This is a genomic window from Pseudomonas sp. GW458-11-26-14-LB4 (assembly GCF_059423925.1).
Map to the genome: position 1 here is coordinate 115,216 of NZ_JBWKYU010000012.1, position 56,307 is coordinate 171,522.

The 56,307-nt window shown below is 60.6% G+C and carries 54 protein-coding genes (2 of these 54 cut by a window edge); 21 read left to right on the forward strand and 33 right to left on the reverse strand.

Annotated features, from left to right (window positions below; all coding sequences use genetic code 11):
• Positions 1–551, reverse strand: partial view of a Glu/Leu/Phe/Val dehydrogenase family protein gene (locus AC07XZ_RS17455; protein ID WP_085608113.1) — the 5' portion only. Its footprint begins 469 nt before the window's first position; only the first 551 of its 1,020 coding nucleotides appear in the window; the start codon lies at positions 549–551; its stop codon lies beyond the left edge, outside the window.
• A gap of 184 nt (positions 552–735) precedes the next feature.
• On the opposite strand from AC07XZ_RS17455, the gene AC07XZ_RS17460 reads away from it, so the two are divergent.
• On the forward strand, positions 736–1,539 hold the full coding sequence (locus tag AC07XZ_RS17460) for a SirB1 family protein (protein WP_085746965.1): 804 nt from the start codon (positions 736–738) through the stop codon (positions 1,537–1,539).
• A 50-nt stretch (positions 1,540–1,589) separates the two neighbouring features.
• Here AC07XZ_RS17460 and AC07XZ_RS17465 read toward each other — a convergent pair whose 3' ends face one another.
• From AC07XZ_RS17465 to hmgA, 4 genes are all read right to left on the reverse strand, one after another.
• Entirely contained in the window at positions 1,590–2,960 is a 1,371-nt protein-coding gene (locus tag AC07XZ_RS17465) for an MFS transporter (RefSeq protein ID WP_085746964.1), read from the reverse strand.
• A gap of 81 nt (positions 2,961–3,041) precedes the next feature.
• Positions 3,042–3,680 carry a maleylacetoacetate isomerase gene (gene maiA, locus AC07XZ_RS17470; protein ID WP_102686889.1) on the reverse strand — a complete coding sequence of 213 codons (639 nt, stop codon included), beginning with the start codon at positions 3,678–3,680 and terminating at the stop codon, positions 3,042–3,044.
• A 12-nt stretch (positions 3,681–3,692) separates the two neighbouring features.
• Entirely contained in the window at positions 3,693–4,997 is a 1,305-nt protein-coding gene (gene fahA, locus AC07XZ_RS17475; RefSeq protein ID WP_102686888.1) for a fumarylacetoacetase, read from the reverse strand.
• A gap of 3 nt (positions 4,998–5,000) precedes the next feature.
• Complete coding sequence (gene hmgA, locus AC07XZ_RS17480) at positions 5,001–6,296, reverse strand: homogentisate 1,2-dioxygenase (RefSeq protein WP_085746961.1); 1,296 nt, start codon at positions 6,294–6,296, stop codon at positions 5,001–5,003.
• Between the two features lie 163 nt (positions 6,297–6,459).
• On the opposite strand from hmgA, the gene AC07XZ_RS17485 reads away from it, so the two are divergent.
• Positions 6,460–7,242, forward strand: a complete 783-nt coding sequence (locus tag AC07XZ_RS17485) for an IclR family transcriptional regulator (RefSeq protein WP_085746960.1) — start codon at positions 6,460–6,462, stop codon at positions 7,240–7,242.
• 12 nt (positions 7,243–7,254) lie between these two features.
• On the opposite strand, the gene AC07XZ_RS17490 is transcribed toward AC07XZ_RS17485, so the two are convergent.
• From AC07XZ_RS17490 to AC07XZ_RS17505, 4 genes are all read right to left on the reverse strand, one after another.
• Positions 7,255–10,704, reverse strand: coding sequence for a dermonecrotic toxin domain-containing protein (locus AC07XZ_RS17490; RefSeq protein ID WP_102686887.1), 3,450 nt, complete (start codon positions 10,702–10,704; stop codon positions 7,255–7,257).
• A gap of 161 nt (positions 10,705–10,865) precedes the next feature.
• Positions 10,866–13,412 carry a LuxR C-terminal-related transcriptional regulator gene (locus tag AC07XZ_RS17495; RefSeq protein ID WP_102686886.1) on the reverse strand — a complete coding sequence of 849 codons (2,547 nt, stop codon included), beginning with the start codon at positions 13,410–13,412 and terminating at the stop codon, positions 10,866–10,868.
• A 139-nt stretch (positions 13,413–13,551) separates the two neighbouring features.
• Positions 13,552–14,919 (reverse strand): DUF1329 domain-containing protein, encoded by a 1,368-nt coding sequence (locus AC07XZ_RS17500; protein ID WP_085746957.1) that lies wholly within the window; start codon positions 14,917–14,919, stop codon positions 13,552–13,554.
• A 23-nt stretch (positions 14,920–14,942) separates the two neighbouring features.
• Positions 14,943–16,736 carry a DUF1302 domain-containing protein gene (locus AC07XZ_RS17505; RefSeq protein ID WP_102686885.1) on the reverse strand — a complete coding sequence of 598 codons (1,794 nt, stop codon included), beginning with the start codon at positions 16,734–16,736 and terminating at the stop codon, positions 14,943–14,945.
• Between the two features lie 715 nt (positions 16,737–17,451).
• On the opposite strand from AC07XZ_RS17505, the gene AC07XZ_RS17510 reads away from it, so the two are divergent.
• Positions 17,452–19,617 carry an S-type pyocin domain-containing protein gene (locus AC07XZ_RS17510; protein ID WP_102686884.1) on the forward strand — a complete coding sequence of 722 codons (2,166 nt, stop codon included), beginning with the start codon at positions 17,452–17,454 and terminating at the stop codon, positions 19,615–19,617.
• Complete coding sequence (locus AC07XZ_RS17515) at positions 19,614–19,874, forward strand: hypothetical protein (RefSeq protein WP_007957240.1); 261 nt, start codon at positions 19,614–19,616, stop codon at positions 19,872–19,874. Before AC07XZ_RS17510 ends, AC07XZ_RS17515 begins: the two co-directional genes overlap by 4 nt.
• 44 nt (positions 19,875–19,918) lie before the next feature.
• Here the strand turns inward: AC07XZ_RS17515 and AC07XZ_RS17520 are convergent, their stop codons facing one another.
• From AC07XZ_RS17520 to AC07XZ_RS17540, 5 genes are all read right to left on the reverse strand, one after another.
• Positions 19,919–20,830 carry an SDR family oxidoreductase gene (locus AC07XZ_RS17520; RefSeq protein WP_011332507.1) on the reverse strand — a complete coding sequence of 304 codons (912 nt, stop codon included), beginning with the start codon at positions 20,828–20,830 and terminating at the stop codon, positions 19,919–19,921.
• A gap of 152 nt (positions 20,831–20,982) precedes the next feature.
• The gene (locus AC07XZ_RS17525) at positions 20,983–21,885 is read right to left on the reverse strand and encodes an alpha/beta fold hydrolase (RefSeq protein WP_102686883.1); all 903 of its coding nucleotides are present in this window, start codon (positions 21,883–21,885) and stop codon (positions 20,983–20,985) included.
• On the reverse strand, positions 21,885–22,667 hold the full coding sequence (locus tag AC07XZ_RS17530) for a class II aldolase/adducin family protein (RefSeq protein ID WP_102686882.1): 783 nt from the start codon (positions 22,665–22,667) through the stop codon (positions 21,885–21,887). The genes AC07XZ_RS17525 and AC07XZ_RS17530 overlap by 1 nt, the downstream gene beginning before the upstream one ends.
• Positions 22,668–22,799: 132 nt before the next feature.
• On the reverse strand, positions 22,800–23,486 hold the full coding sequence (locus tag AC07XZ_RS17535) for an LrgB family protein (RefSeq protein ID WP_085746951.1): 687 nt from the start codon (positions 23,484–23,486) through the stop codon (positions 22,800–22,802).
• Positions 23,476–23,862 (reverse strand): CidA/LrgA family protein, encoded by a 387-nt coding sequence (locus AC07XZ_RS17540; RefSeq protein WP_102686881.1) that lies wholly within the window; start codon positions 23,860–23,862, stop codon positions 23,476–23,478. Before AC07XZ_RS17540 ends, AC07XZ_RS17535 begins: the two co-directional genes overlap by 11 nt.
• A gap of 97 nt (positions 23,863–23,959) precedes the next feature.
• On the opposite strand from AC07XZ_RS17540, the gene AC07XZ_RS17545 reads away from it, so the two are divergent.
• The gene (locus AC07XZ_RS17545; protein ID WP_102686880.1) at positions 23,960–24,847 is read left to right on the forward strand and encodes a LysR family transcriptional regulator; all 888 of its coding nucleotides are present in this window, start codon (positions 23,960–23,962) and stop codon (positions 24,845–24,847) included.
• Here the strand turns inward: AC07XZ_RS17545 and AC07XZ_RS17550 are convergent.
• A complete protein-coding gene (locus AC07XZ_RS17550) occupies positions 24,837–25,292 on the reverse strand; it encodes a flavodoxin (RefSeq protein ID WP_102686879.1) in 456 nt (151 codons plus the stop codon). The two genes, AC07XZ_RS17545 and AC07XZ_RS17550, sit on opposite strands and share 11 nt — an antisense overlap.
• Positions 25,293–25,445: 153 nt before the next feature.
• Here AC07XZ_RS17550 and AC07XZ_RS17555 point away from each other — a divergent pair, with 153 nt between their 5' ends.
• Together AC07XZ_RS17555 and AC07XZ_RS17560 are read left to right on the forward strand one after the other, a co-directional pair.
• A complete protein-coding gene (locus AC07XZ_RS17555) occupies positions 25,446–25,922 on the forward strand; it encodes a PAS domain-containing protein (protein WP_085746947.1) in 477 nt (158 codons plus the stop codon).
• Between the two features lie 54 nt (positions 25,923–25,976).
• A complete protein-coding gene (locus AC07XZ_RS17560; RefSeq protein WP_085608095.1) occupies positions 25,977–26,582 on the forward strand; it encodes a hypothetical protein in 606 nt (201 codons plus the stop codon).
• 3 nt (positions 26,583–26,585) lie between these two features.
• On the opposite strand, the gene AC07XZ_RS17565 is transcribed toward AC07XZ_RS17560, so the two are convergent.
• The gene (locus AC07XZ_RS17565) at positions 26,586–27,545 is read right to left on the reverse strand and encodes a MerR family transcriptional regulator (protein ID WP_085747044.1); all 960 of its coding nucleotides are present in this window, start codon (positions 27,543–27,545) and stop codon (positions 26,586–26,588) included.
• 213 nt (positions 27,546–27,758) lie between these two features.
• On the opposite strand from AC07XZ_RS17565, the gene AC07XZ_RS17570 reads away from it, so the two are divergent.
• The 6 genes from AC07XZ_RS17570 to AC07XZ_RS17595 all read left to right on the forward strand — a co-directional run bounded on the left by AC07XZ_RS17570 (position 27,759) and on the right by AC07XZ_RS17595 (position 30,745).
• Positions 27,759–28,328: an antibiotic biosynthesis monooxygenase gene (locus tag AC07XZ_RS17570; RefSeq protein WP_007957213.1), complete on the forward strand. Its 570-nt coding sequence runs from the start codon at positions 27,759–27,761 to the stop codon at positions 28,326–28,328.
• Positions 28,329–28,384: 56 nt separating this feature from the next.
• Positions 28,385–29,095 (forward strand): dihydromonapterin reductase, encoded by a 711-nt coding sequence (gene folM, locus AC07XZ_RS17575; RefSeq protein WP_102686878.1) that lies wholly within the window; start codon positions 28,385–28,387, stop codon positions 29,093–29,095.
• Between the two features lie 21 nt (positions 29,096–29,116).
• Positions 29,117–29,677, forward strand: a complete 561-nt coding sequence (gene folE, locus AC07XZ_RS17580) for a GTP cyclohydrolase I FolE (protein WP_102686877.1) — start codon at positions 29,117–29,119, stop codon at positions 29,675–29,677.
• On the forward strand, positions 29,678–30,049 hold the full coding sequence (folX, locus tag AC07XZ_RS17585; RefSeq protein WP_007957207.1) for a dihydroneopterin triphosphate 2'-epimerase: 372 nt from the start codon (positions 29,678–29,680) through the stop codon (positions 30,047–30,049).
• Positions 30,050–30,117: 68 nt separating this feature from the next.
• Positions 30,118–30,414: a DUF1244 domain-containing protein gene (locus AC07XZ_RS17590; RefSeq protein ID WP_007957206.1), complete on the forward strand. Its 297-nt coding sequence runs from the start codon at positions 30,118–30,120 to the stop codon at positions 30,412–30,414.
• Positions 30,407–30,745 (forward strand): HopJ type III effector protein, encoded by a 339-nt coding sequence (locus AC07XZ_RS17595; protein WP_011332495.1) that lies wholly within the window; start codon positions 30,407–30,409, stop codon positions 30,743–30,745. Before AC07XZ_RS17590 ends, AC07XZ_RS17595 begins: the two co-directional genes overlap by 8 nt.
• Before the next feature lie 201 nt (positions 30,746–30,946).
• Here AC07XZ_RS17595 and trxB read toward each other — a convergent pair whose 3' ends face one another.
• Positions 30,947–31,909 carry a thioredoxin-disulfide reductase gene (trxB, locus tag AC07XZ_RS17600; RefSeq protein WP_085746943.1) on the reverse strand — a complete coding sequence of 321 codons (963 nt, stop codon included), beginning with the start codon at positions 31,907–31,909 and terminating at the stop codon, positions 30,947–30,949.
• Between the two features lie 310 nt (positions 31,910–32,219).
• Between trxB and cysZ the strand changes: the two genes are divergently transcribed.
• Together cysZ and AC07XZ_RS17610 are read left to right on the forward strand one after the other, a co-directional pair.
• On the forward strand, positions 32,220–32,972 hold the full coding sequence (gene cysZ, locus AC07XZ_RS17605) for a sulfate transporter CysZ (RefSeq protein ID WP_011332493.1): 753 nt from the start codon (positions 32,220–32,222) through the stop codon (positions 32,970–32,972).
• A 36-nt stretch (positions 32,973–33,008) separates the two neighbouring features.
• The gene (locus AC07XZ_RS17610; RefSeq protein ID WP_102686876.1) at positions 33,009–34,229 is read left to right on the forward strand and encodes a glycosyltransferase family 4 protein; all 1,221 of its coding nucleotides are present in this window, start codon (positions 33,009–33,011) and stop codon (positions 34,227–34,229) included.
• Here AC07XZ_RS17610 and AC07XZ_RS17615 read toward each other — a convergent pair.
• The 3 genes from AC07XZ_RS17615 to AC07XZ_RS17625 form a co-directional block, all read right to left on the reverse strand.
• Complete coding sequence (locus AC07XZ_RS17615; protein ID WP_064600676.1) at positions 34,198–35,301, reverse strand: NADH:flavin oxidoreductase; 1,104 nt, start codon at positions 35,299–35,301, stop codon at positions 34,198–34,200. The genes AC07XZ_RS17610 and AC07XZ_RS17615 overlap by 32 nt on opposite strands.
• A 157-nt stretch (positions 35,302–35,458) precedes the next feature.
• Entirely contained in the window at positions 35,459–35,941 is a 483-nt protein-coding gene (locus AC07XZ_RS17620; RefSeq protein WP_007959082.1) for a glutathione peroxidase, read from the reverse strand.
• Positions 35,942–36,063: 122 nt separating this feature from the next.
• On the reverse strand, positions 36,064–36,549 hold the full coding sequence (locus AC07XZ_RS17625; RefSeq protein ID WP_011332490.1) for an FKBP-type peptidyl-prolyl cis-trans isomerase: 486 nt from the start codon (positions 36,547–36,549) through the stop codon (positions 36,064–36,066).
• On the opposite strand from AC07XZ_RS17625, the gene AC07XZ_RS17630 reads away from it, so the two are divergent.
• The 3 genes from AC07XZ_RS17630 to yihG are packed head-to-tail and all read left to right on the forward strand — an operon-like array spanning position 36,518 to position 39,926.
• Positions 36,518–36,856 (forward strand): DUF3565 domain-containing protein, encoded by a 339-nt coding sequence (locus AC07XZ_RS17630; RefSeq protein ID WP_085746941.1) that lies wholly within the window; start codon positions 36,518–36,520, stop codon positions 36,854–36,856. The genes AC07XZ_RS17625 and AC07XZ_RS17630 overlap by 32 nt on opposite strands.
• Before the next feature lie 60 nt (positions 36,857–36,916).
• Positions 36,917–39,016, forward strand: coding sequence for a phosphate acetyltransferase (gene pta, locus AC07XZ_RS17635; RefSeq protein ID WP_007959085.1), 2,100 nt, complete (start codon positions 36,917–36,919; stop codon positions 39,014–39,016).
• Positions 39,017–39,020: 4 nt separating this feature from the next.
• Positions 39,021–39,926 carry a 1-acylglycerol-3-phosphate O-acyltransferase, YihG family gene (gene yihG / locus AC07XZ_RS17640; RefSeq protein WP_102686875.1) on the forward strand — a complete coding sequence of 302 codons (906 nt, stop codon included), beginning with the start codon at positions 39,021–39,023 and terminating at the stop codon, positions 39,924–39,926.
• 496 nt (positions 39,927–40,422) lie between these two features.
• Here the strand turns inward: yihG and cysN are convergent, their stop codons facing one another.
• The 3 genes from cysN to AC07XZ_RS17655 all read right to left on the reverse strand — a co-directional run bounded on the left by cysN (position 40,423) and on the right by AC07XZ_RS17655 (position 44,155).
• Complete coding sequence (cysN, locus tag AC07XZ_RS17645; protein WP_085666894.1) at positions 40,423–42,321, reverse strand: sulfate adenylyltransferase subunit CysN; 1,899 nt, start codon at positions 42,319–42,321, stop codon at positions 40,423–40,425.
• 9 nt (positions 42,322–42,330) lie between these two features.
• A complete protein-coding gene (gene cysD, locus AC07XZ_RS17650; RefSeq protein WP_007912374.1) occupies positions 42,331–43,248 on the reverse strand; it encodes a sulfate adenylyltransferase subunit CysD in 918 nt (305 codons plus the stop codon).
• Between the two features lie 148 nt (positions 43,249–43,396).
• A complete protein-coding gene (locus tag AC07XZ_RS17655) occupies positions 43,397–44,155 on the reverse strand; it encodes a Nif3-like dinuclear metal center hexameric protein (protein ID WP_085746939.1) in 759 nt (252 codons plus the stop codon).
• A gap of 103 nt (positions 44,156–44,258) precedes the next feature.
• Here AC07XZ_RS17655 and algW point away from each other — a divergent pair, with 103 nt between their 5' ends.
• From algW to AC07XZ_RS17670, 3 genes are all read left to right on the forward strand, one after another.
• The gene (gene algW, locus AC07XZ_RS17660) at positions 44,259–45,416 is read left to right on the forward strand and encodes a Do family serine endopeptidase AlgW (protein WP_085746938.1); all 1,158 of its coding nucleotides are present in this window, start codon (positions 44,259–44,261) and stop codon (positions 45,414–45,416) included.
• A gap of 87 nt (positions 45,417–45,503) precedes the next feature.
• Positions 45,504–47,609 carry a TonB-dependent siderophore receptor gene (locus tag AC07XZ_RS17665; protein ID WP_102686874.1) on the forward strand — a complete coding sequence of 702 codons (2,106 nt, stop codon included), beginning with the start codon at positions 45,504–45,506 and terminating at the stop codon, positions 47,607–47,609.
• Positions 47,610–47,621: 12 nt separating this feature from the next.
• Positions 47,622–48,341 (forward strand): DUF4198 domain-containing protein, encoded by a 720-nt coding sequence (locus AC07XZ_RS17670; protein ID WP_102686873.1) that lies wholly within the window; start codon positions 47,622–47,624, stop codon positions 48,339–48,341.
• Positions 48,342–48,389: 48 nt separating this feature from the next.
• Here AC07XZ_RS17670 and hisC read toward each other — a convergent pair whose 3' ends face one another.
• The 10 genes from hisC to AC07XZ_RS17720 all read right to left on the reverse strand — a co-directional run.
• Positions 48,390–49,442 carry a histidinol-phosphate transaminase gene (gene hisC, locus AC07XZ_RS17675; RefSeq protein WP_085746936.1) on the reverse strand — a complete coding sequence of 351 codons (1,053 nt, stop codon included), beginning with the start codon at positions 49,440–49,442 and terminating at the stop codon, positions 48,390–48,392.
• A 2-nt stretch (positions 49,443–49,444) separates the two neighbouring features.
• The gene (hisD, locus tag AC07XZ_RS17680; protein WP_007953552.1) at positions 49,445–50,770 is read right to left on the reverse strand and encodes a histidinol dehydrogenase; all 1,326 of its coding nucleotides are present in this window, start codon (positions 50,768–50,770) and stop codon (positions 49,445–49,447) included.
• A 125-nt stretch (positions 50,771–50,895) separates the two neighbouring features.
• The gene (gene hisG / locus AC07XZ_RS17685) at positions 50,896–51,531 is read right to left on the reverse strand and encodes an ATP phosphoribosyltransferase (protein ID WP_007953554.1); all 636 of its coding nucleotides are present in this window, start codon (positions 51,529–51,531) and stop codon (positions 50,896–50,898) included.
• Between the two features lie 127 nt (positions 51,532–51,658).
• Positions 51,659–52,924, reverse strand: coding sequence for a UDP-N-acetylglucosamine 1-carboxyvinyltransferase (gene murA / locus AC07XZ_RS17690; RefSeq protein ID WP_085746933.1), 1,266 nt, complete (start codon positions 52,922–52,924; stop codon positions 51,659–51,661).
• Between the two features lie 22 nt (positions 52,925–52,946).
• Positions 52,947–53,186, reverse strand: coding sequence for a BolA family protein (locus AC07XZ_RS17695; RefSeq protein ID WP_039769303.1), 240 nt, complete (start codon positions 53,184–53,186; stop codon positions 52,947–52,949).
• 115 nt (positions 53,187–53,301) lie between these two features.
• On the reverse strand, positions 53,302–53,607 hold the full coding sequence (locus tag AC07XZ_RS17700) for an STAS domain-containing protein (protein ID WP_085698468.1): 306 nt from the start codon (positions 53,605–53,607) through the stop codon (positions 53,302–53,304).
• Positions 53,604–54,254: an MlaC/ttg2D family ABC transporter substrate-binding protein gene (locus AC07XZ_RS17705; protein WP_102686872.1), complete on the reverse strand. Its 651-nt coding sequence runs from the start codon at positions 54,252–54,254 to the stop codon at positions 53,604–53,606. Before AC07XZ_RS17705 ends, AC07XZ_RS17700 begins: the two co-directional genes overlap by 4 nt.
• 11 nt (positions 54,255–54,265) lie before the next feature.
• On the reverse strand, positions 54,266–54,733 hold the full coding sequence (gene mlaD / locus AC07XZ_RS17710) for an outer membrane lipid asymmetry maintenance protein MlaD (protein WP_085746931.1): 468 nt from the start codon (positions 54,731–54,733) through the stop codon (positions 54,266–54,268).
• Positions 54,733–55,530: a lipid asymmetry maintenance ABC transporter permease subunit MlaE gene (gene mlaE / locus AC07XZ_RS17715; protein ID WP_007953561.1), complete on the reverse strand. Its 798-nt coding sequence runs from the start codon at positions 55,528–55,530 to the stop codon at positions 54,733–54,735. The genes mlaD and mlaE overlap by 1 nt, the downstream gene beginning before the upstream one ends.
• Positions 55,530–56,307 carry the 3' portion of an ATP-binding cassette domain-containing protein gene (locus AC07XZ_RS17720; RefSeq protein WP_085746930.1) on the reverse strand. 35 nt of this gene lie beyond the right edge of the window, so 778 of the gene's 813 nt are visible here — the last part of the coding sequence; the start codon falls outside the window, past its right edge — the gene reads right to left on this strand; the stop codon is at positions 55,530–55,532. The genes mlaE and AC07XZ_RS17720 overlap by 1 nt, the downstream gene beginning before the upstream one ends.

Here is a 56,307-nt window from a genome sequence, read left to right on the forward strand (position 1 = left end):
TCAGCGAGGGCATAACCGACGTTGCCCAGCCCCTGAATCGCCACGCGCAAGCCTTCGAGGTTATCGCTGCCCAGCCGCGCCATGGCCGTGGCACGAATTCCGGTGAACACGCCCATCGCCGCATGCGGCGCGGGGTCGCCAGCCGAAGTGGTGCTGGTGACATGCTGGGTCTGCTGGGCGATGCAATCCATATCCGCCACTGACGTGCCGCTGTCGATGGCAGTGATGTAGCGCCCGTCGAGCTGATCGATGCAACGGCCGAAGGCTTCGAACAAGGCGCCGCGGTTTTCGACATGGGCCGGCCGCACGATCACGGCCACCCCACCGCCCTGGGCGAGACCAGCCAATGCGGCCTTGTAGCTCATGCCCTGGGCCAGGCGTATGGCGTCCTCGACCGCGGATTCGTCGTTCGGGTAGGCAAGATAACGACACCCGCCCAGGGCTGGCCCGAGGCGACTGTTATGAATGGCAATGACCGCCTTCAATCCGGACACCGGATCAACGCTAAGGTGCAGCGATTCCAGGCGAGTGCTTTGCATGAGAGCGAACATCGGCAGGCTCCCGAATCACTTCTGGTAGACGCCAGTATAGGCTTGCGCCTGAAAATTGCTGAAGCGCACGGGAATAAGGCCCGACAGCGACCAATGCGTTGCGGCATAACCCGATGGCAGAGCGGCCCGGCACTGGACGAATGGCAAAGACGGGGCTAAAACGAGGCATGCCCCGGAGATTTAGATGAGTCCGCGCCAACGTTTCTTCGAGTGTCTGCACCGTTCACCGCCCGCGCTGTTCGAAGCCGCGTTGTGGATGGCCGCCGAACACGACAAACAAGCCGATCCCGAAGCGCTGTTGCAGGAATTCAAGGAACTGCAGCAGCGGGTCAGCTATGGTTTGCCGTTGCTGCCGGTCAGCGAGCTGGCGCAACCGCTGCTGCGGCGCATGACCGATCTGGGATTTGCCCAGGATGATTTCGTACCGCTGCGTCCGCAGGCCGCAATGGTGCACAAAGTCATGCAGACCAAACGCGGCCAGCCGCTGGCGCTGGCATTGATCGCCCTGGAACTGGCTCGTGGCCTGGAGATTCCGCTGGTGGGCGTGAACTTCCCCGGGCATTTCCTGCTGAAGGTTCCCGGGGCCGATCACCTGCTCGATCCGTGCGGCGGACGGCGCCTGTATCCGAACGACTGCCGCGAACTGCTGCACCGCCAGTACGGCCATCAGATGAAACTCAACGCCGACCACCTGCTGACTGCCGAACCGATGCAGATGCTTCAGCGTCTGTCACGCAACCTGCGCCAGCTGCACCTGACCCACGACGACTTCATCGCGGCGCTGATCGATGCCGAGCGCGTGCTCGAACTGGGCAACGCCAGCGCCGCCGACTATCTGGCCCGGGCCAGTCTGTACCAGCGCCTCGATTGCCCGAACGCCGAGCGTTTCGATCTGGAGCACGCGCTATTGCTCAGTGACGACCCGATTCAGCGACTTCGCCTGACGGAACGGCTGGGGCATCTGCCACCGAACTCAGTCGTCCACTGATCCCTTGTGGGAGCGAGCTTGCTCGCGAATCAGGCGACACGGTCGATCAGTCAAACCGCGTTATCGTTCTTCGCGAGCAAGCTCGCTCCCACAGGATTTTGCGCAAGCTGCGAAGGCGAACGCACCTGAATGATCAGCAACGCCGCAATCACCGCCGGAATCGCGCAGAAGAAGAAAATCTGCTCCACCGGAATGTGCATCGCCAACAACAGGCTGCCGAACAGCGGCCCGAGAATCGAGCCGAACCGCCCTACTCCCAATGCCCAGCCGGTGCCGGTGGCGCGCACGTGCGCCGGATAGAAATTGCTGGCGAACGCGTTGAGCGTCAGTTGCCCGCCGATGATGCAAAACCCCGCCGCAAACACACAGGCCACCAGATAACGCGGATTGTCGTGATTCAGCCCCAGCAGGATCGTGCACACCGCCGCGCCAGCCAATACGCCGGACAACAGTCGTACTTTGCTTTTCAAACGGTCGGCGAACCACGCCATGCAAATTGCGCCGAGCGTGCCGGCGAACAGGAACATCGACGTCACCAGGTTCGCTTCATTGAGTTTCAAGCCACTTTCCAGCAGCAGTGACGGCAGCCAGCTGATCATGAAATACAGCAGGATCAGGCTGACGAAAAACGTCGCCCAGATCAGCAAGGTCGGGCGTGCGTAACCGTTGCGGAACAACTCCACCACGGTCAGTTTGCTGCCCTGCTCGCGTTCGTTCTGCTCGACCGATGCGGCCGGTGGCTGCCAGTCCGGCAGCATCCGCGCGGTGACCTTGCGCAGGCGTGCGTAGGGCGGCGCGTCACGCAGCAGTCGTGGCAAGGATTCCGGCAGCATCCACCAGAGAAACGGAAACAGCAGCAACGGCGTGACACCGCCGGCGAGGAACACTGCCTGCCAACCGAAACGGTCGATGAAACCGGCCGCGACAAAACCACCCGCCGCACCGCCGAATGAAAAGCCGCACGCCGCCAGCGTGACCATCAACGTGCGCAGGCGAGGCGGTGAATATTCCGACATCAACGCCATGGCGCTGGGCATCGCGCCGCCCATGCCGATGCCGCAGATGAAGCGCGCGATCATCAGGGTATTCAGGGAATCGGCGAACACCATCAGGACGGTGAGACTGGCGTAGATCAGCACGCAGGCGAGCAGAATCCGTCGAACGCCGAAGCGGTCGGCCAGCGGCGTCACGGCGAGAGAGCCGAGGGTCAGACCCAGCAAGTTGGCGCTGAACACCGGGCCGAACGCGGATTTTTCCAGACCCCAGTCCTGCGCCAGCGCCGGCACCACGTAACCGAGCACCTGGGCGTCATAGCCGTCGGTGACCAGCAGCAAGGCAAGAAGAATCAGGAGTAACCACTGAAAGCGGGACACAGGACGGGCGTCGAGTGCCGCCCGGAAGCTGGCAATCTGGTTGTGCATCGCAAGGTACCTGTTTTGTTTTTATGATTTTTTGCGGGTAACCGGAATGGCTCCCGTGTGCTGCACGGGAGCCATCAAACGCTACTTCGGGGTGTCCGGCTGATTCGCCGGATGCGCCGCAATGAACGCCGGATGCTCAGCGGCCAACGCGGCCACCCGACGAATCCGTGGAAACGCCTCCAGCGAAACGTTGAACCGCTCGGCCGCGTACAGCTGTGGAATCAGGTACACGTCCGCCACGCACGGCCACTCGCCGAAACAGAAGCCGCTGTCGCCGATCAACTGCTCCACCGTCGCCAGCCCCTGACTGATCCAGTGGCCGATCCACTCGTTCACCTGCGGCTCGTCATGCCCCAGACCGCGCAGGCGATTGAGCACGCTGACGTTGTGCAACGGATGCACATCGCAGCCGATCACCGCCGCGACGCCGCGCACCTGGGCGCGGGCAACAAGGTCTTCGGGCAGCAACGGCACCTGTGGATAACGTTCTTCCAGATACTCGATGATCGCCGGTGACTGAATCAGCAACTTGCCTTCGTCAGTACGCAGCGCCGGCACCCGGCCCTGGGGATTGATCGCCAGGTACACCGGTTGCCGATGCTCGCCACCGGGCGGTGCGATCAGGTTGACCGGCAACGCCTGGTAGTCGAGGCCCTTGAGTGCCAACGCGATCCGCACCCGGTACGACGAGGTGGAACGGTAATAGGTGTAGAGGTCCATGAGCCGCTCCTGTCAGCGCGCCGCCAGCACGGTGCCACGGCATTCGCCGAAGCCGATCGAGGCAAAACCTTCGCGGGCGCAGCGGGCGCGCAGGATGATTTCGTCGCCGTCTTCAAGGAACTTGCGCACTTCACCGGAGGCCAGTTCGATCGGCTTTTTACCGCCCTCGGTGATTTCCAGCAGGCTGCCGAACTGACCGTTTTCAGGGCCGGACAAGGTGCCCGAACCGAACAGGTCACCGGCCTGCAACTGGCAACCGTTGACGCTGTGGTGCGCGACCATTTGCGCGACGGTCCAGTACATATAGCGGGTGTTGCTCAGGGTCAGGCGATGGGCCGGCAGGTTCTGTTCGCGCATTTTCTCGGTGAGCAGCAGCACTTCCAGCTCGATGTCGAAACCACCACCCTCCTGATCGCGCTTGTCGAGCAGGTACGGCAGCGGCTGCGGGTCACCTTGCGGACGCGCCGGCTGCGCGGTACGGAATGGCGCCAGCGCTTCGGCGGTCACCACCCATGGCGAGACACTGGTGATGAAGCTCTTGGACAGGAACGGGCCGAGCGGCTGGTATTCCCAGGCCTGGATGTCACGGGCGGACCAATCGTTGAGCAGGCAGAAACCGGCAATGTGTTCAGCAGCGTCACCGATGGCGATCGGCTCGCCCATCTCGTTGCCCTGACCGATCCAGATCCCCAGTTCCAGCTCATAGTCCAGCCGTGCGCACGGGCCGAAGGTCGGCTCGGTCGCGCCGGCCGGCAGGGTCTGGCCTTTCGGGCGGCGCACGTCGGCACCGGAGGCGCGCACGGTAGACGCACGACCGTGGTAGCCGATCGGCACGTGTTTGTAGTTCGGCAGCAGCGGGTTGTCCGGACGGAACAGTTTGCCGACGTTCTGCGCGTGTTCGATGCCGACGTAGAAGTCGGTGTAGTCGCTGATGCGCGCCGGCAGGTGCAGCTGGCAATCGGCAGCCAGCGGCAGCAGTTTCACGCCCTGGGCTTCAATGTTGCCGCGATGAGTGCTGCCCTCGCTGAGCAGTTCCAGCAGACGTTCGCGCAAGGCAACGCGGGCGTCGCGGCCGAGTTCGAAGAACGCGTTCAACTGACCGCCGCGCATGGCTTCGACGGCACTGCGCGCGACGCCGTCGAACAGACCGGCCTCCAGCGCCACTTGCAGATCGAAGATGTGTTCGCCAATCGCCACGCCCGCGCGCGGTGCCGAGCCGTCGATGCTGAACACGCCCAGCGGCAGGTTCTGCAGCGGGAATTCGGTGTGGTCGTTGGCCGAAGCGACCCAACTGCGGGTGATGGAATTCTGAGTCATGGGTTATCTCCGGGTCGGGTCGAACGTGGCGGGCAGCGTGGCCCAGCAGGCGTCGTAAGTGGATTGCAGTTGCGGGCAGTCGAGGGCGAAGCGGCTTGGGCGCAGCACCTGGCTGGTCTCGAACATGAAGGCCATGGTGTTGTCGATCTTGGCCGGCTTGAGGTCCGCGTTGATGGCTTTGGTGCAGGTCTCGCCGTCCGGGCCGTGGGCGCTCATGCAGCTGTGCAGGGACGCGCCGCCGGGCAGGAAGCCTTCGGCTTTGGCGTCGTACTCGCCCTGGATCAGGCCCATGAATTCGTTCATCAGGTTGCGGTGGAACCACGGCGGACGGAAGGTGTTCTCGGCCACCATCCAGCGCGGCGGGAAGATCACGAAGTCGAGGTTGGCCAGGCCGTGGACGCTGGTCGGCGAGGTCAGCACGGTGAAGATCGACGGATCCGGGTGATCGAAACTGACGGTGCCGATGGTGTTGAAGCGGCGCAGGTCATATTTGTACGGCACGTTGTTGCCGTGCCAGGCGACCACGTTCAGCGGCGAGTGATTGAGTTCGGTGCCCCACAACTGGCCGAGGAACTTCTGCACCAGGGTGGTCGGTTGTTGCAGGTTTTCGTAGGCGGCCACCGGGGTCAGGAAGTCCCGCGGATTGGCCAGGCCGTTACTGCCGATCGGCCCCAGATCCGGCAGACGCAATGGCGCGCCATGGTTCTCGGCGACGTAGCCGCGCGCTTGCGGATCTAGCAGTTCGACGCGGAATTTCAGGCCCCGTGGCAACACGGCGATTTCCAGCGGCGCCACTTCCAGTACACCCAGTTCGGTGGCGATGCGCAGGCGCCCGAGTTGCGGCACCAGCAGTAGCTCGCCGTCGGCGTTGAAGAAAACGCGCTCCATCGAACGGTTGGCGCAGTAGTGATAGATGCTGATGCCGGCCGGTTTTTCGGCGGCGGAGTTGGCCGCCATGCTCACCAGACCGTCGATGAAATCGGTCGGTTCGGCCGGGATCTCCAGCGGGTTCCAGCGCAGGCGATTGGGGGTCACTTCACCCAATGGTCCGCCCGCCAGTTGCCGCTCCAGTTTGACGAATGCCGGGTGATTGGCCGACGGCTGGATCCGGTACATCCAGGTGCGCCGCGCTTCACTACGGGTCATGGTGAACGCGGTGCCGGAGAACAGTTCGGTGTACAGACCGTAAGGGGCTTTCTGCGGGGAGTTCTGGCCGACGGGCAGTGCGCCGGGCAACGCTTCGGAGCTGAATTCATTGCCGAAACCGGACTGGTAAGCCAGGGCTGAATCGAGGTTCATGGAGCCTCCTGAACAGGGCGTCGGCATGGCCGGACGCTCTGGATCGGAGGTCTTGGCACGCCGGGGTTATTTTTATCGTAATTCAATTACGCATAACGTAATTTGCTCGCTATCCAGCGTCAAGCTATAAAGACGCCCATTCGTTCCGGGACACGGCAGCACCATGGAAAAAACCAGCGACAGCAACGGCAAACAGAAAGTCCGCTCCGCCGAAGTCGGCACCGACATCCTCAAGGCCCTGGCCGAGTTGTCGCCGTCCACTTCGCTGTCGCGTCTGGCCGAACATGTGCAGATGCCCGCGAGCAAGGTTCACCGTTATCTGCAGGCCTTGATTGCCAGCGGTTTCGCAGAACAGAACACTGCCACCAACCACTACGGTCTCGGCCGTGAAGCGCTGCGCGTGGGCCTCGCTGCTCTGAACAGTATGGACGTGCTGAAAGTCGCCGCTCTGCCGCTGGCCGAGTTGCGCGACGAACTCAACGAAACCTGTTTCCTGGCGGTGTGGGGCAATCAGGGCGCGACCGTGGTGCACATCGAACCGGCGGTGCGCGCGGTGACGGTGGTGACGCAACTGGGCTCGGTATTACCGTTGCTCAGTTCCTCCACCGGCCTGGTCTTCGGCGCGTACCTGCCGCACCGGGAAACCGACGAATTGCGCGAGCAGGAAATCGCCAGCGGCGGCCATCCGCTGGCAGACGAAAAAGCCTATGCGGCGTTGTGCGAGCAGATCCGCGAACGCGGTCTGCATCATGTCCACGGCTTGCTGATGCCCGGCGTCGATGCCTTGTCGGCACCGGTGTTCAACGCCCTCGGGCAGGTCGCGGCGGTGTTGACCATCGTCGGCCCGACCTCGCTGTTCCACGCCGACGAAAACGGCCCGGCGGCGCAGCGGTTATTGGCTGCGACGCGGGCCGTGAGCTGGCGGATGGGTTATCAGCCAGATTGATGAGGCAAGGGGTCAGCCGATGATTCGGGTTTTACTGTCCGCGATCACATAGGGAGAAGCCACGGCGGTGACATAACCAATGCCCACTGGCACCCCGGTCGCGGTCGATACGATCTCGGAAATATCCTTGACTCGCGACAGCAGCCCCACCGCCGAAACAGATCCGCCAACGCCAGCCACAATCCCCACATACAGGAGAATGGAGCTTCTCCAGGCCGAGGCGAGATGGTTCTTGCCGGCTTCGTCATCCCCCAGGCTGTAGGCAACGATGCCCTGGACGATCGACCGTGTGATGCGCACGATGCTGTTCACCAATCCCACCGGCGGGACAAACAGCGAGACGATATCCACCGCAAGCTCGGTGATCACCATGACCGTGTTCCAGAAACGCTCGGCAGGTGTGGTGGTTTGATAGTCAACGTCGCTGAGCACACGGGAAATCATGCTGTCGAATTCGAACTTGAAATGGGTCACGACAGAACTGTTGTTCAACGCCGGGGTTGGGAGAGCGCCTGAGGCGTTCTGGCAGCGAATGACAAAGTTCTGTACGACACTCCTGTGTTCGAGCCTGGTCAGTGCAATAACGTGATTTCCCAGGTCGGCGTCCTTGAGCCCCAGTGTCAAGGACTCCAGCGGACGGTAACTCATGCCATCCGGAGCCTTCGGAATATAGACCAGCAGCTGCAGTTTCCCTGCCACCCGGCGTCCAAACGTATAAGCGCCCTCGATGCGTCGCCCTTCAAGAACCAGCGTGTAGATACCGTCCTGCGGGGTAGTGCCCGGCTTGAACGGATCCAGTTCATGAGGACGGTCATGATCGAGCCCGTCGACCAGTCCCGCCAGCCAGTTGAACTGTTCGGCGGACAAAGAGCCCTGCATCTTCTGGGTCAATGCCGCCCTGAGCATTTCGTTCTGCTTGAGCTTGCAGAACAGTTTCGCCTTGAGATCCAGCGACGCGCCGTTGGCGAAACGGTCGACCAGATGCCACTCATACATCATGCCCGGCCGCAAACCGATCAACGATTTGACGACCGTCGCATTCAGACCGCCCAGTGAAGAACCCTCCCTGGAGACGAATGCCACCTGATCATCGTCTGGCCAAAGCTGCCATTGAATGAAGAGATGGGTGAGCGTCATCCAGTCCTGCCCTTTCACCTTGACATCAACGCGATCAGGATCGATCAACGGGTGGTTCGGGTCAGAACGACGCAGATGACTGTTCAACCGTTCCATCACCTGGTCTCGTGAAAAAGAAACCAACGTGGGGATATTAAGCTCCTCTTTCGAGAGTTCGTAGAGCGCCCTGAAATCCGTGTTCAATCGGGTAAGCATCTCGCGATCGCGCGCCGCCGCACTCCTGTACCAGGCAGGAGTAGCCACCTGTTCCTCGGCAATTTCCCAATCGATGATTTCATGAATGGCCCCCATCAGCGGCCCGTCTTCGTGCCCCCGGTTCCACTCCACCAGGGTGACACCGCCCCACCACCATGGCTGAAACACAGGGCCCGGTTCGTCATAAGAGAGCTCGTCTTTCACGAAAGCTGCGCGGTCCTTGCTGAAAGCCTGACCGGTCAGGAATTCACGATCACGTGGCTCGAATCCCCAAGAGATGAACTGGCGCTTCAACCCCGTCAGATCGGAGAATTCGTACCACTGCTGCCCGGTCGGGGCACCCGGCGCATACAGCACATGTAATTGACGGTCTGGCGCAGCTCCCCTTGCACGAAACGCAATCATGTCCCTGAACGGCCTGTAGCGCTGACGAAACGCAACGCCAAACGCTTCGACTCCCGGGTCGCCATACAGATATCGCTGCACCATGTTCTGTGCTTGCGGGCCGATGTGTTTTTGCAGGACGGCGGCGAAGTGGCTGAGCGCAATTTCCTGCCCCAGGACTTCGCGCATGGCTTCGCGGATCCGCGCCTGTGCGAATCGCTGATTGCGCTCACTGGCATATTGCACACGCAGATCAAACTGGCGGATGGCGAGTTCGATACTGGAAGCCGTCAGTCGCGGATTGTTGTGAAAGGCTTCGAGCTTGATCGTGTAGGGAGCCGCCGTGTCATGCACGCCGTACATGAACAACTGCGTCAGGGTTTTACGCTCGACATGTTCGATACGCCGAGTGCCCATGCGCAACGAATGTTGCACTGTCACCCAGACAGTATCAGGGTCCACTCGCCGGGTATCGCCCGCGCTGATGTGGGTTTCGACAGCACCGCGCACGTAGTCCTGAAAAGAAGATACCCCTTCCATGGCCTCATGCAGGCACACCTGCCCCCTGAGCAGTTCCTTTTCCAGAGAGGCGAACACTTCCTGATGGTTGGCGGTGGCATCCTTCAACCATTGCGGCCGGGCGTTTCGGTTCATCAGGACCAGTAGTCTGGCGACCCGCCCCCGGGCAGCGTCGATGACCGCCTGCTGCTGAAGGGCGCTCTCGACCGAACGCACGAGAGCAGGCCGATCCCCGCCCGGCGCCTGTAACCGGCGAAGATGGTAAGCAACGTCGCGTTGTTGTTTTTCAAGAAGCTGGGCGGTGAGGGTCTGGAAGATTTCGCCTTGAATGTTCAGGTAACGGATATCCGGAACGCTGCCGACCTGCTCGGCATCTTCCTGTGAAACGCTCCTGAGCAGTTGTGCCCGGGTTTCTGCATTGCCCAGGCGTTGCTGCAACGCTTGATGCATCAAGGCGGCGGTGCGGAACGTTTCCAGGCCGTTCACGGAGGTGTAGAGCACTACCCATTCGTCATCGTCCAGAACCAGTTCGGGGATAGAGCGCCCCGTGAGGTAGGTGACAAAGCAGCCGGCCAGCGTTGCGAATCGACCATTTTCCAGTTGCAGTGAAAGACTGTAGGCCGGAGTCAAAGATGTGCCCTTGATAAAAACGGCATAGCTTTCCTCTACCTCCGGCCGAACGCCTTGCATCTGCACCGTCGCACCCAATTCCTGCCAGAACAGCGCTGCATGGACATCCTGCAGCTGACGCCGGCGCGAAGCCAGCTCGCGCCCCTTGTCGTCCTTCCCCGAAGAAGCAGCCCAGTATTGCGCCAGCAAAGGTGTGTATTTCTGCGCCAGCGCCCCCAGCACATTACCGATCAAGGAACCGACGGCGACCACATCCAGCCCGTGAATCCGGTCCTCTTCATCCGTGGAGTCAGGCCAATCGAAGACGCCGTACAGACTGGCGTCATAGACGGGCGCATTACCGGACATCAGGCACTGCATGAACACGTCCATCAACAACCCGGTCGGTTGCGGATTCACAATCCCTGGACGCTGGGCGGTAATGTACGTTTTGCTGATATAGATATCCGGCGATAACTGTTGAAGTTCCTTTAACACCAGATCCTGTAAAAGCGATTTGAACGACGGTAGTGCACCCAGTAAACCTTCCAGGTCGTCCCTGTGCTGATTGATTTTATTCAGATACTTTTCCGCCGAGAAACTTTCCACTGCGCTCATGATAAAACTCCGTTATTACACGTATTAACAGGACGACAAAACATCGCCCAAGCTGTGCAAACAACTTAACCGGAGTAAAACCAACAAAAACACCCACTATCCTTTGCAAGACATTTAAAGGATCAAACTTAAAAAAAACCAACACACTGATTAAATGACGATTAACAACATAAACCCAGCATTCTAGCGCGCGCCACGGCATGCGTACGGCGTTCGACGCCCAACTTTGCATGAATCCGCCGGACATGAGTTTTAACGGTATGCAACGAGATGAACAACTTGTCCGCTATTTGTTTATTGGAACTTCCCGCCGCAATCAACCCCAACACTTGCGACTCTCTCAAACTTAATGAATTTTCACTCTCGCCACTTTCAGAAAACTGATGTCCGGATAATGATTCAGATCGAATAACCGTCGCGGCATCATCGAACTTCATGACCAGGCACTGCAAGTTGAACTGGCAGGCCAGCATGCGGCCCTTGTCGAAATACTGCCGGGCAGATTCCCGATCATTGAGAATTGATGCCACCTCGCTCATTGCCAGCAGCAACTCGGTTTCCAGAACAATCATCCGGCAAGACCGAGCCTGCTCGAGCAGAGACTGCAATCGCAGCACGGGCTGCTGCGTCTGCCCCAAACGGGTCTCGGCCAGAATCAGCAAACACTCGATACGCGGAATCAGTTCCAGCGTTGCCGGCGGCGCCTGCCGTGCCCGCGGGCCACGATAATGCCTGAGCACTCGACTCAACGCTTCGCGAGCCAGTTCTGGCCGCCCTTGTTGCAGCCAGAATTCACTGCTGAGCTGCAGCAGAACGCCGCGATAGACCGTGTCCGGAATCTGCCGCTGCTGCATGAGCCGCTCGGCATCACGCAGACGCATGAACGCCTGCGGGTAATCGCCCTGATCGGCGGCCAGTTGCGCCTGCCCCAAAAAGCCATAAAGCACCCGCTTGTCAAAGCTGCACAGGCAATCGTCGAGCCCTTGTTGAAAGAATCCGGCGGCCCGATCCTGCTGTCCCATGCTCAGCGCCAACCGCCCGCGACGCAGGGCAATACGGCCCAGCAACGGCGTCGGCCGCTCGAGGGACGTGCCGAGCATGTCGCAAAGATTGGCCAGCAATTCTTCAGCGCGAGCCGACGCGCCTCGCTGCTCCAGCAGTTGGGCATGGTCCAGTTCCAGCAACGCCTCGAACAGCAATGAGCCCTCGGCCCGGGCCAGACACAGCGCTTCACGATTGATCGAATGAGCCAGCTCTAGTTCACCGCACAGCAATGCCTGCTGAGTGCGGCCCGACAAACACAGCAGACGCGCCGTCCAGGCCTGCGGCGACAGCTCGTTCAAGGCTTGCTCGAAATGCTCGCGCGCCTCCTCCATCCGCCCTTGCAGGTGCAACAGCCAGCCTTGCTGAGCCTGCCAGCGGGCGATCAATTGCCGTTGCTGACCCGCTGACGGTGGCGGTAGAAAACGCGTGAGTTGCCCGATGCAATCCGCCGCCTGGGTAAAGCGCCCGGCGAACAGCAGCGCCGCCGTGACCAACCCGACCAACTGGGCAGAGCCGAGTAGCAGTTCCTCGCCGCGTTGTTCATAAAGACGCAACAACAGCACGACCGTCTGCTCCTCGAACAGATGCTCGAAAGTAAAGTGCTGCAGCAGGCTCACCGCGACCTCGTACTCTTCGGCCAGCAACGCCTGTTCGAAGGCGCATTTCCAATGCTGCCCGGCAGCAAACCACTGACAGGCCCGACGATGCCAGGAACGTCCGGCCGACCAGGGTTCGTCGCGCATCAGACGCGACAGCGGAGCGCATACCTGCAACCAGTCCGGCGACCCTTGCCAGGGTTCGATAAAACACCCGAGCGTTTGCAGCGTGCGCATCCACTGCGCCCCTTCGCCGGCACCGAACAGGTGATCGCACAGACTGGCGTTGAACCGCGGCAAATGCGCCAACACCCGCCAGGCCTCTGCCAGTTCCGGGCTCAAACCACTGAACAGTTCGTGTTGCAGATAGTCCAGCAAGGTGTCCATGCGTTGCTGCGGCAAGGTCTTTTGCGACCAGTCGCATTTTTGCATCAACAGGATCCGCACCCCGGCGCACCACCCACCGCTGCGCTGGAGGATTCGCCCGGCTACGTCGTCGGCCTGGGCTGGCGGAAGGTGCCGCAACAGTTGCGCGATCTCGCCACGACTCAACGCCAGCGCCGCGCGTTCGCACTCGTACAAGGCATCATCGAGCAGCAGGCGCGGCCAGTTGCATTGCGGGCGCCGACGCGTGCCGATCCACCAGGTGACGGCAGGGCTGGCAAGCGCCAGCAGGCGGTCGAGGAGCGCATCCAGCGCCGGGTCCTCAACACGGCAGTAATCGTCGAGAAACACCCAGACCGGCGAGGACCGGCGCGCCAGTTCATTTAGCAACGACGACTCATCCGCCGCTGCCAGCCCGAATGCCTGCGCCAGTCGCTCGCAAAATGCCGCGACACTTATCGACATGCCCACCAGCGGCAGCCAGCACACCGTGCATTCAACGGGCGCCTGCAACAGGCATTCGGTGAACAGCGTGCTCTTGCCACTGCCGGCCGGTGCGCAGATCAGCCGGACCCGTGCCGAGGACTCCAGCAATGATGCAGTCAGACGTGGACGTGGAAGATGATGAGCCGAGAGTCTGGGCAAGAATCCCGGACGATCCGGAGCGTGGGTCATGGCGGTCATCGGGTACGCCTTTTTATCGTTGTACGCTCACCCTAGTCCTCTCCCCGGTGCTTGTTGACGAGTATTCAGTACGCTGATTGGCGCCCATAAAAAAGGCGACCGTATGGTCGCCTTTTGCCTTGCCAATGTATCGAAACCCTTACCTCACGCCCTCGGCGCGCAGGGCCGACGGGGTGTAGTCGGCGGCCTTGGCTTCGAAGCCGAATTCGAAGCTGTGCTTCTCTTCGTTCTTCATCCCCAGGGCAATGTAGCGGCCGGCGATGATGTCGTAGAGCGCTTCGAGGGTGTAGGCCTGGGCCTGATGATCGTAGTAGTACTGCGCGTGTCCCTCGGCCACTCGCCACAGCTGCCCGCGACCGTCGTAGTGATCGGCCAGCGCCACTTGCCAGCTGTCCTCGTCGATGTACATGTGGCGCTTGGCGTAGATGTGCCGCTCGTTCGGTTTCACCGTGCCGACCACTTCCCAGACCCGGTGCAGTTCATAGCGGGTCAGGTCCTGGTTGATGTGCCCCGCCTTGACGATGTCGTCGTACTTGAGACTCGGCGAGTCGAGCTTGTAGCTGTTGTACGGAATGTACATTTCTTTCTTGCCGATCAGTTTCCAGTCGTAGCGGTCCGGCGCGCCGGAAAACATGTCGAAGTTGTCCGAGGTGCGCAGGCCGTCGGCAGCGGTGCCCGGCCCGTCATAGGCGACCTGCGGCGCACGCCGCACCCGGCGCTGCCCGGCGTTGTAGATCCATGCCAGGCGAGGTTCCTTCACCTGATCGAGGGTCTCGTGCACCAGCAGCACGTTACCGGCCAGACGCGCCGGCGCTGTCACCGACTGTTTGAAGAAAGTCAGAACGTTGGCGGCTTTTTCCGGATCGAGATCCTTCATCAGTTGCGGCACGGCGATCTCTTCTTCAAAGCGGATCGGCGTGTAGCTGCCATTGGTTTGCGGGGTCACCTGCGTGATGATCCGCCGCAGGTTGCCGCCGTGATAACGGGTGATGTGGTTCCACAACACCTCGACGCCATTTTTGGGAATGGGGAACGCGTAGTAGCGGTTACCGGTGAAATTGGCCAGTCCGTTGCCGTCGTTGATGCTGGTGACGTTCAGCGCGCTGCGTTTGGCCGATTCGTAGATTTCCGGCGGCACGGCCACGGTGCGATGGGTCGGGTAGACCGGGATCTTGTACGTCTCGGGGTAGCGCTTGAACATCGCCACCTGGCCGTCGGACAGTTTGTCCTTGTACTTGTCGACGTTGGCGGCGGTGATGGTGAACAGCGGTTTTTCACTGGCGAACGGGTCAGCCAGAAAGCCCTTGCCGTCGACCGCACCGGCGTTTTTCGGGATACCGCCGGTCCAGGCCGGAATCGAGCCGTCGGCGTTGCCGGCCTTCTCGGCGCCCAGCGGCGTCAGGCTGGTGCCAAGCTTGTTGGCTTCGTCCGGCGACACCGCCGCGATCACATTGGCGGCCAGGAGGCTCAGGGCCAGGACACCGCATTGCAGAATCATCTTGCGCATTGCATTCATCCTTCTCGGGCAGATCAGAAGTTCACACCGAAGCTCAGGGCCACGAAGTCACGGTCTTCGAGGGTGTTGTAGTCACCGCCGAAAAAATCGGTGTAACTCAGGCTCGCGGTATAGGTGTTGCGGTAGTCGGCATCGACCCCGACGCTGACGGCCTTGGCGCCTTCGTTGAACAGACCGTTGGGGCCATAACCGGCGACGTCGTGGGACCAGGACAGGTTGGGCTTGAGGTTGATCCCGCCGATCACGTTGGCGTAATCGAGGATCGCCCGGGCGCGATACCCCCAGGAGGTGGAGGTGACGAAACCGTCGGTGTCACCGCCGAAACCGTACTGGCCGTAGACCGAGTCACGGCCGTAACGCAGCTTGCTGCGCGACTCCAGGCCGCCAACCCGCACCACCGCCGCTTCGCCGACCAGGGTCAGACGCTGAGCGCCCCAGACCTGATCGAAAAAGTGCGTCAGCGTGCTCTGGATCTGGGTCACTTCCTTGCGTCGGTAGCCCTTGTTGTCAGCACCCGGCGAGGTAAGCAGCGGCGACGCGGCACCGCCGGCAATCGGATTGAGCAGCGCAAGGGTCAGGTCGTTGGTGTTGACCTGCACCGGCGCGTTAGGGCGATAGCTGATCTCGCCGGTCCAGGCGGTGCCGGTCGGCAGCGTGGTAGAGAAACTCGCGCCATACAGGCGGATGTCTTCCGGGTATTCGAGGTAGTACTGACCACGCCCGAGCATCACGCTTTGCGCCAGTCCCGATCCACTGCCGGGCGCCAGCCGGTTGGCGATCCCGACCATGCCCGGCAAGGCCGCGAGGGTCGACAGGCCGGCGGTGCTGGTGCCAACCGTCGGCGTGCGGCTGTGATAGTTCATGAAGTAGAGGCCGTACTCGGTGTCATCGCCGAGCCAGCGCAACGCCGTGCCCCATTGCCCGGAATCCCGCGCATCGCGGTCGCCGCCACGGGGCACGATCACGCCTTCGCGGGTCACCTGGATCGGCTGGCCAAAGGCTGCCGCCAGCGGCGCCAACGGGGCGATCGCCGGGCTGCCGACGGTGTAACCGTTGTTGCAACCGTCCGCCGCCACGTCGACACCGAAGAAGGTGCCGCAGTTGTCGAGGACGGTCTGATCCCATTCCAGTTGATAGAAGCCTTCGACCGTCAGTTGGTCGGTGAGCCCCTGAGAGGCGAACAGCATGTTCACCGGAATCAGCCCTTCCTTGATCTCCGCACCTGGCCGGCGAAACGCCGAGACGTCGATCGGGTTGATGCTGTTGATCGAGTTGCCGATGAAGGTACTTTCGCCCCAGCTCACTACTTGCTTACCGGCACGCACGGTGCCCGGCAGGTCGGCGATGGAGTAGTTGTGATAGACGAACGCATCAAGAATCTGCGCGCCGGAAGACTTCGCGCCTTCTTTGCGACCCTTGTCACTGATCTGTTTGAACTCGCGGTCTTCGTCCTTGAGTTCGAAGTCGTACCAGTACTTGCCGCGCACGAACACACCGGTGTCGCCGTACTTCAGTTCGAGGTCGTGGATGCCTTTGAAGATCTTGGAAAAGGTCTCGCCCTTCTTGAAGTTCAAACGCCCGTCATCACCGGTGGAAGACTGGCCGGTCCCGCCGTTGACAGTCCCCACCAGCGACTTGTCGGCATCGCGCATGCCCCAGCTCGCACCGACCGACAGCGACGAATCGAAGGTGCCTTCGATTTCCCCGATATTGAAAGCGACCGCGTGCGCCTGGGCACAGCAACCCAAGGCCACCGCAGCGGCAAGCGCGTGCGGTGTGAAGATGGCGCGCATTGTTGTTTTTGTCATGCGTCTTCCCCGGTGAGTGACAGAAGACCCCACCCTACTGCCGCCACGCAGGGACGATAAGCGCACCAAGGAGGTATTCACACTGTCGCTCAAAAGGATGAATCCCCGCCTGCAGCAAGGCTTTGCGCCCGCCATGAACAGGCTGGATGGATCACTATCAACGCAACGGATAATGACGACCCCGGTGCGCGCCACTGTTACATGCCCCGTAACAGTGCATGTCCGGAATCGCTATTTTTCCCTGAGGCGCCAGCCCTTATTCTGAGCGGGCTTTCACGGCAGACCGCCAGTAAGCACGAAGTCCACGACCGAGTCGTTGGCAATGATTTCTGATCGATCGAAGCGTTTTTCGATCCATCGCCCCGGTGTTCACTGACGTTGATTTGTAGCTCCTTGATCCAACGTCTTACCTTGGCCGCTGCGTTTGCAGCGGCCTTTTTTATGCCTGCTGAAAAGCCGAACGCCCTATCTTTCGAACAACTTCGAAAACAATGTCGGACATTTCCTCTTGCACCAAAGAAATATGACCTGAACGTTGAAAACCCAGGAACCCTCTTTCAAAACGAAACACCATTACTTACGGAGCTCTCGGATTTTGTAACCAGAGTTTTGTTGTAACTTGAAGCACCTCAAACATTCGCTGGCGACACAGGCGCCGCTTTCAACAGCACCATTTTGCCAGTGAGCCAACACGCACATTCAAAAGGATATGAATATGCAGAAACCTCCACCCTTTGTATTAACAGAGGCTGTCCATACGACAGCAATTGCACCGCCAAACACTCCCATCATTCGCGGGACATCCCCTGTTCTGCCCCATAGCGGCACGTTTGGCATCCCACATAACGTTGTAGCCAGTTCGCGGGAGTTCACTGCTGCGAAACTAAAGATTGAACAGGACTTTCAATCTCAGAACCAACAACTGGTGCAATCGATTGAGCAGGAACTCGCCGCAACACGTCTGGAAGGCAATACCCATCCGCTTCCTCCCGCGCAAGCAATCACTCGAGAGCTAGGAGTACGCCACACACTTATTGCTAGAAAGACCGCTCAACTTCATCAAAAAAATATTCTTGTTAACCATTTTTTTGGGGAGACGCCACTCAATAAGGACTTCCATGTTTTTTATCGACAAGCGCAGAACATGGATAGCAACGTCAGGCCTCGTGGTCTTGCCATGCAGGCTTGGGCGACCTCGTACAGAGCCGCCCACGAAGCGATCTTGCTGACGCAATCCATCGCCATACTTAACCAGCAACAGGTCGGAGTACAAAAATGGCTGGCCGCCGTGCAGGCCAATGATCAAGAGCGAATAGCGGCTGAACAGCAAGCGCAAAGAGCGGCGGCCGACCTGGCGCGCATCAATGAACAGGCACGACTCGCAGCACTGGCAGAAACTGCGCGTCGGCAAAAAGAACAGCAGGAAATTCAGGCGCGTGAACAGGCGCGCGTTGCAGCGCTGCTCGAGGCGCAAAGGCTGGCGGATGAGCTGGCACAAATCGCCGCCGCAGCCGCTGCGCGACAAGTCGCCGCCGAGCAGGCACGCCTGCAAGCGCAAGCCGAAGTTCAGCGCCGCGAAGAGGAACGCCGGCAACTGGCTGAAAAAACACGTCGGGAAAAGCAGCAGAAAGCGCTGAGAAAAGCACAAAAGAAACAGCGAAAAAAAGCACGCAAGATCGCCAGGGAGCAGGCGCAACGGCAAGCCGAAAACGCCAAAACCGGACAACCTCCGCTCTTTGCCAATGCGGGTTCGATGGCCGCTTTGGGTCCCACCTTTACCGGCCCGCTCGGCGTTTTTGGCAACAACCTGGCCACGACTCTGGCGCTCAGAACTTCGCTGCAAACGGCGGTTTCTTTGGCGCTGGCTGCCATCTCCACTGCTGCCGCACCGGTGATCGTCGGGTTCGCGGCGTTGCTCGCCCCTTCAAAACTAGGGAACAGCGACCTGTATTCGGCCAGCGTTCCCTTGTCAGACCTCGCACCGGATCTGAATGAAGATCTTCATCACGTGGCGGCCGTCGGGGGAACAGTCGATCTGCCGGTCAGGCTGGGCTCGTCGACGATCGGCGACAAAGTCGAATTCGTCGTAGTCACGACGGACGGAGTGACAGTCCCCGCCCCTGTTCCCGTGAGAGCCGCTCGCTTCGACGCCAGTAAAAACGTCTACGTTTCCACCGCCAGCGACACCAACGGCCCCACGCTGACCTGGACGCCGTTGGTACAGCCACAAGATACCTCGACCCACCTGCCGCTGGCCGATAACGATCCTCCGGTCTACGACGGTGCTGAAGTTGTTCCAGACGAGGGACGGATCGATCCGTTTCCCGAGCTGGATCGGTATGGGTTTGGCGGGTTTATCACGGTCTTTCCAACTGAGTCCGGATTGTCGCCGTTGTATGTGGTTTTCAGCAGTCCCTATGAGGGAGGCGTTGAAGGTGGCGAGCACAGTGGCCGCGCGTTTAACCCCGAGGAAACAGGTGGACCAATTCTTGACTTGGAATGGTCCCCTGTAACTGCAACATCAGAAGGAGCAAGCACTGTGCGACTACACATCTCAAGATTTCCTGAATCGGCCGCCAATAAGGTAATGATTGATCGCCTGGAAAAAATCATCAGCGGAGAGCTTGAGATAACGGATACAGACAAGCGCTTCTACACTCATGAGTTGAGAGAGCTAGAAAGATTCAGAGCCTTGGGATATGGGGATAACGAACGACCTGATCCGAACTCTCCTGTGTGGAACAATGTTCACACAGCAACGCTGGAAGACTTCAAACTCAAAGACGATGCTTCGCTGCTGTACACACCTGAAGCGCTGGCCGCCGACGCAGAACAAGTGGAACTCGAATACCAAAGGTTGTTGAAGGAGATGTGGAAATGAATACTGTCGAACAAATCGTAAAAAACGAGTCCCTTGATGACATCGTTGCAGTGTTCGCGTTGATCAAAGCAAATCCACATCTGGACAGGATGATCAGACTCTATAACCGTGACATCCTCAAAGAGTATGGCGCACTCGAAAACGCCTACTCCCGCCTCTTCGCCGCCGGGGTACTTGCTCTCGGAGAGCACGGCCTGGCGATCAAAGGCCCGAACTGGTCCCCACCAAAATTCATGATCGAAAACAGATACACCTGATCGGCAAATCGGCCACCAGGCTCTCACCTAGTGGCCACTTCAGGTTACAACGAATACTTCTGCAGATTCCCCATCATTTCCTTCAGCGCTTCGATGTTGTCCTTCGGATGCGCCGCGCCTTCGAAATCACAGATCTGCTGCCAGTGCGCCGCGACGTCTTCCGGGGAAAACCCGACGCGAGGATCGAACCCGGCACCCAGGCTGCGCTCCCAGCGCACCTTGCCCATCCAGCCGCCGCCGACTTCGAACAGGCCGGAAGTTTCCTGGCATTGTTCGCTGGCCAGGTACACCACCAGCGGGCTGACCAGCTCCGGTTTGAGTTGTTCGAACACTTGCGGCGGGATCAGGCCTTCGGTCATGCGCGTGCCGCCGGTGGGGGCGATGGCGTTGACCAGGATGTTGTTCTTGCGACCTTCGATGGCCAGGGTACGGGTCAGGCCGTAGAGACCGAGTTTGGCCATGCCGTAATTGGACTGGCCGAAGTTTCCGTAGATGCCCGAGGTCGATGCGGTGAAGATCACTCGCCCATAATTTTGCTCACGCAGGTGCGGCCATGCGGCACGGGTCACTTTGTAGGCGCCTTCGACGTGGACGCGGTAGACCAGATCCCAGTCGGCGTCTTCCATTTTGTGGAAGGTCTTGTCACGCAGGATCCCGGCGTTGTTCACCACCACATCGACGCGGCCGAACACATCGAGCGCGTTCTGCACCAGTTTGTCGCCGTCGGTGACCGAGTCATGGTTGGCTTCGGCGATGCCGCCGGCCTCACGGATTTCCGCTACCACGCGGTCGGCAGCCGAAGCGTTTGCGCCTTCGCCCTGGGTTGAACCGCCGAGGTCGTTGACCAGCACTTTGGCGCCCTGTTTGGCGAACAGCAAAGCGTGAGCGCGTCCCAGGCCACCACCGGCTCCGGTGACGATCACGACTTTATCTTCGAAACGCACAGACTCATTCATCGGGGCAACTCCAGCAGACCTGAGGGACAGTGTCCCCGAGTGTCAGGCACGACGCGTTCGGTCACAACGAACACGGCTGGGGCTGAATGGTGCGCGATAAGGCTGGGGGATGATGAAAACGTGCCGCGGCGCCCGGCGCCTGCGGCACGAACTCAGGAACACGCCACCTTGCGCGGCGGCAACACGAAGTGATCGCGAAATTCGAGGTAGTGCTTGAGCACCTGCACCGGCGCTTCGGTTTGCGGGTAGTGGCCGATGCCCGGCAACAGCACGGTGTCCGCGTCGGGAATCAGCTCGCGATAACGCTCGACCATGTGCGCGCCGGAAATCGGATCGACCTCGCCATCGATCACCCGCAACGGCACCTCGCCGCGCTGCATCGCTGCGACCCAGCGATCACGCTGGACCCTGCGCTCGGGAATGTAGTGGATCAGCTTGTGCATGACTCGCGGCCCACGATTGCATTCGATCAGGCTCCAGAAATCATCCATCTCGCTTTCGCTGGGCCGGGTGTCCGGGCCGAAGATCTGCCGGAAACTTTTTACCAGCGCATCGCGGGTAAACGCCCGGCCGATCATCCAGCCCAACGGGCTGAGCAACAGTTTTTGCGTCAGCAGCGGCCGATGGGTTTCCGGGAACAGACCGCCGTTGAGGAACACGCAGCTGGCGACCTCGATTCGATCTTCGTAATGCCGGGCCAGCAGTTCCTGGGCAACACTGTCGCCGTAGTCGTGGGCCAGAATGTGCACCGATTGTTCGACCTGCAGATGCGCCAGCAAAGCCTGTTGCAGATCGGCCTGCTCCAGCAGGCTGTAAGTGTGATTCAGGGGTTTGGCCGAGTCGCCGAAGCCGAGCATGTCGCAGGCAATCACCCGGTAGCGCTGGGACAGCGGTTGCCACAGGTAATGCCAGTCCCAACTGGCCGTCGGAAAGCCATGGATCAGCAGCAGCGGATCGCCCTGCCCGGCCGTCCAGTAGCGGATCGGCTGACCACGGAAGACAAACGTCTGGCTGCGTTTGCGCCAGGCACTCAGAGGGATCTCGGCGAGAGGCATTAGAGTTTATACCCCGGGTCTTGTTTATCGAGTTTGCGCAGCAGCGCCGGCCAGGCCAGCGCGCCACCCATGCCTTGAGCACTTTTGGTGACGCCGGCGATCATCGCCTTGGCGCCTGCCAGAATCTGCGGTTCGATGGCGATCAGTTCGGCACCGCCGGTCTGCGCCATGACCTGAATGTCGCAGGCGCGCTGGAAGGTGAACATCATCAGGAACGTGTCGGCGATGGTGCCGCCACAGGTCAGCAGACCATGGTTGTGCAGCATCAGGAAATTGCAGTCACCGAGATCCGCCTGCAACCGCGCTTTCTCTTCATGGTTCAGGGCCACACCTTCATAGGCATGAAAGGCCAGGCTCGACAGCACGAACAGCGATTGCTGACTGATCGGCAACACACCCTGTTTCTGCGCCGACACCGCGACACCGGAAGCGGTGTGGGTGTGCAGCACGCAGGCCACGTCGTGCCGCACTTCGTGCACGGCGCTGTGGATCGTGTAACCGGCGGGATTGATCTCGTAAGGGCTGTCCATGAGTTTGTTGCCGGCCTGGTCGACCTTCACCAGACTCGAGGCGGTGATCTCATGGAACATCAGGCCGAACGGGTTGATCAGGAAATCTTCGGTGCCGGGCACATTGGCGGAAATGTGGGTGAAGATCAGATCGTCCCAGCCATGCAGCGCGACCAGACGATAACAGGCGGCCAGATCGACCCGGGTCTGCCATTCCGCGGCACTGACCTGGTCTTTGACGTTCACGGACGAAGGGACGGGGGCTACGCTCACTGTATGCACCTCTGCGTTCTTATTGTTTTTGCGTGTGTCAGCAGTCTAGTCAGCCATGGACGGCCGCGTAGTTGCATTGGCAGCCAGCTTGATGACTGAACGAGTCAGCCACGCAAACAGCTTGGATCCATGTCAAAGCAACGACGCCAACAAAGGTGCGGCGAACAGATTGAGCAACCCCGTCAGCACCATCACCAACCCCGCCACCGAACCTTCCTCGCCGCCCACTTCATGGGCCCGGCTGACCCCGGCACCGTGCGCACCGACGCCGAACAATGCCCCGCGCGCCAGGGCGCTGCGCAGCGGCAGCCACTTGAGCAGCACACCGCCGAGCATGGCACCGAACACTCCGGTGAACATCACGAACACCGCTGTCAGCTCCGGCACGCCACCCAGATCCTGCGCCAGCGGCATGGCGAACGGTGTGGTGATCGAACGCGGCACCAGCGACAGCGTCACCGAACTGTCCAGCGCCAGTGCTTTCGCGAGGCCGAACGAAGTGCCGATCGACGCGGCGCTGCCGGCCAGCATGCCCAGCAGCAACGCCGACCAATGCCGCACCAACAAACGCCGCTGCTGCCAGATCGGCACCGCAAACGCCACGGTGACCGGCCCGAGCACCAGCATCAGCCAATGGGTGTTACTCGAATATTCGGCGTAAGCGGTGTGCAGCGGCACGGCAAGCGCCAGCAGCAACGCAGGGACCAAAATCAGGGGCGACAGCAAGTAGCGCCCGGTCCGGCGATACAGCCAGCGACTGAACAGATAAGCCAGCAACGTGAATGCCAGCCAGAACATCGGCATCAGCTCAAGCTTCATGGGACCGCCTCAGGCGCACGGCCAGCTCCACGGTGAACGCGGTCACCAGCATCACCATCAGCGTACTGGCGGCGATCACCAGCAGAATCCGCCAGCCGTCGTCACGCAGCAATGCGCCGTAATCCAGCAGGCTCATCAACGCCGGAATGAAGAACAGCAGCATCTCCGCCATCAACAACCCTGCGCCCATTTGCAGCGCCGCCGGTTTAACCCAGCCGAACGCAAAACCCAGCAGCAACAGGGCCATGCCGATCACACCGCCGGGAATCGGCCAGGCCAGCCACGCTGCGATCTGGCAGCCGAGCAGGTAGAGAGCAAGCAGGACGGCCAGTTCGGCCAGCAAGCGGGAGAGGTATTTAACGGTCGAGGCTTTCATCCGGGGGGGCTCCTTTCAGGTGCCTATTTTACGAACCCGACTGCCATCTCCGAAGCGAATTGTTAGACTCAAAGCCATTCCAATATGGAATCAGGCCATGGAATTCAAACAGCTCAAAAGCTTCGTCGAAGTGATGCACCAAGGCGGCTTCACCCAAGCCGCGAAGACCCTGCACATCAGTCAGTCCGCCGTGAGCAAGCAGATCGCCCAGCTCGAACAGAGCCTCGGCACCCCATTGCTCGAACGGCTGGGTTCGCAAATACGCCTGACCGCCGCCGGCAGCGTGGTGCTGCAACGGGCAGAAGGCATGCTGCGGTTGCGCAATGAATTGCTCAGCGAACTGGATGACCTCAGCCATCTGGCACGCGGCGAGCTACGTCTCGGGCTGCCATTGCTCGGTAGCGATGCGTTGTTTGCCGGGCTGTTCGCCGAATACCGACGGCGTTACCCGAACATCTGCGTGCAGTTGCTTGAAGGCGGCAGTCGCAATATCGAACAGGCGGTGCTCAGCGGTGAGCTGGAGTTGGGCGGCAGCCTGCTGCCGAAAGATCCGCAGTTCGACTTCCAGCCGTTCTGTGATGAACCGCTGGATGCGCTTCTTCCGGTGGATCACCCGCTGGCGACAAAAGGCGAAATCGGTCTGGAGGAGTTGGCCGATACACCGTTCCTTTTGTATCAGCGCAGTTTCGTGCTCAACGATCGTTTGCTTCAGGCATGCCAGCAGATGGGCTTCACGCCGAAGGAAGGCGGGCGCAGCGGGCAGGCGGATTTTCTCGCGGCGCTGGTCGCCGCCGGGCAAGGCGTGGTGTTGCTGCCCAGCGTGGTGGCGCGCGGACTGGTACGGCCAGGCGTGGTTCGCCTGACCTTGAACGCGCCGGATTACTTGCGCTGGGACATCGCTTTCATCTGGCGCCGGGGCGCCTATCTGTCGAAGGCTGCACAGGCCTGGCTGGCGCTGTTGCGTGAACGCGGGATCAGCCCTTGAGCGTGGCGATCAACTGTTCCAGCCAAGGCTCGGCGTCGGTTTCCGGGGTAACGCTTTCGCTGGCGTCGATGCGCAGCATGTCCTGCACTTCGCGTACACCCAGTTCGCCGAACAACTCGCGCAATTGCTCGCCGCCGCCGCAGAACGTGTCGCCGTAACTGGCGTCACCCAAGGCGATCACCGCGCCAGGCAAACCACGCCAGGCCGCCGGCAATTGGTCGCGAATCGCCGAATACAACGGTTGCAGGTTGTCCGGCAGCTCACCCATGCCGGTGGTCGAAGTCACGCCGAGCAAGGCTTCAGGGCCAAACGCCTGGAGATCGGCAAGGCTGGCGCGGGCGTTGTAGAAGGTTTCAAAACCGGCGGCGTTCAACAGGCTCTGAGCGTTGCGAGCGACTTCTTCGGCCGTGCCGTACACGGAGCCGGAGAGGATGGCGACTTTCATCAATCTGATCCTGAAACTGAAAAAAAGAGCGGCGATAGTAACAGCCAGCGGCGCTCTGTTGCGATTGGCTCTCGATAAGCGCTGATGGCCAGTAGACAGCGCCGGTCGATCTTCTAGAATGCCTGCCACCGAAATCCTTGTAAGGCTTCATAGATGATCAATGCCAGTCTGCTGCAAATGGTGATCAACGCGTCGAACGAAGGGATCGTGGTGGCTGAAAAGGAAGGCGATCAGGACAACATCCTGATCTACGTGAACCCGGCTTTCGAAAAAATGACCGGCTACACCCGCGAGGAAATTCTCTATCAGGACTGTCGCTTCCTGCAGGCTGGGGATCGTGACCAGGCCAGTCTCGGGGTAATTCGCGAGGTTTTGAGAGAAGGCGGCTCATGCCGGGAAATCCTGCGTAATTATCGCAAGGATGGCACGCCGTTCTGGAACGAGCTGTCCCTGTCCACGATTAAAAATGCCGATGACGGAATGACCTATTTCGTGGGCGTGCAAAAAGACGTCACCGTTCAGGTCAAGGCCCAGCAGCGGGTTGTGCAACTGGAAGCCCGGGTTGCGGCGCTGGAAGCCGAACTCGCAGAACTGAAAGCGACGAACGGCGCAAACAAAACCGCGAACTAATTGTCATTAACTACAATCACCAAAGACTTTGTAATTATTCATTTCGAGTTAGCCATGCAGCGTGACGCCCTCCTGACCCAGGATGAGCTGGATTTCATCCAGACCATGCAACACAACCCGCAACTCAATGTGCGGGATGCGACGTCGAGCCTGCTGGTCAATGGTGGTTCGCAGATCCGTGATCTGCTCACGCGTCTGGCGGCCCATGAGCAAGTCACCATCCAGGCCAACTTCGAAAATCAGCAGATGACTTTCCCGCTGCATCTGGTGGAAGACGAGTTCCACGCTCTGCACCTGCGCCTGGGCGTACCGAGCATTTATGAAGACGGGCCGATGGTGCGCCCATGGCGCCTGACCCTGGAAGAGCCGGTGGCACTGGAAAATGCCAAGGGCCAGCCGGGAACGTTGTGGGTTCACGAGGTTTCGCACAAGGGTGTGTTGCTGGAAGTGCGCAACAAAACCAAACCGCCGAAGCACTTTGCGTTGTGGTTCAGCCCGTCAGGCTACGAGCGGATTTCCCTGCGCGGGACGTTCGAGCGGGAAACCGAAAACGGCTTTTATGCTTACGAGCTAAGCCAGAGCGATGCCGACGAAACCGAGCGTCTGCGCCAGTTCATCCTGCAACAGCATCGCCTGACCCACCCTGCCCTGCACACCTGATTCTCAGGTATCCAGCGTCCCTGCCAGGAACTGATTCATGCGCTGGCGCATGGTCGCCCCTTCGTTGCCCAGACAGCCAACCGATGATCCGGCCAGGCTGTCCTGCGCCAGATCGGCAGCATCGCCTGCCAGCATCAACTGACAATCCAGACTCAAGGCCAGACGATTCAGACGTCGCGGCAGCTCGGCGGTCGGCGCGTGATTGGAAAACAGCACCAACGCCTGGGGCCGGGTCTTTTCGCACACCAGCGTCAGCTCGTCGAACGGCTGACCGGTGGTGAGCACACGAACCCCCGCGTCATTGCCGCTGAGAAACAGCGCCGCCACCAGCAATTCAAGCTCACGACATTGACCGGCCAGCGCGCTGACGATTACCTTGCGCGGTTGCGAGCCGCGCAGCACGACGATGCGCTGCAGCACCTTCGCTCGCAGAAAACCATCGAAGAACAGCCACTCGCTGGTCTGCCCGAACGCGTCCTGACGCTGGAGCATTTGCAGCCACAGCGGCATCAGGATGTCCTGAAACACTACGGGCAAGGCATAGGAGGAGAAAATCTGTCCGTAGACCCGCTCGAGCAACTGATCGTCGAACGAGCTGACTGCCTGCCGGACCTGTTCCTGCCACTGGAGGTAGTCAGCCTGCACCAGGTCATCGGGAATTAAGTGGGCCAGCACCTTCATCGGCTCGGTCTTGGCGAGGATCCTGCCGATCTTGCTCACGGCGACACCCCGATCGATCCAGTCGACGATGCTGCGAACGCGCTCGATATCAGTCATGGAATACAAACGATGCCCACTTTCGGTGCGTGTCGGCTCGATCAAACCATACCGACGCTCCCATGCGCGCAACGTGACCGGGTTCACGCCGGTCACGCGCGACACTTCGCGAATCGGGAAAAGCTCCTCGCGCTCCAGCGCAACAGATGCCTGCGAAGCAGGGCGAACGTCTGTAATGACAGGCATTTGGGCGGACACGTCCTTGTTGGCGAAGTTGGATCCCATTCTACTCCGGATGCCCCTCCCCGGTTCAACCGACAAAATGAGACGAAAGTCTCTGGTTTTGTCACGATAATCAGGAATAATCCTTGCTTGTCGAAAAACGCAGCCCTCTACCCCGGCGCTGCGTCAGGCGAAACTCCTACCCGGAGCGACGCAAATGCAATACGGAGATACACAATGTCTACTTCCCCCGTCACGCTGATGGTCGCGCGTCGTGTCGCCAATGGTCGTTATCAGGATCTGATCGCCTGGCTGCGAGAAGGCGAACAACTGGCCACCGACTTCCCCGGTTATCTCGGCTCCGGCGTACTGGCACCGCCTCCCGGCGACGATGAATTCCAGATCATCTTCCGCTTCGTCGACGAACAGACCCTGCACGCCTGGGAACACTCGGCATCGCGCACCGCATGGCTGGCTCGTGGCAGCGATCTGTTTGCTCACCCGACGGAACATCGGGTCAGCGGAATCGAAGGCTGGTTCGGTGCAGCTGGCGCACGTCCTCCTCGCTGGAAGCAAGCGGTGGCGATCTGGCTGGCGTTCTTCCCGGTGTCGCTGCTGTTCAATTTCGTGCTGGGCCCGCTGCTCGCGGAAATGAGCCTGTTGCCGAGGGTCTTCATCAGCACGCTCTGCCTGACCCCGTTGATGGTCTACTTCTTCATTCCGCTGTCGACCCGCCTGCTGGCCGGCTGGCTCAACCCGGCGCCTGCACGCCCGCTGCCTGCCGCACCCTCCACGCAAAATCGCTGAAGCCGTCGCTCGCGTCGCTGTTATAGTTTTTGCTCTGACTTCGACGCGAGCCGTACATGACTTCTCACACAGCTCCCATCCTCATCACCGGCGCCGGCCAGCGGGTCGGCCTGCATTGCGCGCAGCGTCTGCTGGAAGACGGTCATCGGGTGATCTTCACCTACCGCAGCGAACGGCCGGGTGTGAAGGCATTGCGGGATCTGGGCGCCCTCGGGCTGCACGCGGACTTTTCCAGTGAAGCCTCGATCCTCGCGTTCATCACCGAACTGAAGACCCACTCCGACAGCCTGCGCGCCATCGTGCACAACGCTTCCGAATGGCTGGCGGAAACCGACGACGGCGAAGCCGAAGCCTTTAGCCGGATGTTCAACATCCACATGCTGGCGCCGTACCTGATCAACCTGCATTGCGCCGAACTGCTGCAACGTTCGAGTCCTGCCGACATCATCCACATCAGCGATGACGTCACCCGCAAGGGCAGCAGCAAACACATCGGCTATTGCGCCAGCAAGGCCGGGCTCGACAGTCTCACGCTGTCCTTCGCCGCGCGCTACGCGCCGTCAATCAAGGTCAACGGCATTGCGCCAGCCCTGCTATTGTTCAATCCCGACGACGACGCGGCGTACCGCGCCAAGGCGCTGGCCAAGTCCGCGCTGGGCATCGAACCCGGCAGCGAAGTGATTTATCAGAGCCTGCGCTATCTGCTCGACAACCCGTATGTCACCGGCACGACCCTGACCGTAAACGGCGGGCGGCACGTCAAGTAATACGCCCCGCGAGGATGCTCCATGACCCGTTCCCTGCCCGAGAATTACCGCGAGATCCTGATCGGTCTCGGTGAAAACCCTGACCGCGAAGGACTGCTCGACACGCCGGTGCGGGCGGCCAAGGCCATGCAGTACCTGTGTCACGGCTACGAACAGAGCGTCGACGAGATCGTCAATGGCGCGCTGTTTGCCTCCAACACCGACGAGATGATCATCGTCGCCGACATCGAGCTGTACTCGTTGTGCGAACATCACCTGCTGCCCTTCATCGGCAAGGCCCATGTGGCTTATATTCCGACGGGCAAGGTGCTGGGGCTGTCGAAGATCGCGCGGCTGGTGGACATGTTCGCCCGCCGCCTGCAGATCCAGGAAAACCTCACCCGCCAGATCGCCGAGGCGGTCCAGCAAGTCACCGATGCCGCCGGTGTCGCGGTGGTCATAGAAGCCCGGCACATGTGCATGATGATGCGCGGTGTCGAGAAACAGAATTCGACCATGAACACCTCGGTCATGCTCGGCGCCTTCCGCGAGTCGAGCAACACCCGCCAGGAGTTCCTGCAATTGATTGGACGGAGCAAGTAAATGCCACAACTTCAACCGGGAATGGCGCGCATCCGGGTCAAGGATCTGCGCCTGCGCACCTTCATCGGGATCAACGAGGACGAAATCCTCAACAAGCAGGATGTGCTGATCAACCTGACCATCCTGTACGCCGCACAGGAAGCGGTGCGAGACAACGACATCGACCACGCGCTGAACTACCGCACCATCACCAAGGCGATCATCGCGCATGTGGAAGGCAACCGTTTCGCGCTGCTCGAACGCCTGACCCAGGAACTGCTGGATCTGGTGATGGCCAACGAATCGGTGCTGTACGCCGAAGTCGAAGTCGACAAGCCGCATGCGTTGCGTTTTGCCGAGTCGGTGTCGATCACCCTCGCCGCCAGCCGCTGAACGTGTCTGGCGCTCCGGGCGTCAGACTTTTATCATCCGCGCCACGATTTGACTGCACAGAGCCCATCATGACCGAGCAACAACGCCTCGAACTCGAAGCCGCCGCCTTCCGCCGGCTGGTCGCCCACCTGGACAGCCGCAAGGACGTGCAGAACATCGACCTGATGAACCTCGCCGGGTTCTGCCGCAACTGCTTGTCCAAGTGGTACAAAGCCGAGGCCGACGAGCGCCGGATCGAGGTCAGCCTCGACGATGCCCGTGAAGTGGTTTACGGCATGCCGTACGCCGACTGGAAAGCCCAATATCAGCAAGAAGCCAGCGCCGAACAGCAAGCGGCGTTCGCCAAAGGAAAACCCAATGAGTGATCTGAACACACTGCGCGCCAGCCTCAAGAGCGGCGAACACGTTTTTGCCGACACCCTGTCCTTCATCGCCGCCGGTTACGACTACCAGCCTCAGGCGTTCAACAACGGCGGCGTGGAAAACGCGGCCGGGCAGAACGAAGGTTCGTGCAAGACTTTGGGTCTGGCGCTGCTGGAAGGCTTGAGCGACGAAGAAGCGCTGCTGGCGTTCGGCGAACACTACCGCTCGGTCGTGGCAACGCCTGAAGGCAGCGATCACGGCAATATCCGTGCGCTGATCCAGCACGGTCTGGCGGGCGTGAAATTCGAAGCGCAACCGCTGACCCGCCGCTGAATCCCGACACAACACTATCCCTGTCAGATCGTTCCCACGCTCCGCGTGGGAATGCAGCCGGGGACGCTCCGCGTCCCAAGGACGCAGAGCGTCCAGATGAGGGATTCCGACACAGAGCGTGGGAACGATCATTGTCGTGGTGCCTGTGAATAATGGGCATGAAAAAACCGGCCAATTGGCCGGTTTTTTGTGTCTGCGTTCTTAGAACGAAACGTTCTGCAGATCGTCCAGGTAACGCTCCGTGTCCAGTGCCGCCATGCAACCGGCGCCGGCCGAGGTGATGGCCTGACGGTAAACGTGGTCGGCCACATCGCCGGCAGCGAAGATGCCTTCGACGCTGGTCGCGGTGGCGTTGCCTTCACGGCCGCCCTGAACCACGAGGTAGCCGTCCTTCAGCTCCAGCTGACCTTCGAACAGCGAGGTGTTCGGGGTGTGGCCGATCGCGATGAACACGCCGTCGACCTTGATTTCGTCGAAGCTGCCGTCGTTGTTCTTCAGACGCGCGCCGGTCACGCCCATGTTGTCGCCCAGCACTTCGTCCAGGTTCGCGTTCAGTTTCAGCTCGATCTTGCCTTCGGCCACACGGGCGTTGAGCTTGTCGATCAGGATCTTCTCGGCGCGGAAGGTTTCGCGACGGTGGATCAGGGTGACCTTGCTGGCGATGTTGGCCAGGTACAGGGCTTCTTCGACAGCGGTATTACCGCCACCGACCACGGCCACCGGCTTGTTGCGATAGAAGAAACCGTCGCAGGTCGCGCAGGCCGAAACGCCTTTGCCCATGAACGCTTCTTCCGACGGCAGGCCCAGGTAACGAGCGCTGGCGCCAGTGGCGATGATCAGCGCGTCGCAGGTGTAGGTGCCGCTGTCGCCGGTCAGGCTGTATGGCTTGGAAGCGAAGTCCACAGCGTTGATGTGATCGAAAACGATCTCGGTTTCAAAACGCTCGGCGTGCTCGCGCATGCGCTCCATCAGCACCGGGCCGGTCAGACCGTGGACGTCGCCCGGCCAGTTGTCGACTTCGGTGGTGGTGGTCAGTTGACCGCCGGCCTGCATGCCGGTGATCAGCAGCGGCTTGAGGTTGGCACGGGCAGCGTAGACGGCAGCGCTGTAACCGGCAGGGCCGGAACCGAGGATGATCACTCGCGAATGACGGACTTCAGACATGAACCTGCTCCTGTTGACCGGCCAAGACACCTGGCCGGACGCCGGACTGCCGGCGGGAATAAAAAAGGACTGTGGATAACCTTGGGGAAGGCGTGAGCTCGACAGTCCTGTAAAAAGTTGGGTGCAGCGTATCGAGGGGGGCAAGATTAAGGAAATACGGTTTAACAATCCAGCTCATAGGTGGTCTCTATGCCGACACACTGACGAGATGGACGTCTTTGTTACAGTGAATGTCGATCCCGCTGCCGCGCTTTCACAGGTTCTGCAAAGTCGGTAAGGTCGGCGCGTTTTCCCTTGCTCGGAGCACCTTATGCCCGCCCCTGTTCTGTCCGGCCCGCAATACCTGCGCGAAGGCCTCAAACTGGTCTTGAGCCCTGGCCTGCGCCTGTTCGTGCTGCTGCCGCTGGCCATCAACCTGGTGCTGTTCGTCGGATTGATTTATCTGGCCGGCCACCAGTTCAGCCTTTGGGTCGACACACTGATGCCGTCGCTGCCCGAGTGGCTGAGTTTCCTCAGCTACATCCTGTGGCCGCTGTTCGTGGTGCTGGTGGCGTTGATGGTGTTTTTCACCTTCACCATGCTGGCCAACGTAATCGCCGCCCCGTTCAACGGTTTCCTCGCGGAAAAAGTCGAAGTGGTAGTGCGCGGCACCGACGACTTCCCGGCCTTCAGCTGGGGCGAACTGATCGCCATGATCCCGCGCACCCTCGCCCGGGAAATGCGCAAGCTCGGTTATTTCCTGCCCCGGGCGATCGGCCTGTTCATCCTCTCGTTCATCCCGGTGGTGAACATCGTCGCCGCGCCGCTGTGGTTACTGTTCGGGGTGTGGATGATGGCGATCCAGTACATCGACTACCCGGCGGACAACCACAAGCTGGGCTGGAACGAAATGCTCGCCTGGCTGCGCCAGAAGCGCTGGCAGAGCATGAGTTTCGGCGGGATCGTTTATCTGGTGTTGCTGATTCCGGTGGTCAACATCCTGATGATGCCGGCCGCTGTGGCTGGCGCGACGTTGTTCTGGGTGCGCGAGCGCGGAGCCGAGAATCTGGTGACGCAACGCTGAGTCACAAATCCATCATCCGAACGTCACAACCACGACATGGCCTCAGCCGACACTGAGGTCATGACGACAGCTCTACATATCACCCTCATCAGCGAAACCTTCCCACCGGAAATCAACGGCGTGGCCAATACCCTTGGCCGCTTGTGCGACGGTTTGCGCGCACGCGGGCATCGGGTGGAACTGGTGCGACCGCGTCAGGCGGACGATCCGCAGCGCAGTGAAGACGACTCGCTGCTGTTGTGCCGGGGCTGGCCGTTGCCGGGTTATCCGGGGCTGCAATGGGGTCAGTCGTCGATGCACAAACTGTTGCGGCGCTGGACCCGCCAGCGCCCGGATGTGCTCTATATCGCCACCGAAGGTCCGCTCGGGCTGTCGGCTTTGCGCGCGGCACAGCGTCTGGGGATTGCCGTGGTCAGCGGCTTTCATACCAACTTTCAGCAATACACCCAACAGTACGGGCTCGGTTTGCTGACGCGCTTGCTCACCCACTACCTGCGCTGGTTTCACAATCGTTCGGCCATGACCCTAGTGCCGAGCGCCAGCCAGCGTCTGGAGCTGGAGCGTCGGCACTTCGAACGCCTGGCGCTGCTGTCGCGGGGTGTCGACAGTCAGTTGTTTCACCCGGCCAAACGCCTGAATGCCTTGCGTGAGCAATGGGGTCTTGGCGAGCAGGACATTGCTGTCATTCACGTAGGACGCCTGGCACCGGAGAAAAACCTCGGCCTGCTCAAGCGCAGTTTCGAAAAGCTCGCCGGCACGTATCCACAACGCAACCTGAAGCTGATCGTGGTCGGCGACGGACCGCAACGAATGGCACTGGAGAAGGAACTGCCCGAGGCGATTTTCTGCGGCTCGCAACGGGGCGAAGCACTGGCAGCGCACTATGCGTCGGGGGATGTGTTTCTGTTTCCGAGCCTGACCGAAACCTTCGGCAACGTCGTGCTGGAAGCGCTGGCCTCAGGCCTTGGGGTGGTGGCTTACGATCAGGCCGCGGCGGCCCAGCATATTCGCCATGGCTACAACGGCGTGCTGGCGATGCCCGGGGATGAAGAGGCGTTCTGCGAGGCAGCGGCGTGGCTGCTGGAAGAAGACGAAAGGTTGCGCTGCGTACGCCTGAACGCACGCCAACACGCCAGCCGCCAGGGTTGGGCGGCTATCGTCGAACAGTTTGAAAACCATTTGCTGGGGGCTTGCCGCGACCTGCGCGACAAGCCGCCCACGGCGATCAAACCAGCGTCATCAACGCCTCACGGCTGAACGGCAGAATGTCCTGCTCGCGGCCTTCGCGCACTTTCTGCGCCCAGTCCGGATCGACCAGCAGCGCACGCCCCACCGCCACCAGATCGAACTCGTCGTTGTTCAGACGCTCCAGCAGTTTTTCCAGACTGGCCGGTTGCGCGACCTTGTCGGTGTTGACCATGAACTGCAGGAACTCGCCATCGAGGCCGACGCTGCCGACGGTGATGGTCGGTTTGCCGGTCAGCTTGCGTGTCCAGCCGGCCAGATTCAGGTCGGAACCGTCGAATTCCGGCTCCCAGAAACGGCGCGTCGAGCAATGGAAAATGTCCACGCCAGCGTCGGACAACGGCTTGAGGAATTCACCCAGCGCTTCGGCGGTTTGCACCAGACGCGCGGTGTAGTCCTGCTGTTTCCACTGCGAGAAGCGGAAGATGATCGGAAAGCCTTCGCCCACCGCCGCGCGTACGGCCTGGATCAGCTCAATGGCGAAACGCGAACGGTTGGCCAGGCTGCCACCGTATTCGTCAGTGCGCTGGTTGCTGCCTTCCCAGAAGAACTGGTCGATCAGGTAACCGTGGGCGCCGTGGATTTCCACGCCGTCCATGCCGATGCTTTGGGCATCTTTGGCGGCTTGAGCGAACGCGGCGATTACATCCTGGATGTCCTGTTTGGTCATGCCGTGCACCACGACCTGACCGTCCTTGAGTTTTTCCGACGGGCCGTAACCCGGCACGCTCGCATCCGGCTCGGTGCCCAGACGGCGCACATTGCCGACGTGCCACAGTTGCGGAACAATCTTGCCGCCTTCGGCGTGCACCGCATCCACGACTTTCTTCCAGCCGGCCAGCGCGGCTTCACCGTAGAAGTGCGGCACGTTCGGGTAACCGTTGGAAGCCTGGTGGCCGACGGTGGTGCCTTCGGTGATGATCAGGCCGACACCGGCCGCCGCGCGACGACGGTAGTACTCGATCACTTTGGAATTGGGCACACCGCCTGGAGAAAACGAACGGGTCATCGGCGCCATGACCACGCGGGTCGGCAGTTCGAGGGCACCGAGCTGGAACGGTTTGAACAGGGCTTGCACGGGCATGGGAGGCTCCACGAAAAATTGATCGACGGGCATGCGATTCATATGACGGCGATAATATGCGGAGTTCCAACCGTGCGATAGCACTATTGATCTGAATGATTAAGGGTCAAAAGGCAGGCGAAAAAAATCGCAGCTCGAGGGCTGCGATTTTTGTGTTTCAGCTCAGGGCTTTTTCAATCGCCGTAATCACCGAAGGATCATCCGGCGCCGTGCGCGGCGAGAATCGGGCCAGTACCCGACCGTCCTTGCCGAGCAGGAATTTCTCGAAATTCCAGGTGATATCACCGGGAAACTCCGCGCCCTCGCCCGCCAGCAGGCGGTAGAGCTGATGACGGTCGTGACCGTTGACTTCGAGCTTTTTCGACAACGGAAAACTCACGCCATAGTTGAGGCTGCAGAATTCCTGGATCTCCTGCTCACTGCCCGGTTCCTGACCGGCAAACTGGTTGCACGGCAGGCCCAGCACACTGAAGCCTTTGCCTTTGTATTGCTGATAAAGGTTTTCCAGCGCCGCGTACTGTGGGGTCAAGCCGCATTTGGAGGCGACGTTGACCACCAGCACGACTTGGCCCTTGAAGGGTGCCAGCGGTAGCTCCTGACCATCCAGGGCTGTCAACTTAAGGTCGTGAAAAGCACTCATGACGAACTCCAGATTCCCGTTTTCTACTCGAAACAGCCACTTGGCGAGGCCACCAAGGACAGCCGCGGACTAAAAAGGCGCCCTCGGGCGCCTCTCCAGTACTCGAAGCTTAGCGCAGAAAATCAGTGGTGATGGCCACCTTCGCCATGGACGTGACCATGAGCGATTTCTTCCTGGCTGGCGTCACGGATGGCAACGACCTTCACTTTGAAGTTCAGGCGCTGACCGGCCAGCGGATGGTTGCCGTCGACAGTGACGTCGTCGCCGTCCAGGTCACGGATGGTGACGATCTGCATCTGGCCGTCCGGCGCCGAAGCGTGGAACTGCATGCCGACTTCCAGCTCGTCAACGCCTTCGAACATGCTGCGGCTCAGGGTGCTGACCAATTCAGCGGCGTATTCGCCGTAGGCATCTTCCGGCTCGACGGACACTTCCAGATCGTTACCGACTTCTTTACCTTCCAGGGCTTTTTCCAGACCCGGGATGATGTTGCCTGCGCCATGCAGGTAGACCAGCGGAGCGCCGCCGGCGGAGCTGTCGATGACCTCACCAGCGTCGTTGGTCAGGGTATAGTCGATGGAGACAGCCTTATTGGCGGCGATCAGCATGGGGCGAGACCTTTTGCATAAGAATGAAGAACGGACAAGTCTAAACAAGGATTTGCCCGAAAGCGAACAGAACCCGGACAGACGGGATCGATTGGCGCCCGTGACCGTCACCGGATTCCATCAGGACGAGGACGGCCACTGGGTCGCCGAACTGTCCTGCGGCCACACCCAGCACCTGCGCCACCAGCCGCCGTGGCAGTCGAGAGCATGGGTGCTGGACGCAATGCAACGTATTGAAAAAATAGGCCAACCCTTTGCTTGCGGTTGGTGCGCTCAAGGCTCGGTTAGCGATAACCTTGGCGACTGAAATTCGGCAGATCGGCACACAGAGGCGATCGCCATTGCCATGCACCCTTAGAGAATCCGCATGCAAACTTTTTTTATCGCGCCCACCGATTTTGGTGTGGGTCTGACCTCCATCAGCCTCGGGCTGGTGCGCACGCTGGAGCGGGCCGGGCTGAAAGTCGGCTTCTTCAAACCGATCGCCCAGCCGCATCCGGGCGACACCGGCCCTGAGCGCTCCACCGAACTGGTGGCCCGCACCCACGGCCTGAAACCGCCGCAGCCACTGGGCCTGGCCCACGTCGAGCGGATGCTCGGCGACGGCCAGCTCGACGAGTTGCTCGAAGAAATCATCACCCTCTACCAGCAGGCCGCCATCGGCAAAGACGTGCTGGTCGTCGAAGGCATGGTGCCGACCCGCAGCGCCAGCTACGCCGCGCGGGTCAACCTGCACCTGGCCAAGAGCCTGGATGCCGAGGTGATTCTGGTCTCGGCCCCGGAAAACGAAGTGCTGACCGAACTGTCCGGCCGCGTCGAGTTGCAGGCGCAACTGTTCGGTGGACCGAAAGACCCGAAAGTCCTCGGCGTGATCCTCAACAAGGTCAAGACCGACGAAAGCATGGACGCCTTCGCCGCGCGTCTGAAAGAGCATTCTCCGTTGCTGCGCACCGGTGATTTCCGTCTGCTCGGCTGCATTCCGTTCCAGCCCGAACTCAACGCCCCGCGCACCCGCGACGTCGCCGACCTGATGGGCGCCCAGGTGCTCAACGCCGGCGACTACGAAACCCGGCGCATGACCAAGACCATCATTTGCGCACGCACGATGCGCAACACCGTGGACCTGCTCAAGCCCGGCGTGCTGGTGGTGACCCCCGGCGATCGCGACGACATCATCCTCGCCGTCAGTCTCGCCGCTATCAACGGCGTGCCGCTGGCCGGCCTGCTGCTGACCAGCGATACCCTGCCGGATCCGCGCATCATGGACTTGTGCCGTGGCGCGTTGCAGGCCGGTCTGCCGGTGCTGTCGGTGAGCACCGGCTCCTACGACACCGCCAACCTGCTCAACGGCCTGAACAAGGAAATCCCCGTCGATGACCGCGAACGCGCGGAGATCATCACCGACTTCGTCGCCAGCCATCTGGACGCCAACTGGTTGCACCAGCGCTGCGGCACGCCACGGGAAATGCGCCTGTCGCCGGCGGTGTTCCGCTATCAATTGATTCAACGCGCCCAGGCCGCCAACAAACGTATCGTTCTGCCCGAAGGCAGCGAGCCGTTCACCGTGCAAGCAGCGGCGATCTGTCAGGAACGCGGGATTGCCCGTTGCGTGCTGCTGGCCAAACCGGCAGACGTCGAAGCCGTCGCCCGGGCCCAGGGCATCGTGCTGCCGCCGGGGCTGGAAATTCTCGATCCGGATCTGATCCGCGAGCGCTACGTCGAGCCGATGGTCGCCTTGCGCAAGAGCAAAAGCCTCAATGCGCCGATGGCCGAGCAGCAACTGGAAGACACCGTGGTGATCGGCACCATGATGCTCGCGCTGGATGAAGTCGACGGCCTGGTCTCCGGCATCATCAACACCACCGCCAACACCATCCGCCCTGCGCTTCAGCTGATCAAGACCGCGCCGGGCTGTACGCTGGTGTCGTCGGTGTTCTTCATGCTGTTCCCCGAGGAGGTGCTGGTCTACGGCGACTGCGTGATGAACCCGCACCCGAGCGCCAGCGAACTGGCCGAAATCGCCCTGCAAAGCGCCGACTCGGCCGCCGCCTTTGGCATCACCCCGCGCGTGGCGATGATCAGCTACTCCAGCGGCGAATCCGCCACTGGCGAGGAAGTCGAGAAGGTCCGTGAAGCCACCCTGCTCGCCCACGAACAACAGCACTCGCTGCTGATTGACGGGCCGTTGCAGTACGACGCCGCCGCCAACGAAACCGTGGCCCGGCAACTGGCGCCGAACAGCCAGGTGGCCGGTCGCGCCACGGTGTTCGTGTTCCCCGACCTCAACACCGGCAACACCACCCACAAAGCCGTGCAGCGCAGCGCCGATTGCGTCAGCCTCGGCCCGATGCTGCAAGGCCTGCGCAAACCGGTGAACGATCTGCCGCGCGGCGCGCAGGTCGACGACATCGTCTACACCATCGCCCTGACCGCGATTCAGGCTGCCAACCGACCTCTGGATATCTGACCCGATGCTGGCTTTCCTCCCTGCCACCCTGCGCGGCGTGATCGCCGCGCTGCTGCTGGCGCTGAACACGATCCTGCTGTGCTCGTTCCTGTTTCTCGTGGCGCTGATCAAAGTGCTGCCGTTCGACCTCGCTCGCCGCGCCTCGCGCTGGCTGATGAGCCACACCCACGAAGCCTGGATCAGCAACAACAAAGGCTGGATGAACCTGGTCCGCCGCACCCGCTGGCACCTCAGCGGCCTGCAAGGCCTGGACTACCAGCACTCGTACCTGATCACCAGCAACCACCAGAGCTGGGTCGACATCCTGGTGCTGCAATACGTGCTCAACCGACGCATCCAGCCGCTGAAGTTCTTCCTCAAACAGGAACTGATCTGGGTCCCGGTCATCGGCCTGGCGTGGTGGACACTGGGCTTCCCGTTCATGAAGCGCTATTCGAAGGCGTACCTGGAAAAACACCCGGAAAAGAAAGGCAAAGACCTGGAAACCACTCGCAAGACCTGCGCGAAATTCCGCGACAACCCGGTAGGCATCTTCAACTTCGTTGAAGGCACACGCTTCACCGAGGGCAAACACGCGCAGCAGCAATCACCGTTCAAATACTTGCTCAAACCAAAGGCCGGCGGCATTGCCTTCGTACTGGATGCGATGGGCGAACAACTGGAATCGATCGTCAACGTCACCATCCACTACCCCGGCGGACGCCCTGGCTTCTGGGACCTGCTGTGCGGCAACGTCCGAGACGTAGTAGTGCACTTCGAAGAACTGAAAATCCCACCGCAGTACATCGGCAAAAACTACGACCAGGACGGCGAATACCGCCTGCAATTCCAGGGCTGGATCAACCAATTGTGGCAAGACAAGGATGCGCTGCTCGAGCAGATGCACCGCGAATATCCCAACCGACGCTGATCCCCCCTGTGGGAACACCTGACAGAAATTGGTCGTCTGTCAGGCCGCCATCGCCAGCAGGCTGGCTCCCACAGGAAAACAGTTCGCTTTCAGTTTTTGGCTTTTCGCCTCACACCACTCAACACAATGAGCGTTAGCTCGAGTACCGCTCTTGACGTGCCGGCCCCTTCGGCCGGCTGAGTGGAGGGATTCATCCGGGGGGGGAGCGCAGCGACCGTGCGGCGCAGCCGCATGCATCGAGAGGAGGTGCAGCGAAGCAAACCGTAGGCGATGCCCCCGGATGAATCCCGGAGCGAAGGAACACCGAGCCACAGCGAGGTGCCGAACGCCGGGGCCCAGCCTTTTGGTTACTTTTTGGCGTTTGAAAAAGTGACCCGCTGTAAGAGCGGAACCGCCAGCCGCAGCACCAGAAAAAACGGATATTCACCCCAAACAACCCAAAAAAAAGCCCGCCAATGATCACTCATCGGCGGGCTTTTTCATTCGCAGCTAACGCTTAAATCGCACCACGCTTACGCAACAGATCCAACACCTGCTTCACACTTTCATCCAGCGACAACGACTGAGTATCGATCACCAGATCAGCATCCAGCGGCACGTCATAGGGGAACGACTCACCCGGAATGTTATCGCCACCCGCAGCATACAAACCTTGCGGATCACGCTCGGCGCACACAGTCGGCGAAGCCTGAACATAAACCGTCAGCAAACGCTCCTTGCCAATCAGATCCTTCGCCTGCTCACGACCTTCAGCACTCGGCGCCACAAACGCCGCAAGCGTCAGCAGACCCGCTTCGTTGAACTGACGCGCCACATGCGCGGCACGACGCCAGTTCTCGGTGCGACCCGCGCGATCCTGCGGCAGCCCCTTATTGAGGTCATGACGCAGATTCTGACCATCCAGCACAAACACCGCACGACCGAGGTCGAACAGCTTGCGCTCGACCGCATACGCCAAGGTGCTCTTGCCCGCACCGGACAGGCCGCTGAACAGCACGGTGGCCGGTTGCTGACCGAAACGCTGAGCGCGCTCTTCGGTCGCTACATGGGCCAGTTTGCCGTGGTGCGTAGCCGTGCCATGGGTCACCGGCTGAGCGACGATCATACCGGCGCCTACAGTGCCGTTGGTCAAACGGTCGATGACGATAAACGCGCCGGTGGTGCGGTTGCTGTCGTAACCGTCGAGGGCGATCGGCGCGTCGAGCGCGATCTTCACCTTGCCGATTTCGTTGAGCTGCAACGCGCTCGCCGGGCCTTCTTCGAGGGTGTTGACGTCGACCTTGTTGACGATGCTGGCAATGGAGCCCGGCACGTAACTGGTGGCGCGCTTGATGTCGTATTTCTTGCCCGGCAGCATTGGCTCTTCAGCCATCCACACCAGCATCGCTTCGAAGCTGTCGGTCACTGGCGGAACGTTATCGGCGTGTACCAGCAGGTCGCCACGGGAGATGTCGATTTCGTCTTCCATGGTCAGCGTTACCGCCTGGCCAGGACCTGCGTGTTCCAGTTCACCTTCGAAGGTGACGATGGATTTCACGCGGCTGCTCTTGCCCGACGGCAGGACCACGACTTCGTCGCCCTTCTTGACGATGCCGCTGGCGAGGGTGCCGGCGAAACCGCGGAAGTTCAGGTTCGGACGGTTGACGTACTGCACCGGGAAACGCAGATCGGTGAAGTTGCGATCACCCGCCACTTCCACGGTCTCGAGGATTTCCATCAGCGACTGGCCGGTGTACCACGGCGAACGCTCGGACTTGTTCACCACGTTGTCGCCCTTGAGAGCGGACATCGGCACGAAGTGCATGCTCGTCGGCTTCATCTTCAAGCCTTCGGCGAACTTCAGGTAGTCGGCCTTGATCGATTCGAACACGCCCTGATCGAAGCCCTTGAGGTCCATCTTGTTGATGGCGACGACGATGTGCTTGATGCCCAGCAACGAGGCAATGAAGCTGTGGCGACGGGTCTGGGTCTGCACGCCGTAACGGGCGTCGACCAGGATGATCGCCAGGTCACAGGTGGACGCACCGGTGGCCATGTTGCGGGTGTACTGCTCATGGCCGGGGGTGTCGGCGATGATGAATTTGCGCTTGGCGGTGGAGAAATAGCGGTAGGCGACATCGATGGTGATGCCCTGCTCACGCTCGGCCTGCAGGCCGTCGACCAGCAATGCCAGGTCGATGTCGTCACCGGTGGTGCCGACTTTCTTCGAATCGCGGGTGATGGCTTCGAGGTGATCTTCGTAGATCATCTTCGAGTCGTGCAGCAGGCGCCCGATCAGGGTGCTCTTGCCGTCATCGACGTTACCGCAGGTCAAAAAGCGCAGCAGCTCTTTACGTTCGTGCTGGCCCAGGTAGGCGAGGATGTCCTCGCTGATCAAATCAGATGCGTGCGACATGACAACCCCTTAGAAATAACCCTGACGTTTCTTGTCTTCCATCGAGCCTGCGCCATCGTGGTCGATGACCCGGCCCTGGCGCTCGGAAGTTCGCGTCAGGAGCATTTCCTGAATGATGTCCGTCAGGCTTTCGGCCTCGGACTCCACCGCGCCCGTCAACGGGTAGCAGCCAAGGGTACGGAAACGCACTTTCTTTTTGACGATGCGCGCCTTGTCCTCGTCGGACAGGTGCTCGAGGATGCGCTCGTCGTCGATCATGATCAGCGTGCCGTTCTTCTCGATCACTTCGCGTTCGGCCGCAAAGTACAGCGGTACGATCGGGATGCCTTCGAGGTAGATGTACTGCCAGATGTCCAGTTCGGTCCAGTTCGACAGCGGGAACACACGAATGGATTCGCCCTTGTTGACCTTGCCGTTGTAGACGTTCCACAGCTCGGGACGCTGGTTCTTCGGGTCCCAGCGGTGTTTGCTGTCACGGAACGAGTAGACGCGCTCCTTGGCGCGGGACTTCTCTTCATCGCGACGGGCACCGCCGAAAGCGGCGTCGAAACCATGCTTGTCGAGTGCCTGCTTCAGGCCCTCGGTTTTCATGATGTCGGTGTGCTTGGCGCTGCCGTGGGTGAACGGGTTGATGTTCTGCGCCACGCCATCGGGGTTGATGTGAGTGATGAGGTCCAGGCCAAGCTCTTCGACCATCTTGTCGCGGAACTTGTACATTTCCTGGAATTTCCAGCGGGTGTCGACGTGCATCACCGGAAACGGCAGTTTGCCCGGGAAGAACGCCTTGCGTGCCAGATGCAGCATCACGGCGGAGTCTTTACCGATGGAGTACAGCATCACCGGGTTGTCGAACTCGGCGGCCACCTCGCGGATGATGTGGATGCTTTCCGCCTCCAGCTGTTTCAGATGCGTCAGTTTGTCGACCATGGCTACTCACGAAAGCTTTCTTATGAACGGCCAGCGGGCCGTGTTCGAGCGAGGAATCCTAGCACAGCGACCTCTTCTAATCAGGACGCCAACTAGATCGAAAGGGTATATGAATATGCCCGCCCGTTCGGGTGCTTTCAGGCAAAAGTCAGATCGGATTCGGGCAGTCGATGAAGATGTGCTCGAGGGCGAAACGCTTCGCCAGATAGTCGCCCAGCGCCTGCACGCCGTAGCGTTCGGTGGCGTGGTGGCCGGCGGCGATGAAGCTGATGTCGTTTTCCCGGGCGCTGTGGAATGTCTGCTCGGAGGCTTCACCGCTGATGAACAGATCGACGCCGGCGGCGATGGCGTTGTCGATGTAACCCTGGCCGCCGCCAGTGCACCAGCCGACCCGACGGATCATCGCGCTGCCTTCGACCAGCAGCGGCTCGCGGCCCATGACTTCCTGCACTTTGCGGGCGAAGTCACGCGGGGTCATCGGCTCGCTCAGCGAACCGACCAGACCGACGATCTTCAGGTTGTCCGGATCCAGTGGCCCCTCGACGGTGATGTCCAGCTGACGGGCCAATTGCACGTTGTTGCCGACGTCCGGGTGCAGATCCAGCGGCAGGTGATAACCGAGCAGACTGATGTCGTGCTTGAGCAGCGTCTTCAGTCGGCGCTGCTTCATGCCGGTGATGCACGGGTTCTCGCCCTTCCAGAAATAACCGTGATGCACCAGCACCAGATCGGCTTCGGCCTCGACGGCGGCATCGAGCAGCGCCTGACTGGCAGTGACGCCGCTGACGATGCGCATCACCTGCGGACGGCCCTCGACCTGCAGGCCGTTGGGGCAATAATCGGCAATTTTCGCACTGCCGAGGTAACGGTCGGCTTCTTCGACCAGGGTGCTCAGGGCGACGGCCATGAAAGACTCCTAAATATCCCGTTCAGAGGCACGCGCGGCCTCGTATAATGCGCGACATTATGGGCGGTCTGACCCCGCCTGCAACTTTTCCAGGACGTGCTTAATGCTCAAGGCGCTGCGTTTTTTCGGCTGGCCGCTGTTGGCCGGCGTGCTTATCGCTCTGTTGATTATTCAGCGTTACCCGCAGTGGGTCGGGCTTCCGAGCCTCGACGTCAACCTGCAACAGGCCCCGCAGACCACCAGCGTGCAGCAGGGGCCGGTGTCCTATGCCGACGCGGTGACCATCGCCGCGCCGTCGGTGGTGAACCTCTACACCACCAAAGTCATCAACAAGCCAAGCCATCCGCTGTTCGAAGACCCGCAGTTCCGCCGTTTCTTCGGTGACAATTCGCCGAAGCAGAAGCGCATGGAATCGAGCCTCGGCTCCGGCGTGATCATGAGCCCGGAAGGCTACATCCTGACCAACAACCACGTCACCAGCGGCGCCGACCAGATCGTCGTGGCGCTCAAGGACGGTCGCGAAACCCTGGCCCGAGTGATCGGCAGCGACCCGGAAACCGACCTCGCGGTCCTGAAGATCGACCTGAAAACCCTGCCTTCGATTACCGTCGGCCGTTCCGACAATATCCGCATCGGCGACGTCGCACTGGCCATCGGTAACCCGTTCGGCGTCGGCCAGACCGTGACCATGGGCATCATCAGCGCCACCGGCCGCAACCAGTTGGGCCTGAACAACTACGAAGACTTCATCCAGACCGACGCGGCGATCAACCCGGGCAACTCCGGCGGTGCGCTGGTCGACGCCAACGGCAACCTCACCGGCATCAACACCGCGATCTTCTCCAAGTCCGGCGGCTCGCAAGGCATCGGCTTCGCGATCCCGGTGAAACTGGCGATGGAAGTGATGAAGTCGATCATCGAGCACGGTCAGGTGATTCGCGGCTGGCTGGGCATTGAAGTGCAACCGCTGACCCAGGAACTGGCCGAGTCGTTTGGCCTGTCCGGGCGTCCGGGAATCGTGGTGGCGGGGATTTTCCGCGACGGCCCGGCCCAGAAGGCCGGTCTGCAACTGGGTGACGTGATCCTGAGCATTGACGGCGAACCGGCCGGTGATGGCCGCAAATCGATGAACCAGGTGGCGCGGATCAAGCCGACCGACAAGGTCACGATTCAGGTGATGCGCAATGGCAAGGAGATCAAGCTCACGGCTGAAATCGGTCTGCGTCCGCCGCCGGCGCCGGTGAAGGAAAAAGAAGAGTAAGACTTTGTTCGCGTCACTGACGCGAATAACAGACATTCTCAACAGGCATGTTATATTGTTTCAATTAGCACATTGGAACAACATAACATGTCATCTCGAAAAAAGGCCTCCCTCCTCGGCCTTACCCTTGGCCTGCTGGGCGACCCTGCGTTTGCCGATGAACCGCAAACGCTTGAACTCGACGCCATCAGCGTCATCTCCGATTACGAATCCCCTGCCGGCCCGGTCAAAGGCTATCGCGCTACCCGCTCATCCAGCGCCACCAAAACCGACACCGCGATCCGCGATATTCCGCAGGCCATCAGCGTGGTGCCCGCCAGCGTGCTCAAGGATCTGGGCAGCACCAGCGTAGAACGCGCGCTGGATTTCGCCGGTGGCGTGTCGAAGCAAAACAACTTCGGTGGCCTGACGCTTTACGAATACAGCGTGCGCGGCTTCACCACCTCTGAGTTTTACCAGGACGGCTTCAGCGCCAACCGTGGTTATCCGAGCACACCGGACGCCGCCAACATCGAGCGCATCGAAGTGCTAAAAGGACCGGCCGCCAGCCTGTATGGCCGAGGTGATCCGGGTGGCACGGTAAACATCGTCACCAAAAAACCGCAGCCCGAGCCCTTCACCACCCTGCAAACCAGCGCTGGCAGTTGGGATCGCTATCGCACCGCGCTGGACGTCAACACGCCGCTGGATGATCAGGGTGATGTGCTGTCGCGGATCAACCTCGCAGTCGAGGACAACAACAGTTTTCGCGACCACGTCGACAGTAAACGTGTATTCGTTGCCCCCTCTTTCAGTTGGCAGTTGAACCCGGACACCAGCCTGCTGGTGGAGAGCGAATTCGTGCGTCATAGCTCGACCTTCGACCGCGGCATCGTTGCGCCAAACAATAAATGGAGCGGCGTCTCGCGCTCGACATTCCTGGGTGAGCCGAACGACGGCAACATCGACAACCACAACAACAGACTGCAAGCCACACTTGAGCACCACCTCAACGATGCCTGGAAACTGCGCCTGGCCAGCCATTACAAGGAAGGCAAACTCTGGGGTTTCGCCTCCGAAAACCGTCCCTTGAATGCCGATGGCCACACCGTCAACCGCCGCTATCGCGAACGCGATACCAACTGGCACGACAGCATCACCCAACTGGAACTGCGCGGTCTGTTCGACCTCGGCACCTGGCAGCACGAACTGCTGATCGGCAGCGAGTACGAGAACTTCCGCAAGAACGAGCGCGTCACCACCATCGCCGGCGGGCCTTACGCCATCGATATCTATAACCCGGTGTACGGCCAGCCCAAACCCAACGGCGCACGCTCTGGTACAGACTTCTTCGAACACGTCGAAAGCCATGCGCTGAACCTGCAGGATCAAATCGTCTTCAGCGAAAAACTGCGCGGGATGATCGGGGCGCGATTCGAGCACTTCGAGCAAACCATCGATGACCACAGCCGCAACACCACCAGCCGCCAGACCCACGACGCGCTCACCCAACGTGCCGGCCTGCTCTATCAACTGACACCGGACACCGGCCTGTTCGCCAACGCCTCGACCTCATTCAAACCGAACAACGGCCTCGATGCGGCTGGCAAATCCTTCGATCCGGAAGAAGGCGTGGGTTACGAAATCGGGATCAAGAACGAGCTGTTCGACGAACGTTTAAGCAGCACCCTCGCCTTCTTCCATATCGACAAGGAAAACGTCCTCGCCCTCGACCCGGGCACCGATACCAGCCGCGCCATGGGCAAGGCCCGCAGCCGGGGTTTCGATCTGCAGGTCACCGGGCAAGTCACCGACGCCGTCAGGGTGATCGGCGCCTTCGCCTGGATCGACGCCGAAGTGACCAAGGGGGATGCCGCGATCCCCGCCGGTAGCCGCATCCTCGGGGTCGCCAAACGCAGCGGCAGCGTGCTGGGTGTCTACGAGTTTCAGGACGGTCGCTTGCGCGGCTCGGATATCGGCGCGGCGTTCACTTACGTCGGTGACCGCTCAGGTGAGTCCGGCAGCGATTTCGAGCTGCCGGCCTATCACACCGTCGACCTGCTGGCCCATTACAAGGCCAGCGACACCGTCACTCTCGGCCTGAACCTGAACAACCTGTTCGACGAAAAGTACTACGAGCGCTCGTACAGCAACTATTGGGTCAACCCCGGCGAGCCGCGCAATTTCACGGTCAGCCTGACATTCAACCTGTAAAAGGACGTCACCATGCATTACGGCAAACTCTTATTGATCATCTCTGCGCTGTTCGCTGGCCAAGCATCAGCGCATGGTCTGTGGACCGAACAACGACGCGGCAATATCGAAGTGATCTACGGCCACGGCGCAGAAGACAACGCTTTCAAAGCGCAGAAAATCAGCGGTGCATGGGCATATGACGTCAGCGGCAAGATGATCCCGGTCAACGTGCAACGCCTGACCGATCATGCGCGACTGCAACCGCTGAAACCGCCGGCGGTAATGGCCGTGGCCCTGAACAACGGCATGTGGTCGCAAACCGCCGACAAGAAATGGATCAATGAGGGACGCAGCAAGGTACCGGGCGCCATCGAGTCGACCGAGACCCTCAAGTACAGCCTGGCGATTTATCAGCCGGGAGCGAAGCTGCCCAAACTCAATCAGATCAAATTGCTGATTTTGCCGGAGGTCGATCCTCTGACCGTCGGCCCAGGGAAATCATTGCCGGTGCGGGTGTTGCTGGATGGCAAACCGGCAGCGGGCGTGAAGTTGATCGGTGACTACCGCAGCGCGCCGAATACCTTGAGCACTGAAACCGACAAGGACGGCCGCGCTCAGGTGCTGGTGCGTAACGAGGGATTGAATGTGATTGCGGCGCAGGTGGAGGTGCCGGTGAAGGACAATGCAGAGGTGAGCAGTCGGGGGTTATTCAGTTCGTTGACGTTCCTGGGCGAACCGCATCACGAATGAACCAACGCTGATCCCTGTGGGACGAAACCCACAGGGATCAGCGTCGTTTCAGAGTTCGCCCAGACCGTCGATCAACGCCTGATTCTGCTCCGGCGTGCCGATCGAGATCCGCAGGAACTGGGCAATCCGCTCCTGCTTGAAGTGGCGCACGATCACGCCCTGCTCACGCAGTTTGGCCGCCAGCCCCGCCGCATCGTGTTGCGGATGCCGGGCGAAGATGAAGTTCGCCGCTGACGGCAGCACTTCAAAGCCCTTGGCCTGCAACTGCGCAACCACCCACTCGCGACTCTCGATGACCAATGCGCAGGTCTTGTCGAAGTATTCGCGATCCTCGAACGCCGCCGCCGCACCGACATTCGCCATGCGATCGATCGGGTAGGAGTTGAAGCTGTTCTTGATCCGCTCCAGCGCCTCGATCAGGTCCGGATGGCCGACCGCCAGACCGACCCGCAGGCCCGCGAGCGAACGGGACTTGGACAGGGTCTGGGTCACCAGCAGGTTCGGATAGCGATCCACCAGGCTGATCGCGGTTTCGCCGCCGAAGTCGATGTAGGCCTCGTCGACCACCACCACCGAATCCGGGCTGGCCTTGAGGATCTGCTCGACCGCTTCCAGCGCCAGCAGGCAACCGGTAGGCGCGTTCGGGTTGGGGAAGATGATCCCGCCGTTCGGCTTGGCGTAGTTCGCCGGGTTGATCTGGAACTGCGCATCCAGCGGCACCGCGTCGAACTTGACGCCGTAAAGGCCGCAATAGACCGGATAGAAGCTGTAGCTGATGTCCGGGAACAGGATCGGCTGATCGTGCTGCAGCAGACCGTGGAAGATGTGCGCCAGCACTTCGTCCGAACCGTTGCCGAGGAACACTTGATTGCTCTGCACGCCGTAGTACTTGGCGACGGCGTTTTTCAGCAGATCGCTGTTCGGGTCCGGGTACAGACGCAGGTTGTCGTTGAGTTCGGTCTGCATCGCCGCCAGGGCTTTTGGCGACGGGCCGTACGGGTTTTCGTTGGTGTTGAGTTTGACCAGACGGGTCAGCTTCGGCTGCTCGCCCGGCACATACGGCACCAGATCCTTGACGAACGGGCTCCAGAATTTGCTCATGTTCAGTTCCCCTTCACTTCGTCTTTGATGCGGTATTCGGCGCTGCGCGCGTGGGCGCTCAGCGATTCGCCACGGGCCAGGATCGATGCGGTCTTGCCGAGTTCCGAAGCACCGGCCTCGGAGCAGAAGATGATCGAAGAACGCTTCTGGAAGTCATACACGCCCAGCGGCGAGGAGAAACGCGCGGTGCCGGAGGTCGGCAACACGTGGTTCGGACCTGCGCAGTAGTCGCCCAGCGCTTCGGAGGTGTGGCGGCCCATGAAGATCGCGCCGGCGTGGCGGATCTGCGGCAGCCAGGCCTGCGGGTCTGCGACCGACAGTTCAAGGTGTTCCGGCGCGATGCGGTTGGCAACTTCGATGGCCTGGGCCATGTCGCGCACGTGAATCAGGGCACCACGGCCGTTGATCGAGGTTTCGATGATGGTCGCGCGATCCATGGTCGGCAGCAGTTTGTCGATGCTGGCGGCGACCTTGTCGAGGAACTCTGCGTCCGGGCTGACCAGAATCGCCTGGGCGTCTTCGTCGTGCTCGGCCTGGGAGAACAGGTCCATGGCGATCCAGTCCGGATCGGTCTGGCCGTCGCACACCACGAGGATTTCCGACGGGCCGGCGATCATGTCGATGCCGACCTGACCGAATACGTGACGCTTGGCCGTGGCGACGTAGATATTGCCCGGGCCGACGACCTTGTCCACCTGCGGCACGCTTTCGGTGCCATAGGCCAATGCGGCAACGGCTTGCGCGCCACCGATGGTGAACACCCGGTCGACGCCGGCGATGCACGCCGCCGCCAGCACCAGCTCGTTGACCTCACCGCGCGGGGTCGGCACCACCATGACCACTTCGGTCACGCCGGCGACCTTGGCCGGAATCGCGTTCATCAACACCGACGACGGGTACGACGCCTTGCCGCCCGGCACGTACAGACCGGCGCGATCCAGTGGCGTGACTTTCTGGCCCAGCACCGTGCCGTCGGCTTCGGTGTAGCTCCAGGAGTCCTGCTTCTGTTTTTCGTGATAGCTGCGCACGCGGGCGGCGGCTTTTTCCAGCGCTTCGCGTTGCGGGACAGTGATGCGGGTCAGGGCCAGTTCCAGACGCTCGCGCGGCAGGATCAGGTCCGCCATCGAAGCGACTTCGAGGCCGTCGAATTTCTGGGTGAACTCGACCAGTGCCGCGTCACCGCGCTCGCGTACAGCCTTGATGATGTCCAGCACCCGCTGATTGACCGAGTCGTCAGACACACTTTCCCAGCTCAGCAGATGATCCAGATGATGCGCGAAATCCGGGTCAGCAGCGTTGAGTCGGCGAATTGCAGTCGGTGCGGTCATAGCGAGAGCCTCATAGGAATGGCAAAAACTCAGGCGCCCTAACTTAGCAGTCGTTTCCGCTTGGGCACCTGAGATTCTGGCTATGAGGCGGATAGACGGGCGCGACTTAACGTCGCGCAGGTACATCAGCCGCGGTGTCGAGACTCCACTGCCTTGCGCAGGGTGTCGATCAACGCCTGGATTCGGGCGTGTTGCATTTTCATCGAAGCTTTATTGACCACCAGACGAGAGCTGATCGTGGCGATCAGTTCCTGAGGTTCCAGGCCATTGGCACGCAGGGTGTTGCCGGTGTCGACCACGTCGATGATCTTGTCGGCCAGACCGATCAGCGGTGCCAGTTCCATCGAGCCGTACAGCTTGATGATGTCGACCTGACGACCCTGCTCGGCGTAGTAACGCTTGGCGACGTTGACGAATTTGGTGGCGACGCGCAGGCGGCCCTTGGGCTCGACCGCGCCGACCTTGCCGGCGGTCATCAGCTTGCACTGGGCAATCTGCAGATCCAGCGGCTCGTACAGGCCTTGGCCGGTGTATTCCATCAGCACGTCTTTACCGGCAACGCCGAGGTCGGCCGCGCCATGCTCGACATAGGTCGGCACGTCGGTGGCACGCACGATCAACAGGCGAACGTCTTCCTGGGTCGTGGGGATGATCAGCTTGCGGCTCTTGTCCGGATTCTCGGTCGGCACGATGCCCGCTTCGGCGAGAAGCGGCAGGGTGTCGTCAAGGATGCGGCCCTTGGACAGTGCGATGGTCAACATGGGAAACGTCAGTCCTTATCAAGGTACTCATGTCCGGTCGCAATCGGCGCCGGACATACATCGAGGGCGTTACCACCCCCGATCAAAACGAATTCAACGGACACTTCCCTGTGTCCAGATGCAGCGACTAGCCCGGAACGCGACGGATCTTGGCGCCCAGCATCTGCAGTTTTTCCTCGATGCACTCGTAACCACGGTCGATGTGGTAGATGCGGTCGATCAGGGTATCGCCTTCGGCCATCAGGGCCGAAATTACCAGGCTGGCCGAAGCACGCAGGTCGGTAGCCATGACCGGCGCGCCCTTGAGAATTTCAGTGCCGGTGACGATGGCCGTGTTGCCTTCGACCTGGATCTTGGCGCCCATGCGATGCAATTCGTACACGTGCATGAAACGGTTTTCGAAGATCGTCTCGATGACCGCACCGGTGCCTTCGGCAATGGCGTTGAGCGAGATGAACTGCGCCTGCATGTCGGTCGGGAACGCCGGGTACGGCGCGGTGCGCACGTTGACCGCTTTCGGACGCTTGCCGTGCATGTTCAGCTCGATCCAGTCTTCGCCGCTGGTGATTTCGGCGCCGGCTTCACGCAGCTTTTCCAGAACCGCTTCGAGAATGGTTGGATCGGTGTCCTTGACCTTCACGCGACCACCGGTGACTGCAGCGGCTACCAGATAGGTGCCGGTCTCGATACGGTCAGGCATGACTTTGTAGAAAGTCGAACCCAGACGCTCGACGCCGTCGATGGTGATGGTGTCGGTGCCGGCACCGGATACCTTGGCGCCCATGGCGTTCAGGAAGTTCGCCAGGTCGACCACTTCAGGTTCGCGAGCGGCGTTCTGCAGTACGCTGCGGCCCTTGGCCAGAGCAGCAGCCATCATGATGTTTTCGGTACCGGTCACGCTGACGGTATCGAAGAAGAAGTGCGCGCCGCGCAGGCCGCCTTCAGGGGCCTTGGCCTTGATGTAGCCGCCTTCGACGTCGATGACCGCGCCCATGGCTTCCAGACCTCGGATGTGCAGGTCGACCGGACGCGAGCCGATGGCGCAGCCACCAGGCAGTGCGACTTCGGCTTCACCAAAACGTGCGACCATCGGGCCCAGCACCAGGATCGAGGCACGCATGGTTTTCACCAGTTCGTACGGAGCGATCAGGGTCTTGATGGTGCGCGGGTCGATTTCGACGCTGAGCTTTTCGTCGATCACAGGCTCGATGCCCATGCGACCGAACAGCTCGATCATGGTGGTGATGTCGTGCAGGTGCGGCAGGTTGCCAACGGTAACCGGGCCATCGCACAGCAGGGTGGCGGCCAGGATTGGCAGGGCGGAGTTCTTCGCCCCGGAGATGCGGATCTCGCCATCAAGACGAGCGCCACCGGTAATAATCAATTTATCCATAAGAATCTCGACGCCCTAGGGCTCAGGTGCGCTCGGCCCAGGCCGCGCTGCTGAAAAATTTCATAGTGACCGCGTGGATGCTGCCATCGGCGATCCAAGGGTTCAAATGGGCATAGATGCTTTGCTGACGCTTGACCGGGCTCAACGCCGCCAGTTCATCACTAATCACGTTCAGCTGGAAGTTGCAGCCTTCGCCTTCTACTTCCACCAGCGTTCCTGGCAGCTTTCCTTCAAGGAAGCTCTTCACTTCTACGGCCTGCATGCTCAACCTCAATCGGCGCCCTGTGCGCACGGGTCGGACATCATACAAAAAAGCCCCGCGCCTGCGAACCCCGCTGCGCAGGACTCTGACGGGGGGCTTCTCTATTGATGCGGGTTCAGGGTTGCGCCAACAGCTCGGTCAGTTCGCTGACCTGAGCAATTTCACGCATGTCTTCGGGCATCCCGCGGATGCTGACCGCCTTGCCGGCGGCCTTGGCATCGCGAATGAAGCACAGCAGCAGCGACAGACCGACGCTGCTGGACTTCTCCACCGCCGAGCAATCGATCACCAATGCCGGGGCATTGCACGACTTGATCAGCGCCCTGCCCTGCTCGCGCAGGTCAGGGGCGGTGCGATAATCCAGCACGCCGCTGAGTTGCAGCTCACTGGCTTCGTCCAGACGAATGGCCGACTCGGTCATTGCGCAGGCTTCTCGTTCTGCTCGGCCGACTGCTTGGCCTTGGCGACTTCACCGGCCCAGCCGTTGATGGTCTTGTCCAGGTCGTTGCCGTTGCGCTGCATCGCGTCGGCGAACTGGTCACGGAACAGTTTGCCGATGTTGATGCCGTTGATGATCACGTTACGCAGTTTCCACTCGCCGTTGATCTTCTCGAGGGTGTACGACACCGGATAGATCGCGCCGTTGTTGCCCTTGACGGTCATGCCGACGCTGGTGCGATCGCCCGACTCATCCTTGGGTGCATCGACGGTGATGCCCTGGTTGTTGTACTCGAGCAAGGCGTTGCCGTAGAACTGGAACAGGCCGCGCTTGAAGTTTTCCTCGAAGGTCTTCATCTGCGCCGGGGTTGCCTTGCGCGAATACTTGACCGTCATGATGCTCTTGGAAATGCCCTCGGCATCCACGACCGGCCCGACGATGGTGTTCAACGCGGTGTAGAAGTCCTGCGGATCCCGCTTGTACTTCTCTTTATTGGCCGACAGATCGGCGAGCATCCGGTTCGTGGTGTCCTGAACCAGATCGTGCGCCGATTGTACCGCCACGGCGTTAGCCACCAGCGGCAGTGCCGCAAGCAACACCAACAGGCCACGTCGCAAGGTAGAGATCATTCAAAAGCTCCTCATTTGGCGTCTTTGCTAACGGTATTGAGCAGGAATTTACCGATCAGGTCTTCCAGTACCAGAGACGACTGGGTGTCGTGAATGGTTCCACCATCCTTGAGCGGAGTGTCTTCCCCGCCCACGCTGATACCGATGTACTTCTCGCCCAGCAGACCCGCAGTCAGGATAGATGCTGTGGAGTCGGTCGGCAGATTGTCGACGCTTTTATCCACTTGCAGGGTAACCCGACCGGTGAAGCTGTCGCGGTCCAGATCGATCGCGGTGACCTTGCCGATGGTCACACCCGCCATGGTCACTTTGGCTCTGACCGTCAGACCGGCGATATTGTCGAAATACGCGTAAAGCTTGTAGGTATCGGTGGTCGAAGTCGGAGACAGGCCACTGACCCGCAGGGCCAGCAGCAACAAGGCCAGGATCCCTGCCAGCAGGAACAGGCCGACACCGATTTCCAGGGTGCGGTTTTGCATCAGAAATCTCCAAACATCAAAGCGGTCAGAATAAAGTCCAGGCCGAGTACTGCCAGCGAGGCGTAAACCACGGTCTTGGTGGTGGCACGACTGATCCCCTCGGAGGTGGGTTCGCAGTCATAGCCTTGAAATACGGCGATCCAGGTGACGACAAAAGCGAATACTGCACTTTTGATGATGCCGTTGAGCACATCGTCACCGAAGCTCACGCTGTTCTGCATGTTCGACCAGTAGGAACCTTCGTAGACGCCCAGCCAGTCGACGGCGACCCACGAACCGCCCCAGATGCCGACCACGCTGAAGATCATCGCCAGCACCGGCAGGGAAATGAAGCCGGCCCACAGACGCGGAGCGATGATGTACTTGAGCGGGTCGACCCCGATCATTTCCAGGCTGGACAACTGCTCGGTGGATTTCATGTTGCCGATTTCCGCCGTCAGCGCCGAACCGGCACGACCGGCGAACAACAGCGCGGTCACCACCGGCCCCAGTTCACGCAGCAGGGTCAGCGCCACCATCTGCCCGACAGCCTGCTCCGAGCCGTAGCTCGACAGGATGTTGAAGCCCTGCAGCGCCAGCACCATGCCGATGAAAATCCCGGACACCACGATGATCACCAGCGACATCACACCGACGGAGTGCAGCTGCTTGACCAGCAGGCCAAAACCGCCACCGATGCCACCACGACCCAGCAAGGCATGAAACAGGAACAGGGTCGAACGCCCGAACACTGCGACGCTGTCGATTCCGGCGAGGCCGAAGCGACGTACACGCTCCATTAATGTAATTCTGCGCATCAGCGGCGCTTCCCCAGAAGATCTGCGCGGTAATCCGGCGCTGGAAAGTGATACGGCACCGGGCCGTCGGGTTCACCGGTCATGAACTGGCGGATACGCGGATCGTCCGAGTTCATCAGTTCGTCCGGCGTGCCCTGCCCCAATACCTGCCCATCACCGACCACATAGATGTAGTCGGCGATGCTCGCGGTTTCGGCGAGATCGTGGGACACCACGATGCTGGTGATCCCCAGGGCATCGTTGAGCAGACGGATCAGGCGAACCAGAACGCCCATGGCGATCGGATCCTGGCCGACGAACGGTTCGTCGTACATGAGAATCTGCGGATCGAGGGCAATGGCACGGGCCAGTGCGACACGGCGTTTCATGCCGCCGGACAGCTCGTCGGGCATCAGTTCGATCGCCCCGCGCAGTCCCACCGCCTGCAATTTGAGCAGCACGATGTCGCGGATCATCTCGTCCGGCAGGTCGGTATGAACACGAAGCGGGAAGGCGACGTTCTCGAACACATCGAGATCGGTGAACAGCGCACCGCTCTGAAACAGCACGCCCATGTGCTTGCGCGCATCGAACAGATCGCTGCGCGACAGCTTCGGCAGGTTCTGGCCGTTGACCCAGACCTCGCCTTTGGATGGCCGCAACTGCGCGCCCATCAGGCGCAGCAGCGTGGTCTTGCCACACCCGGAAGGCCCCATGATGCCGGTGACCTTGCCGCGCGGGATGCGGATATCGACGTTATTGAAAATGCTCCGCGCACCGCGCTTGAAGGAGACTCCC

Bases quoted from the DNA above. Each gene is read 5' to 3' on its own strand.
- AC07XZ_RS17505 (WP_102686885.1), bottom strand. From the start codon at position 16,736: ATGACAAAAACAACAATGCGCGCCATCTTCACACCGCACGCGCTTGCC.
- AC07XZ_RS17705 (WP_102686872.1), bottom strand. From the start codon at position 54,254: ATGATCTCTACCTTGCGACGTGGCCTGTTGGTGTTGCTTGCGGCACTG.
- folE (WP_102686877.1), top strand. From the start codon at position 29,117: ATGACCCGTTCCCTGCCCGAGAATTACCGCGAGATCCTGATCGGTCTC.
- AC07XZ_RS17610 (WP_102686876.1), top strand. From the start codon at position 33,009: ATGGCCTCAGCCGACACTGAGGTCATGACGACAGCTCTACATATCACC.
- AC07XZ_RS17620 (WP_007959082.1), bottom strand. From the start codon at position 35,941: ATGAGTGCTTTTCACGACCTTAAGTTGACAGCCCTGGATGGTCAGGAG.
- AC07XZ_RS17535 (WP_085746951.1), bottom strand. From the start codon at position 23,486: ATGAAGCTTGAGCTGATGCCGATGTTCTGGCTGGCATTCACGTTGCTG.
- AC07XZ_RS17565 (WP_085747044.1), bottom strand. From the start codon at position 27,545: ATGCCTGTCATTACAGACGTTCGCCCTGCTTCGCAGGCATCTGTTGCG.
- AC07XZ_RS17625 (WP_011332490.1), bottom strand. From the start codon at position 36,549: ATGCTGATCGCCGCCAATAAGGCTGTCTCCATCGACTATACCCTGACC.
- AC07XZ_RS17695 (WP_039769303.1), bottom strand. From the start codon at position 53,186: ATGCAGGCCGTAGAAGTGAAGAGCTTCCTTGAAGGAAAGCTGCCAGGA.
- AC07XZ_RS17510 (WP_102686884.1), top strand. From the start codon at position 17,452: ATGCAGAAACCTCCACCCTTTGTATTAACAGAGGCTGTCCATACGACA.
- algW (WP_085746938.1), top strand. From the start codon at position 44,259: ATGCTCAAGGCGCTGCGTTTTTTCGGCTGGCCGCTGTTGGCCGGCGTG.
- AC07XZ_RS17540 (WP_102686881.1), bottom strand. From the start codon at position 23,862: ATGAAAGCCTCGACCGTTAAATACCTCTCCCGCTTGCTGGCCGAACTG.
- hmgA (WP_085746961.1), bottom strand. From the start codon at position 6,296: ATGAACCTCGATTCAGCCCTGGCTTACCAGTCCGGTTTCGGCAATGAA.
- maiA (WP_102686889.1), bottom strand. From the start codon at position 3,680: ATGGACCTCTACACCTATTACCGTTCCACCTCGTCGTACCGGGTGCGG.
- trxB (WP_085746943.1), bottom strand. From the start codon at position 31,909: ATGTCTGAAGTCCGTCATTCGCGAGTGATCATCCTCGGTTCCGGCCCT.
- AC07XZ_RS17490 (WP_102686887.1), bottom strand. From the start codon at position 10,704: ATGAGCGCAGTGGAAAGTTTCTCGGCGGAAAAGTATCTGAATAAAATC.
- AC07XZ_RS17465 (WP_085746964.1), bottom strand. From the start codon at position 2,960: ATGCACAACCAGATTGCCAGCTTCCGGGCGGCACTCGACGCCCGTCCT.
- yihG (WP_102686875.1), top strand. From the start codon at position 39,021: ATGCTGGCTTTCCTCCCTGCCACCCTGCGCGGCGTGATCGCCGCGCTG.
- mlaE (WP_007953561.1), bottom strand. From the start codon at position 55,530: ATGCGCAGAATTACATTAATGGAGCGTGTACGTCGCTTCGGCCTCGCC.
- AC07XZ_RS17700 (WP_085698468.1), bottom strand. From the start codon at position 53,607: ATGACCGAGTCGGCCATTCGTCTGGACGAAGCCAGTGAGCTGCAACTC.
- cysZ (WP_011332493.1), top strand. From the start codon at position 32,220: ATGCCCGCCCCTGTTCTGTCCGGCCCGCAATACCTGCGCGAAGGCCTC.
- AC07XZ_RS17515 (WP_007957240.1), top strand. From the start codon at position 19,614: ATGAATACTGTCGAACAAATCGTAAAAAACGAGTCCCTTGATGACATC.
- pta (WP_007959085.1), top strand. From the start codon at position 36,917: ATGCAAACTTTTTTTATCGCGCCCACCGATTTTGGTGTGGGTCTGACC.
- fahA (WP_102686888.1), bottom strand. From the start codon at position 4,997: ATGACTCAGAATTCCATCACCCGCAGTTGGGTCGCTTCGGCCAACGAC.
- hisD (WP_007953552.1), bottom strand. From the start codon at position 50,770: ATGACCGCACCGACTGCAATTCGCCGACTCAACGCTGCTGACCCGGAT.
- AC07XZ_RS17590 (WP_007957206.1), top strand. From the start codon at position 30,118: ATGACCGAGCAACAACGCCTCGAACTCGAAGCCGCCGCCTTCCGCCGG.
- AC07XZ_RS17630 (WP_085746941.1), top strand. From the start codon at position 36,518: ATGGAGACAGCCTTATTGGCGGCGATCAGCATGGGGCGAGACCTTTTG.
- cysD (WP_007912374.1), bottom strand. From the start codon at position 43,248: ATGGTCGACAAACTGACGCATCTGAAACAGCTGGAGGCGGAAAGCATC.
- AC07XZ_RS17545 (WP_102686880.1), top strand. From the start codon at position 23,960: ATGGAATTCAAACAGCTCAAAAGCTTCGTCGAAGTGATGCACCAAGGC.
- AC07XZ_RS17500 (WP_085746957.1), bottom strand. From the start codon at position 14,919: ATGCGCAAGATGATTCTGCAATGCGGTGTCCTGGCCCTGAGCCTCCTG.
- AC07XZ_RS17460 (WP_085746965.1), top strand. From the start codon at position 736: ATGAGTCCGCGCCAACGTTTCTTCGAGTGTCTGCACCGTTCACCGCCC.
- AC07XZ_RS17665 (WP_102686874.1), top strand. From the start codon at position 45,504: ATGTCATCTCGAAAAAAGGCCTCCCTCCTCGGCCTTACCCTTGGCCTG.
- AC07XZ_RS17595 (WP_011332495.1), top strand. From the start codon at position 30,407: ATGAGTGATCTGAACACACTGCGCGCCAGCCTCAAGAGCGGCGAACAC.
- cysN (WP_085666894.1), bottom strand. From the start codon at position 42,321: ATGTCGCACGCATCTGATTTGATCAGCGAGGACATCCTCGCCTACCTG.
- murA (WP_085746933.1), bottom strand. From the start codon at position 52,924: ATGGATAAATTGATTATTACCGGTGGCGCTCGTCTTGATGGCGAGATC.
- mlaD (WP_085746931.1), bottom strand. From the start codon at position 54,733: ATGCAAAACCGCACCCTGGAAATCGGTGTCGGCCTGTTCCTGCTGGCA.
- AC07XZ_RS17670 (WP_102686873.1), top strand. From the start codon at position 47,622: ATGCATTACGGCAAACTCTTATTGATCATCTCTGCGCTGTTCGCTGGC.
- AC07XZ_RS17525 (WP_102686883.1), bottom strand. From the start codon at position 21,885: ATGCCTCTCGCCGAGATCCCTCTGAGTGCCTGGCGCAAACGCAGCCAG.
- AC07XZ_RS17495 (WP_102686886.1), bottom strand. From the start codon at position 13,412: ATGACCGCCATGACCCACGCTCCGGATCGTCCGGGATTCTTGCCCAGA.
- AC07XZ_RS17570 (WP_007957213.1), top strand. From the start codon at position 27,759: ATGTCTACTTCCCCCGTCACGCTGATGGTCGCGCGTCGTGTCGCCAAT.
- AC07XZ_RS17485 (WP_085746960.1), top strand. From the start codon at position 6,460: ATGGAAAAAACCAGCGACAGCAACGGCAAACAGAAAGTCCGCTCCGCC.
- AC07XZ_RS17520 (WP_011332507.1), bottom strand. From the start codon at position 20,830: ATGAATGAGTCTGTGCGTTTCGAAGATAAAGTCGTGATCGTCACCGGA.
- hisG (WP_007953554.1), bottom strand. From the start codon at position 51,531: ATGTTGACCATCGCACTGTCCAAGGGCCGCATCCTTGACGACACCCTG.
- AC07XZ_RS17615 (WP_064600676.1), bottom strand. From the start codon at position 35,301: ATGCCCGTGCAAGCCCTGTTCAAACCGTTCCAGCTCGGTGCCCTCGAA.
- folX (WP_007957207.1), top strand. From the start codon at position 29,678: ATGCCACAACTTCAACCGGGAATGGCGCGCATCCGGGTCAAGGATCTG.
- AC07XZ_RS17555 (WP_085746947.1), top strand. From the start codon at position 25,446: ATGATCAATGCCAGTCTGCTGCAAATGGTGATCAACGCGTCGAACGAA.
- AC07XZ_RS17560 (WP_085608095.1), top strand. From the start codon at position 25,977: ATGCAGCGTGACGCCCTCCTGACCCAGGATGAGCTGGATTTCATCCAG.
- hisC (WP_085746936.1), bottom strand. From the start codon at position 49,442: ATGAGCAAATTCTGGAGCCCGTTCGTCAAGGATCTGGTGCCGTATGTG.
- folM (WP_102686878.1), top strand. From the start codon at position 28,385: ATGACTTCTCACACAGCTCCCATCCTCATCACCGGCGCCGGCCAGCGG.
- AC07XZ_RS17550 (WP_102686879.1), bottom strand. From the start codon at position 25,292: ATGAAAGTCGCCATCCTCTCCGGCTCCGTGTACGGCACGGCCGAAGAA.
- AC07XZ_RS17655 (WP_085746939.1), bottom strand. From the start codon at position 44,155: ATGGCCGTCGCCCTGAGCACCCTGGTCGAAGAAGCCGACCGTTACCTC.